The sequence below is a fragment of the Kushneria phyllosphaerae genome (assembly GCF_900312995.1).
Taxonomy (GTDB): domain Bacteria; phylum Pseudomonadota; class Gammaproteobacteria; order Pseudomonadales; family Halomonadaceae; genus Kushneria; species Kushneria phyllosphaerae.
Genome location: NZ_ONZI01000001.1, coordinates 228141 through 283497, shown reverse-complemented (window position 1 = coordinate 283497; position 55357 = coordinate 228141). Strand labels below are relative to the sequence as shown.

Annotated in this window: 55 protein-coding genes (1 of these 55 running past the window's edge); 24 read left to right on the top strand and 31 right to left on the bottom strand. The window is 61.6% G+C overall.

The window, feature by feature from the left end:
* Positions 1–531: the start of an acyltransferase family protein gene (locus tag KSP9073_RS01240; protein WP_108841144.1), read on the bottom strand. Its footprint begins 546 nt before the window's first position; only the first 531 of its 1077 coding nucleotides appear in the window; its start codon is at positions 529–531; its stop codon lies off the left edge, out of view.
* Positions 532–819: 288 nt separating this feature from the next.
* On the bottom strand, positions 820–1647 hold the full coding sequence (locus KSP9073_RS01235) for an HAD-IIA family hydrolase (RefSeq protein ID WP_243409064.1): 828 nt from the start codon (positions 1645–1647) through the stop codon (positions 820–822).
* Positions 1648–2089: 442 nt separating this feature from the next.
* Between KSP9073_RS01235 and KSP9073_RS01230 the strand changes: the two genes are divergently transcribed.
* Positions 2090–3247 carry a glycosyltransferase family 9 protein gene (locus KSP9073_RS01230; RefSeq protein ID WP_108841142.1) on the top strand — a complete coding sequence of 386 codons (1158 nt, stop codon included), beginning with the start codon at positions 2090–2092 and terminating at the stop codon, positions 3245–3247.
* 67 nt (positions 3248–3314) lie between these two features.
* Here the strand turns inward: KSP9073_RS01230 and KSP9073_RS01225 are convergent, their stop codons facing one another.
* The 3 genes from KSP9073_RS01225 to KSP9073_RS01215 all read right to left on the bottom strand — a co-directional run bounded on the left by KSP9073_RS01225 (position 3315) and on the right by KSP9073_RS01215 (position 7711).
* The gene (locus KSP9073_RS01225; RefSeq protein ID WP_108841141.1) at positions 3315–4217 is read right to left on the bottom strand and encodes a DMT family transporter; all 903 of its coding nucleotides are present in this window, start codon (positions 4215–4217) and stop codon (positions 3315–3317) included.
* A gap of 163 nt (positions 4218–4380) precedes the next feature.
* Entirely contained in the window at positions 4381–7008 is a 2628-nt protein-coding gene (locus KSP9073_RS01220) for a molybdopterin-containing oxidoreductase family protein (RefSeq protein ID WP_108841140.1), read from the bottom strand.
* A gap of 49 nt (positions 7009–7057) precedes the next feature.
* Positions 7058–7711 (bottom strand): 4Fe-4S dicluster domain-containing protein, encoded by a 654-nt coding sequence (locus KSP9073_RS01215; protein WP_108841139.1) that lies wholly within the window; start codon positions 7709–7711, stop codon positions 7058–7060.
* Between the two features lie 168 nt (positions 7712–7879).
* Here KSP9073_RS01215 and cdd point away from each other — a divergent pair, with 168 nt between their 5' ends.
* From cdd to KSP9073_RS01200, 3 genes are all read left to right on the top strand, one after another.
* Entirely contained in the window at positions 7880–8308 is a 429-nt protein-coding gene (cdd, locus tag KSP9073_RS01210) for a cytidine deaminase (protein ID WP_108841138.1), read from the top strand.
* 46 nt (positions 8309–8354) lie between these two features.
* Positions 8355–8918, top strand: coding sequence for a putative glycolipid-binding domain-containing protein (locus KSP9073_RS01205; protein ID WP_108841137.1), 564 nt, complete (start codon positions 8355–8357; stop codon positions 8916–8918).
* A 370-nt stretch (positions 8919–9288) separates the two neighbouring features.
* Positions 9289–9540 (top strand): hypothetical protein, encoded by a 252-nt coding sequence (locus KSP9073_RS01200; RefSeq protein WP_108841136.1) that lies wholly within the window; start codon positions 9289–9291, stop codon positions 9538–9540.
* Positions 9541–9779: 239 nt separating this feature from the next.
* Here KSP9073_RS01200 and KSP9073_RS01195 read toward each other — a convergent pair whose 3' ends face one another.
* Positions 9780–10172, bottom strand: coding sequence for an MAPEG family protein (locus KSP9073_RS01195; RefSeq protein WP_108841135.1), 393 nt, complete (start codon positions 10170–10172; stop codon positions 9780–9782).
* Between the two features lie 249 nt (positions 10173–10421).
* Between KSP9073_RS01195 and KSP9073_RS01190 the strand changes: the two genes are divergently transcribed.
* On the top strand, positions 10422–10844 hold the full coding sequence (locus tag KSP9073_RS01190; RefSeq protein WP_108841134.1) for a GFA family protein: 423 nt from the start codon (positions 10422–10424) through the stop codon (positions 10842–10844).
* 16 nt (positions 10845–10860) lie between these two features.
* Here the strand turns inward: KSP9073_RS01190 and KSP9073_RS01185 are convergent, their stop codons facing one another.
* Together KSP9073_RS01185 and KSP9073_RS01180 are read right to left on the bottom strand one after the other, a co-directional pair.
* Positions 10861–11811: a D-2-hydroxyacid dehydrogenase family protein gene (locus tag KSP9073_RS01185; RefSeq protein WP_108841133.1), complete on the bottom strand. Its 951-nt coding sequence runs from the start codon at positions 11809–11811 to the stop codon at positions 10861–10863.
* A 39-nt stretch (positions 11812–11850) separates the two neighbouring features.
* Positions 11851–12300: a DUF4174 domain-containing protein gene (locus tag KSP9073_RS01180; protein WP_165814118.1), complete on the bottom strand. Its 450-nt coding sequence runs from the start codon at positions 12298–12300 to the stop codon at positions 11851–11853.
* 99 nt (positions 12301–12399) lie between these two features.
* On the opposite strand from KSP9073_RS01180, the gene KSP9073_RS01175 reads away from it, so the two are divergent.
* From KSP9073_RS01175 to KSP9073_RS01145, 7 genes are all read left to right on the top strand, one after another.
* Complete coding sequence (locus KSP9073_RS01175; RefSeq protein WP_108841132.1) at positions 12400–13368, top strand: ribonuclease Z; 969 nt, start codon at positions 12400–12402, stop codon at positions 13366–13368.
* A gap of 57 nt (positions 13369–13425) precedes the next feature.
* Positions 13426–14013, top strand: a complete 588-nt coding sequence (locus tag KSP9073_RS01170) for a UbiX family flavin prenyltransferase (protein ID WP_108841131.1) — start codon at positions 13426–13428, stop codon at positions 14011–14013.
* A gap of 102 nt (positions 14014–14115) precedes the next feature.
* A complete protein-coding gene (locus tag KSP9073_RS01165; RefSeq protein ID WP_108841130.1) occupies positions 14116–14670 on the top strand; it encodes a DUF6438 domain-containing protein in 555 nt (184 codons plus the stop codon).
* On the top strand, positions 14670–14804 hold the full coding sequence (locus tag KSP9073_RS17850; protein ID WP_108841129.1) for a DUF2256 domain-containing protein: 135 nt from the start codon (positions 14670–14672) through the stop codon (positions 14802–14804). The genes KSP9073_RS01165 and KSP9073_RS17850 overlap by 1 nt, the downstream gene beginning before the upstream one ends.
* 127 nt (positions 14805–14931) lie before the next feature.
* The gene (locus tag KSP9073_RS01155; protein WP_133240961.1) at positions 14932–15129 is read left to right on the top strand and encodes a hypothetical protein; all 198 of its coding nucleotides are present in this window, start codon (positions 14932–14934) and stop codon (positions 15127–15129) included.
* 212 nt (positions 15130–15341) lie between these two features.
* Positions 15342–17018: a putative bifunctional diguanylate cyclase/phosphodiesterase gene (locus KSP9073_RS01150; protein ID WP_108841127.1), complete on the top strand. Its 1677-nt coding sequence runs from the start codon at positions 15342–15344 to the stop codon at positions 17016–17018.
* Between the two features lie 31 nt (positions 17019–17049).
* On the top strand, positions 17050–17919 hold the full coding sequence (locus KSP9073_RS01145) for a helix-turn-helix transcriptional regulator (protein WP_165814117.1): 870 nt from the start codon (positions 17050–17052) through the stop codon (positions 17917–17919).
* Here KSP9073_RS01145 and KSP9073_RS01140 read toward each other — a convergent pair.
* Positions 17819–18448 (bottom strand): LysE family translocator, encoded by a 630-nt coding sequence (locus KSP9073_RS01140; protein ID WP_243409063.1) that lies wholly within the window; start codon positions 18446–18448, stop codon positions 17819–17821. The two genes, KSP9073_RS01145 and KSP9073_RS01140, sit on opposite strands and share 101 nt — an antisense overlap.
* A gap of 190 nt (positions 18449–18638) precedes the next feature.
* Here KSP9073_RS01140 and KSP9073_RS01135 point away from each other — a divergent pair, with 190 nt between their 5' ends.
* Positions 18639–19958, top strand: coding sequence for a lactonase family protein (locus tag KSP9073_RS01135; protein ID WP_108841124.1), 1320 nt, complete (start codon positions 18639–18641; stop codon positions 19956–19958).
* 63 nt (positions 19959–20021) lie between these two features.
* Here the strand turns inward: KSP9073_RS01135 and KSP9073_RS01130 are convergent, their stop codons facing one another.
* Entirely contained in the window at positions 20022–20990 is a 969-nt protein-coding gene (locus tag KSP9073_RS01130) for an asparaginase (protein WP_108841123.1), read from the bottom strand.
* 33 nt (positions 20991–21023) lie between these two features.
* Entirely contained in the window at positions 21024–21191 is a 168-nt protein-coding gene (locus KSP9073_RS01125; protein ID WP_243409062.1) for a hypothetical protein, read from the bottom strand.
* Between the two features lie 64 nt (positions 21192–21255).
* Between KSP9073_RS01125 and KSP9073_RS01120 the strand changes: the two genes are divergently transcribed.
* The 3 genes from KSP9073_RS01120 to KSP9073_RS01110 all read left to right on the top strand — a co-directional run bounded on the left by KSP9073_RS01120 (position 21256) and on the right by KSP9073_RS01110 (position 23545).
* The gene (locus tag KSP9073_RS01120; protein ID WP_108841973.1) at positions 21256–21885 is read left to right on the top strand and encodes a helix-turn-helix transcriptional regulator; all 630 of its coding nucleotides are present in this window, start codon (positions 21256–21258) and stop codon (positions 21883–21885) included.
* A gap of 132 nt (positions 21886–22017) precedes the next feature.
* Positions 22018–22980, top strand: coding sequence for a threo-3-hydroxy-L-aspartate ammonia-lyase (locus KSP9073_RS01115; RefSeq protein ID WP_108841122.1), 963 nt, complete (start codon positions 22018–22020; stop codon positions 22978–22980).
* A 163-nt stretch (positions 22981–23143) separates the two neighbouring features.
* Positions 23144–23545, top strand: coding sequence for a RidA family protein (locus tag KSP9073_RS01110; protein ID WP_108841121.1), 402 nt, complete (start codon positions 23144–23146; stop codon positions 23543–23545).
* Positions 23546–23609: 64 nt separating this feature from the next.
* Here the strand turns inward: KSP9073_RS01110 and ppsR are convergent, their stop codons facing one another.
* Entirely contained in the window at positions 23610–24431 is an 822-nt protein-coding gene (ppsR, locus tag KSP9073_RS01105) for a posphoenolpyruvate synthetase regulatory kinase/phosphorylase PpsR (protein ID WP_108841120.1), read from the bottom strand.
* Between the two features lie 458 nt (positions 24432–24889).
* Here ppsR and ppsA point away from each other — a divergent pair, with 458 nt between their 5' ends.
* On the top strand, positions 24890–27346 hold the full coding sequence (ppsA, locus tag KSP9073_RS01100) for a phosphoenolpyruvate synthase (RefSeq protein ID WP_108841119.1): 2457 nt from the start codon (positions 24890–24892) through the stop codon (positions 27344–27346).
* An 82-nt stretch (positions 27347–27428) separates the two neighbouring features.
* Here the strand turns inward: ppsA and KSP9073_RS01095 are convergent, their stop codons facing one another.
* Positions 27429–28628: an ROK family transcriptional regulator gene (locus KSP9073_RS01095; RefSeq protein WP_108841972.1), complete on the bottom strand. Its 1200-nt coding sequence runs from the start codon at positions 28626–28628 to the stop codon at positions 27429–27431.
* A 230-nt stretch (positions 28629–28858) separates the two neighbouring features.
* Here KSP9073_RS01095 and KSP9073_RS01090 point away from each other — a divergent pair, with 230 nt between their 5' ends.
* From KSP9073_RS01090 to KSP9073_RS01065, 6 genes are all read left to right on the top strand, one after another.
* Positions 28859–29593 (top strand): SDR family NAD(P)-dependent oxidoreductase, encoded by a 735-nt coding sequence (locus tag KSP9073_RS01090; RefSeq protein WP_108841118.1) that lies wholly within the window; start codon positions 28859–28861, stop codon positions 29591–29593.
* Positions 29594–29717: 124 nt separating this feature from the next.
* On the top strand, positions 29718–31142 hold the full coding sequence (locus KSP9073_RS01085) for a sugar porter family MFS transporter (protein ID WP_108841117.1): 1425 nt from the start codon (positions 29718–29720) through the stop codon (positions 31140–31142).
* Between the two features lie 364 nt (positions 31143–31506).
* Positions 31507–32502: an arabinose ABC transporter substrate-binding protein gene (locus tag KSP9073_RS01080; RefSeq protein WP_108841971.1), complete on the top strand. Its 996-nt coding sequence runs from the start codon at positions 31507–31509 to the stop codon at positions 32500–32502.
* The gene (gene araG / locus KSP9073_RS01075) at positions 32499–34028 is read left to right on the top strand and encodes an L-arabinose ABC transporter ATP-binding protein AraG (RefSeq protein ID WP_108841116.1); all 1530 of its coding nucleotides are present in this window, start codon (positions 32499–32501) and stop codon (positions 34026–34028) included. The genes KSP9073_RS01080 and araG overlap by 4 nt, the downstream gene beginning before the upstream one ends.
* Before the next feature lie 46 nt (positions 34029–34074).
* The gene (araH, locus tag KSP9073_RS01070) at positions 34075–35097 is read left to right on the top strand and encodes an L-arabinose ABC transporter permease AraH (protein ID WP_108841115.1); all 1023 of its coding nucleotides are present in this window, start codon (positions 34075–34077) and stop codon (positions 35095–35097) included.
* A 58-nt stretch (positions 35098–35155) separates the two neighbouring features.
* Positions 35156–36352 (top strand): aldose epimerase family protein, encoded by a 1197-nt coding sequence (locus KSP9073_RS01065; protein ID WP_108841114.1) that lies wholly within the window; start codon positions 35156–35158, stop codon positions 36350–36352.
* An 87-nt stretch (positions 36353–36439) separates the two neighbouring features.
* On the opposite strand, the gene KSP9073_RS01060 is transcribed toward KSP9073_RS01065, so the two are convergent.
* The 15 genes from KSP9073_RS01060 to KSP9073_RS00990 all read right to left on the bottom strand — a co-directional run bounded on the left by KSP9073_RS01060 (position 36440) and on the right by KSP9073_RS00990 (position 52357).
* Entirely contained in the window at positions 36440–36850 is a 411-nt protein-coding gene (locus KSP9073_RS01060; protein WP_108841113.1) for a thiol-disulfide oxidoreductase DCC family protein, read from the bottom strand.
* A 76-nt stretch (positions 36851–36926) separates the two neighbouring features.
* Positions 36927–37859 carry an AEC family transporter gene (locus KSP9073_RS01055; RefSeq protein ID WP_108841112.1) on the bottom strand — a complete coding sequence of 311 codons (933 nt, stop codon included), beginning with the start codon at positions 37857–37859 and terminating at the stop codon, positions 36927–36929.
* A gap of 317 nt (positions 37860–38176) precedes the next feature.
* The gene (locus tag KSP9073_RS01050; protein WP_108841111.1) at positions 38177–39916 is read right to left on the bottom strand and encodes a tannase/feruloyl esterase family alpha/beta hydrolase; all 1740 of its coding nucleotides are present in this window, start codon (positions 39914–39916) and stop codon (positions 38177–38179) included.
* A gap of 67 nt (positions 39917–39983) precedes the next feature.
* Positions 39984–41108, bottom strand: coding sequence for an NAD(P)-dependent alcohol dehydrogenase (locus tag KSP9073_RS01045; RefSeq protein ID WP_108841110.1), 1125 nt, complete (start codon positions 41106–41108; stop codon positions 39984–39986).
* Between the two features lie 81 nt (positions 41109–41189).
* Complete coding sequence (locus tag KSP9073_RS01040; RefSeq protein WP_108841109.1) at positions 41190–42656, bottom strand: benzaldehyde dehydrogenase; 1467 nt, start codon at positions 42654–42656, stop codon at positions 41190–41192.
* Positions 42649–43962, bottom strand: coding sequence for a salicylate 1-monooxygenase (gene salA, locus KSP9073_RS01035; protein ID WP_108841108.1), 1314 nt, complete (start codon positions 43960–43962; stop codon positions 42649–42651). Before salA ends, KSP9073_RS01040 begins: the two co-directional genes overlap by 8 nt.
* Positions 43963–44004: 42 nt before the next feature.
* Positions 44005–44733 carry an alpha/beta fold hydrolase gene (locus KSP9073_RS01030; protein ID WP_108841107.1) on the bottom strand — a complete coding sequence of 243 codons (729 nt, stop codon included), beginning with the start codon at positions 44731–44733 and terminating at the stop codon, positions 44005–44007.
* 40 nt (positions 44734–44773) lie between these two features.
* Positions 44774–45988 (bottom strand): OmpP1/FadL family transporter, encoded by a 1215-nt coding sequence (locus tag KSP9073_RS01025; RefSeq protein WP_108841106.1) that lies wholly within the window; start codon positions 45986–45988, stop codon positions 44774–44776.
* Between the two features lie 72 nt (positions 45989–46060).
* Positions 46061–46861, bottom strand: a complete 801-nt coding sequence (benD, locus tag KSP9073_RS01020) for a benzoate diol dehydrogenase BenD (RefSeq protein ID WP_108841105.1) — start codon at positions 46859–46861, stop codon at positions 46061–46063.
* Positions 46858–47883 carry a benzoate 1,2-dioxygenase electron transfer component BenC gene (gene benC, locus KSP9073_RS01015; RefSeq protein WP_108841104.1) on the bottom strand — a complete coding sequence of 342 codons (1026 nt, stop codon included), beginning with the start codon at positions 47881–47883 and terminating at the stop codon, positions 46858–46860. Before benC ends, benD begins: the two co-directional genes overlap by 4 nt.
* Positions 47884–47905: 22 nt before the next feature.
* Positions 47906–48397, bottom strand: coding sequence for a benzoate 1,2-dioxygenase small subunit (gene benB / locus KSP9073_RS01010; protein WP_108841103.1), 492 nt, complete (start codon positions 48395–48397; stop codon positions 47906–47908).
* Positions 48394–49779 carry a Rieske 2Fe-2S domain-containing protein gene (locus tag KSP9073_RS01005; RefSeq protein ID WP_108841102.1) on the bottom strand — a complete coding sequence of 462 codons (1386 nt, stop codon included), beginning with the start codon at positions 49777–49779 and terminating at the stop codon, positions 48394–48396. Before KSP9073_RS01005 ends, benB begins: the two co-directional genes overlap by 4 nt.
* 122 nt (positions 49780–49901) lie before the next feature.
* Complete coding sequence (gene catA, locus KSP9073_RS01000) at positions 49902–50873, bottom strand: catechol 1,2-dioxygenase (RefSeq protein ID WP_108841101.1); 972 nt, start codon at positions 50871–50873, stop codon at positions 49902–49904.
* Positions 50874–50931: 58 nt separating this feature from the next.
* On the bottom strand, positions 50932–51222 hold the full coding sequence (catC, locus tag KSP9073_RS00995; protein WP_108841100.1) for a muconolactone Delta-isomerase: 291 nt from the start codon (positions 51220–51222) through the stop codon (positions 50932–50934).
* Positions 51223–51238: 16 nt separating this feature from the next.
* Positions 51239–52357 (bottom strand): muconate cycloisomerase family protein, encoded by a 1119-nt coding sequence (locus KSP9073_RS00990; RefSeq protein WP_108841099.1) that lies wholly within the window; start codon positions 52355–52357, stop codon positions 51239–51241.
* A 96-nt stretch (positions 52358–52453) separates the two neighbouring features.
* Here KSP9073_RS00990 and KSP9073_RS00985 point away from each other — a divergent pair, with 96 nt between their 5' ends.
* On the top strand, positions 52454–53353 hold the full coding sequence (locus KSP9073_RS00985) for a LysR family transcriptional regulator (protein WP_108841098.1): 900 nt from the start codon (positions 52454–52456) through the stop codon (positions 53351–53353).
* Positions 53354–53391: 38 nt separating this feature from the next.
* Here KSP9073_RS00985 and aroQ read toward each other — a convergent pair whose 3' ends face one another.
* From aroQ to KSP9073_RS00970, 3 genes are all read right to left on the bottom strand, one after another.
* A complete protein-coding gene (gene aroQ / locus KSP9073_RS00980; RefSeq protein WP_108841097.1) occupies positions 53392–53814 on the bottom strand; it encodes a type II 3-dehydroquinate dehydratase in 423 nt (140 codons plus the stop codon).
* A complete protein-coding gene (locus tag KSP9073_RS00975) occupies positions 53811–54683 on the bottom strand; it encodes an RsiV family protein (RefSeq protein WP_108841096.1) in 873 nt (290 codons plus the stop codon). Before KSP9073_RS00975 ends, aroQ begins: the two co-directional genes overlap by 4 nt.
* A gap of 64 nt (positions 54684–54747) precedes the next feature.
* Positions 54748–55272, bottom strand: coding sequence for a C40 family peptidase (locus KSP9073_RS00970; RefSeq protein ID WP_108841095.1), 525 nt, complete (start codon positions 55270–55272; stop codon positions 54748–54750).
* Positions 55273–55357: the final 85 nt, after the last annotated feature.

Below are 55357 nucleotides of genomic sequence, written 5' to 3'. Positions count from 1 at the left end.
CTGCAGCAGGGCCAGTACGATCAAAAGCGGAATGGCGACCCGATTGAAGGTCTTGCAGATCACGAAGTAGAGCACCAGCGCATAGAGATACCAGATGCCGCTGTCGGCCAGAAATACGCCACGCACGAATTCAATGATGTTGAGCGTGTAGGCCTCGCCCGGGATGATCTCGGCAGCGCCTGGAATCTTGGTGCGCATCAACGAAATGATGACCCAGTTGATGGCCATCCACAGCAGATAGAGCCAGAACAGGGTAGCCACGCGGGACTTGAAGGTCTCCTGCCAGCTTTTGCGGGTAATGGCTGAATGGGCAAGAAAGCCGGAGATCAAAAAGAACAGCGGCATGCGCAGCGGCTTGAAGGCCGTCAGGGCGCCAGTCCACCAGCTATCAAGTGGAAGCCCGCCAAAGTCGATCTGGGCATAGGAAAAAATGGTGGTATGCCATAGCACGACCATAAAGATGCAGGCGCCCTTGGCCGCATCGATCCAGGCAATGCGCTGGCCACCATATATTCCGATTGTCTTGGTCATGGATATTGATCGCAGAGCAGAAATTTAGCTCCACCTTAATGCCAATGCTTGTATAAAAATATGCGGATATGGGTTTGTGATTGTTATAAAGCGTAACTATAAAGTGAGAATTGTATTTTAGTGCCTGTTTGCTTGAACAAGTGTTTGAAAATTAATTGTCATGAATTATTTTTGCTTCTCTCTCACGGTATTTGGCGCGTAATTGTTGTTCGAAATGTCATGTTGGCTTTCGGGAGCGTCCTTTTTGGACAAGACGCTCCTCGAAAGCGGCGTTCACCTGGGACGCCATCATGCTGAAGCGTCCGAGCCCTTGTCCTCCTTTCTTTTCGCATTCTTCGACTGTTGATCATCCTCCAGCAGATCTGCCACCGAATCGAGAATTTCCTTGGGACGAAACGGGTAGCGCTCGACCTCGGAGCGGTCGGCAATGCCGGTCAGTACCAGAACGGTGTGAAGCCCCGCTTCGATCCCTGCCACCACATCAGTATCCATGCGATCGCCGATCATGCCGGTACGCATGGAGTGCGCGCCGACCTTGTTGAGCGCGGAGCGAAACATCATCGGGTTGGGTTTTCCCACTACGTAGGGATCACGCTTGGTGGCACTGGTGATCAGGGCTGCCACGGCACCGGTGGCCGGCAGGACACCTTCGGCACTGGGACTGGTGACGTCCGGGTTGGTGGCGATAAAGCGGGCACCGCCGTTGATCAGGCGAATGGCGCGCGTGATCGCCTCAAACGAGTAGGTACGGGTCTCACCCAGTACGACATAGTCCGGGTCAGCATCGGTCATGATAAAGCCCGCCTCGTGCATGGCGGTGGTCAGCCCTGCCTCGCCAATCACGAAGGCCGACCCGCCAGGGGATTGGTCCTTGAGAAAGGCAGCAGTGGCCAACGCCGAGGTCCAGAGTCTGTCTTCCGGGACATCGATACCGCTGCGCGCCAGTCGTGCACTCAGATCCCGGGGCGTGTAGGTAGAGTTGTTGGTGAGCACCAGAAAGGGTTTGTTTTTGTCGCGCCACTGGTTGATCAACTCGGCGGCACCGGGAATGGCCTTGTTTTCATGGATCAGCACGCCGTCCATGTCGGTCAGCCAGCAGTCAACGTCGCGTTCCACCTTTTTGCCTGTCGTCAAAATTCGTCCCCCATATTGTGGTGATGTCCTCAGCATAGCGCTAGACGTCGAGTGGTGTTCCTGTCGACGTTGGGCCCGTGCAGAAGCAGGGTCAAATATGACATGCCCTGCATTGTTGTAACAGTAATGGTTTATTTAGCAATAATAGCGCGTCAAAGGTGCCAGAATTAAAAAACGTTGTTTATTAAAAATCTGTGTAAGAGAGAGATGAATGGTCCTTTAATAAAGGCTCAGCTCAGTCTTCAATATTTAATATTGCCTTCATTAAAAAGACGCTATTTTTCGAAAAAACACGCTTGAGTGCTGGAACCATGGCCTGACATTGTGGTCTTTTAATGCCAGTGAAAGAAAGCCTGATGTGTTAATAAACCATTAATGATTGCGAGATGCTGTCTCGTAATGGATGCCCTGACCAGGTGATGTGATGTCTCTGAAAACAGCGATTCGCACCAACACAATTCTCAAAACGCTTGCGCAGGGTATCGAAAGGAGGGCACGACGCGGCGTGACCTTTCTTGTCACGAAATATCTTCAAAAAAATGAGCCCGTTGACGTCAACAATCTTCAAGGCCCATTGAAGATACTGCTGGTACGGCCCAACTATCGCATTGGCAATGCCTTGATCATGTCGCCTGTCATCGAGACCTTTCGACAGCGTTTCCCCGATGCCCGAATCGATCTTCTTGCCACGGACAGCACCCGGTCGCTTTTTCGCCATCAGCGCGTGGATCGTGTTTTCACCCTGTCGCGGGATGCCATTGTGCGGCCGTGGCGTTTTCCCGCCATGATCCGGCATCTGCGTCGGGAGAAGTATGATCTGGCCGTACAGGCAGGGCCCAGCTCGTTGACCGGATTGATCTTCGTACGCGCGATCAAGAGCCGCTACACCATGGGCAAGGCCAAACGTGGGCAGCACTGGTTTGATATCGAGGTCAGCGGTGAGCAGACACATGCCTATGACATTCCGCAGATGTTTGCTCGGGCGCTGGAAGTGCCCTGTCGTGATCGGCCGTCGATGATCCTGAGCAATGGCGAGCGCAGCATCGGACGAGGCGAGCTCGAAGAGCTCGGCATTGGCTTTGATGATAACGGCCGCCCAACCCCCTTTGTGGCGCTGTTTGTGGGGGGGCATCTCGACAAGCGTCTGCCGCTGAGTTTCTGGCAGGAGAGCATCAGGGCACTTGAGGCCGCCGGTCAGCGTTACGTGGTGTTCATGGGCCCCGAGGAGCTGCAGCACGCCTCGACGCTCGAACGACAGATGGCCGACGGCCAATATGGCGCGCTCTGTCGGCCCCGGCCGCTGCGCATCTTTGCCGCCATGCTGCATTACGCCCGCACTCTCATCAGCCCGGACTCTGGCCCCCTGCACATTGGTGCGGCGCTGGACGTACCGGCCATGGCGCTGGTGCAAAAGCGCAAGTCACTGAAGTTTGTGCCGCGAGGCCCGCGGGATATCGTGCTGTGGCAGCCGGATGCCCGACAGCTGGTGGACGCTGTCATCACGCCCGAGCAGTTTCAGGGCCGCCGGGATATCGGCACGCCGGAGACAACCATGACACCCGATCTGGCGTTGACGTCCTGACGGCCCGGCCACCTGGCTTTTACGGGCTATGGGTCCTTGGATTTCAAGGATCGTTGACCCTGACGGGTTATCCGGCCTGTGAGGCTGCCACTGCACGGCGGCTGCGTGACGTTCGAAGCCCCAGCCAGCCATTGGCCAGCAGCGTGACCAGCGTCAGCAGCCCGCCGTAGAGCGTGGCTTTCGGAGGGTTCTCGCCGAGCAGCCACCAGACCCATAGCGTGCCCAGAATCGCCTCGACCAGATAGAAAAGCGCCACCTCGGCGGAGGGCAGATAGCGGGTGGCGTTGTTGATCAGCGCCGTGGCCAGCGGCATCTGGATCAGCCCCATGACCGCCAGTACGGCGTAGCTCTGTGTCTCCAGTGCCAGCGGTGTGGCCATCGGCCAGGCCACCACGGCCGTGATCACGCCGCCGCCGGCAATCAGGGGAAGGCGGTCCAGTGCCTGGTAGCGTCGCAGCAGCGTCAGATTGGCCCCCACTGCCATGGCGGCACCAAGGGCGTAGACATCCCCCAGAAGGCCGTCACCGGTCAGTGACCCGGCAAAGACGATCACCAGTCCCAGCATGGCAAGGCCTATCGCCATCCAGGTTCTTGCCGCGACCGCCTCCTGCAGAAACAGGCGGGTAAAAATGGCCGCGAACAGCGGCGCCGTGCTCAGGATCACCACCACGTTGGCCACGCGGGTATGCATTACCGCCATCACGAACAGCAGCGAGATGGCCGCCAGCAGCCCCGCAGAGACCAGTGAGACACCACGATGGGCGTTCAGTGTGGCCAGCCGCCGGCGCTGGCAGTAGAAAAGCCCCATGACAATGGCCATCAGTGCCCCGCGCCAGAAGGCGATGCTCCAGCCATCGGTCGAGGCCAGCCGCACCAGCAGGCTATCAAAACTCAGGACAATAATACCGACGGTAGCAAGCAGCAGGCCGCGTGAATGGCTCGCGGCAGCATCGCGGGGTGTGGCGACCATGGCGGGTGTCTCCTTCACGACAGCGCCTGCACTGTCATGTCTTCGATACGTCAATCGTCATGAAACGATCAGGCCCCCACCATCCTGCCCCGGCGTCGACCGATGGCCTGTTCCTGATACGTCACCGGAAAGGCCAGGGACGACGCCCCTGGCCGCAGCTCGGTTAGACGCTTTGCCCCTGAACCCGGCGCAGGCTGCAGACGGTATCAAACCAGGCCTGATTGCCGATCAGGGGCTCCGGATTGATGGGCTGCAGGGCATTGACGTTAACACCGTTGCCGCGGCCGCCCAGGCGCTTGTCCCACCACAGATGATCGCGCAGGTCATCACGTTCGGGCGCCGGGCCGTAAGCCTTGTGGCCAAGCGCGGCCTCCTGAGCTCTTGGCCCCTGGCGCGCCATGGCCGCGCGGCCTGAGACCACATAGCCCAGGCTGTTGGAGATGGCGACCACCCGTGGATGAATGCCTTCGGTCACCACCACGCGCACCTGCTGGCTGCCGATCGGCTCGCCGGTACCGCGAAAGGCCCGGTCGCCCCGGTCGCTGCTGAGCGGGCGATAGGTGGTCAGCTCGACCAGATCGCCCGAGACAATCCCCAGCCGTTCTGCCGTGTGTGGATTGATCCACATGGGATTGTCGTGAACGATCTCGGTCAGATATTTCTGATTGGCCGTGCGTCCCTGGGTGTGCACGTTCCACTTGAAGCTGGTCAGGATAAAGCGATCCTCCGGCAGGCCCACATGCGCCGGCACCGGCAGATAGCCCGGCAGCCCGTCATGGTGGATGCCCTGCTCCCGGGCCACCTCGGCCACTTCACGGCTGTAGATCTCAAAGCGCCGCGAGGGCGTGCCGAACCCGCGGACGGCACGCGGCGCACCGCCTTCATCGATCATCAGTCCGATGGCCTGTTCCTGTCCCTTGTTGTCGCGCTGATGGATCACGCCGCTGTCGTCATCGATGCGCACGCCCAAAAGATCCCGCTCGCTCAGGAGGCGACGATGTACCTCGTAGCTTTTGGGCACATCATCGACGAAGGAGCCGTGGCGTTTCATCCATTCAAAACTGTCGGCTTCATCGCCTGCGGGGATGTGGCGACACTGATGGCGCACGAAGGCTTCGTGATCGCCAAACTCGAAATAGCGTGCCTGCTCCGGCCCCAGACGCCGGCCGATATCAAACAGCACATCGGCGTAGCTGCGCGCCTCGCCCGGCGGCGGCACCATGGGCTGGCGCAGGGTCACGAAGTGGCGAAGCTCGGGACTGCTGCGGGTTTCAAGCCCCCAGCGTTCCAGGTAGGTGGCATCCGGCAGGATCATGTCGGCGTAGTGCGCCATTTCGGAATAGACCACATCCGAACAGACGTGAAAGGGGATCAGGGATTCATCCTTGAGCACTCCGACAGTGGTGGTGCGCCCCTCCGGCCAGTTCATGGGCGAGCTGATGGTGTAGGAGAGATAGACATCCACCGTGGCACGTCCCTGACGGATGTACTCATACACCATCTGGCCCACTTTCATCTTCTGCCAGCGATTGGCCAGCGGCCACTCCGGCGGATCTTCCAGATCGGTCCTGACAGCAGGTTTGGGCGGGATGGGCTCGGGCTGCGGATAGCGCTCGGCGCGCAGCTTTTCTTCCATGCCGTAGCAGTAGCCACCGGGCCGGCCGACGGAGCCGACCAGCGCGTTGAGCATGACCACGGCGCGCTCGGCGTTCATGCCGTTGTAGTGTGAGCCGGTGCCGCGGTTGGTGAAGGCCACGGCAGTCGGTCGGGCGCGGGCAAAGTCCAGCGCTACCCGCTCGATATCCGACGCTTCAAGACCTGACTCGGTCGCGGCCCACTCGGGGGTGTAATCCTTCAGAAAGTCGGTGATCTCGGTGGCCGAGAGATTGACGAAGTGTTCGACAAACTCCCGGTCAAATTCACCCTCGCGCATGATGACGTGCGCCATGGCCAGCGCCACGGCGCTTTCGGTGCCGGGGAAGGGCGCGAACCATTCATCGCTGCGCCCGGCGGTATTGGAAAGCCTGACATCGAAGGTGACCAGCGTTGCGCCGTGATCAAAGCGGGCCTTCACCACCCGCTTGACCAGATGCAGCCCGCCCTGATGGGCCTCATAAAAGTTGGAGCCAAAGTTGAGAAAGTAGCGGCAGCGCTCGGCGTCGATCGATTCCCAGTCGGTGTCGCCAAGGCTCACATAGTTGGCGCCCCGCTTGCTCGAGGAGCACAGCGAGCGGTGGTTGAGCTGTACCGGTGAGCCGATGGCGCCGAGAAAGCGCTTGATCTCGGTATTGATGCGCGAACGGCCGGCGTGCAGTACCACACGCTCGGGATGGCCGGCATCGATGCTTTTTTGAATGCGCGCGGCAATCTCGTCATAGGCCTCGTCCCAGCTGATGCGCTGCCACAGGCCTTCGCCCCGGCGGCCTGCCCGCTTGAGCGGATAAACCAGACGTTCGGGATAGTCATTGATGGTGGGCCCACTCTGGCCCTTGGCGCAGGTCATGTGGCTGCCCATGTTGGGGTCCTGCGGGTTGCCGCGGATTTTTACCACCCGGTCATCGATGACAAACCCCTCGATGCCGCACACGCTTGAGCAGTTAAGACACACGCTTTTGACGCTGCGCGCCCGGCTGTAATCATTTTTCACCTTGCGGGTCAGCGACGGCGTCATCAATGCGCCCCCGACGGCAGCCGCACCCAGGGCACCGCCCACGCCCAGATAGATGTATTCGCCTTTTTTGAGACCGGCCAGCGCGGCGATGCCGGCCTTGATAAAGGATCGTCGTTTCATGAAAGCGCCGTGTTATCTGCCGCAGGGGACAGCCTGAAAGGGGCGTGCATCAGCGGCTGGCCCACTGATCGATTTCGTAATCGACCGGGTCATGCGCCCGGCCGTCGGGCAGCTTGTCCACGGCTGCCTGCGGTACCACCGTGCCCACGCCGCGATAGCACACCTGCGGGCGGGTGCCGCGCTCGACCCGCAGGCCCTTGAGTTCGCTGCCATGGCGTTGGTAAAAGCGCGACACCGGGCTCTGGTCATCGTTGATGTCGCCAAAGATCAACACGTCTGCCGGGCAGGCTTCCACGCAGGCCGGGGCCATCGACTGTTCAAGACGATGGCTGCAGAAATCACACTTGTCGGCAATTTTTTGCACCGGATCGATATGCAGCGCGCCGTAGGGACAGGTCTTGATGCAGGATTCCCATTTATCGCAGGTGTCAGGGGCGATGCGTACGATGCCGTCCTCCTGGCGGCTGATCGCCCCTGAAGGGCAGGCCGTCATGCAGGGGGCATCAGCACACTGCATGCACAGGGTGGGTAAAAAGCTGCGCCGGGTCTCGGGGAAGGCGCCGTGATCGTGATAGAGCACCCGGGTGCGAAATACGCCCAGCTCGATATCATTTTCGACCTTGCAGGCGACCGAGCAGGCATGGCAGCCGATACAGCGCTCAAGGTCGACGGCCATCTGCCAGTGCGGTGATGGGGTGGTCATGGGCGATTGCCTGTTGCAGAACTCGTTTGAACACTCGAAACAGAAATCTTACCTGGAGTCAGCGCTAAAAAAGCAGAATTTAATGTAAATTCCTGTATCACACTGCCTGACTGTTGTCGGCGCGCGCAGGCTGCGACAATAATCGATCATCATTATCAGGAGACCCCCATGACCGAGCTTGCGCCCCTTCCCGAAAGCCTTCGCCAACAGCTTGTTGCCGTGCGCGACAATGCCTATGCGCCCTATTCGAACCATCCGGTCGGCGCGCTGCTGATCAGCGACAGCGGGACCGTCTATACCGGCTGCAATGTCGAAAGTGCCAACTACAAGGGCCTTTGTGCCGAAGCCGGCGCGATCGCGGCCATGGTGGCCCACGGTGAGCGCGAGATAAAAAGCATTCATGTCATCGGGCCGGGAGACGAACTCTGCACCCCTTGCGGTGACTGTCGTCAGCGCATTCGCGAGTTCGCCGCCCCCGATACCGAGATCGTGGTGGTCAACGGCCAGGGCCTGCCCCTCAAGCGCTACACCATGAACACCCTGCTACCGGACTCCTTCGGGCCGGAAAATCTTGGTAAGCCCTCGAAGATGGCGTAAGGCGATCCAGTCAGGGTGCAAGGCGAGTCAAAAGGGGAGAGTCAGCATGCGGCGAGAGGTGATGTGGACCGGTTGGGATCATCAGGGCAGTGAGCACCTCATCCTGCAGATCGGTACTGACGGCATCGAAGCCGACAGTCGCGTGGAGGGAATTCATGACGGCCTTGCCTTTCAGCTGACCTATCAGCTGCACCTTGATCCAGGCTGGCGGATACGCCGGCTGTCAGCGCGGCTGGACAGTGGGCGTGAATGTCATCTGTCAACCGATGGGCACGGCCAGTGGTGGTGCCCACAGCGGGGACATCTGTCGTCTTTGACCGGCTGTCTCGATATTGATATTGCGGCCACGCCCTTTACCAATACGCTGCCCATTCGACGACTGGCCCTTAGCCCGGGTGCCTCGGCCAGTCTGTCGGTCGCCCTGCTGTCCGTGCCGACACTAGGCCTTGGTGCTGCCCGACAGCGCTATACGTGCCTGTCGCCACATGGCTTTCGCTATGAAGGTCTCGACAGCGGCTTTACGGCGCAGCTGGACGTCGATGATCAGGGTCTTGTTCTGGATTATCCCGATACCTTTCGACGCTGGCCCTTGCCCTCCACGCCAGCCTGAGCCGGCGCGTGCGTTGAAGCGCAAGGTTGAAAAACAGTGTTGTACAAGTTGGGATAAACATGAACGATAATTGCCGCCCGCTGTCGTCGAAATGTCATACAAAAGCCGGGAAAAATGCTTTCATGGCCCGGGTTTAACGGTTACAAAAAATTATAATGTACAAGGCTTGTACATTGCTCGGCGCTATGACAAAGTGTGTCTACACGGTCAGCAGGGACGCTGACCCGGGATCGACAGGGACGTCGACCCGAATGGCGAGGAACGCCACGGCAGGGACTGCCGCAGACATCGGCCAGGATGGCCAAAGGCAAGGATAGCCAGACATATCGCCCAGGAAGGGCGGTAACACCACCAGGGAAGGACACAAGCCATGACACAATACATCTCCTGCACGCGCTGTGGTCACGACCAGCATACGCCGATGGATGCCTGCAAGGAGTGGGATGAGATTACCTGCTCCGAGTGTGGCGAATTTCTGGATACGGTAGGTCACTGGAATGATCTGCATTCTCCTTCTTTCGCCATGCAGACGCTGAACAAGTCCAGAACGCTGACACTCATGATGGCCCGCGAGAGCCGCCCCATCAACGATCAGCAGATCGGACAACGCGTCTCCGCCTGACCCCTTGGCGAACGCCACAGAATTTGCAAAATGCCGCCCTTCGAGGCGGCATTTTTTATGCCTGTCATTTGATGCTTGCCCACGCTTCTGACCTTGCGCTCACTCTTTTTCAAGACAGGTGCCCTTCAAGGCAGGCAGCCCTTCAGGCTCGTCGCTATAAAAGCACCCAGTCTGTGCCGGGCGCTGCTCGATGGTGGCGTCACAGAAATGATAGTGACATCACAGAGACGGCCGGGGCTTTAGAAGATCACCGGCAGTATCACCAGTACGAGCCCCAGAAGGCTGATGCCCCAGACCATCGAGCGAACATAGGGAATCCCCATGGCGTAGAGGGGTACGTAGACAATACGCGCCAGAAAATAGAGCCAGGCACCCCAGGCCGTCATTGCGCCCTCCTGTCCGCCTACATGCGCAATCAGGATGGCGCCGATAAACAGCGGCAGGGTTTCAAACAGGTTTTTCTGAGCCCGAAACAGTCGGCCGGTGATCACGCCCATCGGCGGGCCTTCCTTGTCGCGCGGGCCTGCGTTGTAGTCGAGGCCGGTCTCGCGATTGCGATACATCGCAGGCAGCATGATCTGAACAATGGCAAGCACCAGTGTCCAGCCCAGCAGGTAGAGTTCCATGGTCATGCGCGACTCCCGAAACGATCTGGATGATATGTCCCTTCCAGCGTAGCAGGCCCCCGGCGTACGGATGAGAAAGTGCATGGCGCTTTTATCGTTTTAAACGAGTATAAAACTCGCTTATTCATCATATCTGATCTAAAGCTGTCCACGTCGTGATAGGGTGCTGGACGGGCTTGTCACCAGCGTCACAGCAGCAGACGCTGACGTCCGGCAACATCGCGGGGCAACGCATTCACAGGGAGGAGAAAAATCATGACCGAGATTACGGAAAGGGCGGGGGGTTGTCTGTGTGGGCAGGTGCGCTTTACGGTTCGCCACGGCGGCGAAGTGCATGTCTGTCACTGCTCCCTGTGTCGCAAGGCCACGGGCGGGCCCATGCTGGCCGTGATCTGTGAAGGCGCCCCGGACTTTGACGATGCCTCACCGGTCGGCATCTATCACTCCTCCGATCATGGCGAGCGTGGTTTTTGCCTGCGCTGCGGCAGCCAGCTCTACTTTCGCCACACGCCGGACAATGCCTACGCGTTCACGGCCGGCACCTTTGATGACCAGGCCTCCATGGTCATGACCGATGAGATCTATATCAAGGACAAACCCGGCTTTTACGACTTTGCCAATGAAACGCGGCGCTATTCACAGGACGTGGACAGCGACCCTGTTCCACGTCAGAGCTAGTCGCACCACGGCCTGATTACAGTCGCCGGATCGGTGTGCCCGAAAGCCAGGCCTCGATGTTTTCGATGGCCTGGCCAAACCAGGTGCGGTAGTTGGTATCGCTGACGTAGCCCAGGTGTGGTGTGGCCAGAACGCTGGGCAGTCGGCGCAGGGGATGATCAAGCGGCAGGGGCTCGTGCTCGAACACATCCAGTCCTGCGCCAGCAATCCGACCTTCCTTCAGGACATCGATCAACGCGGTCTGATCCACAATGCCGGCGCGTGACGTGTTGATCAGAAACGATGAGGGTGGCATCCATTCAAACGCCTGACGGTCGATCAGGTGATGGGTACGCGCACTCAGCACCAGATGGATCGAGACGATATCGCTGGCACTCATCAGCGCCTTTTTCGACTCGGCAAACGTGACGCCGGCCTCCTCACAGCGTGCGGGGGTCAGGTGTTCGCTCCAGGCCATCACTTCCATATCAAACGCTTTCGCAATGCGCGCCATGCGCGTGCCGATTTTCCCAAGCCCGATGATCCCCAGCGTGCGACCGGCCAGTGTCATGCCGACCGTGCTCTGCCACGGCCCGCCGGTGGTCATGTGGTGATGTTCGGTAGTGACATGGCGCGTCAGCCCCAGGATCAGCGCCCAGGCGAGCTCGGCTGGCGGCGCCGGATGGCTGTCGGTCCCGCATACCGTGATGCCCTTCGCATGCGCTGCCTCGAGATCGACGGCGGCATTACGCATCCCCGAGGTGATCAGCAGCTTCAACTGCGGCAGGCGTGACAGTAACGGGGCCGGAAAGGCCGTGCGTTCGCGCATGATGACGATGACATCGAATCCGGTCAGCCGCTCGACCAGCGCGTCTTCATCATCAAGGTGGTCGTGAAAGGGGGTAACCACGACGCGCCCCTCAAGGCGCGACCAGTCGGCCATTGAGAGCGCCGCCTCCTGATAGTCATCCATGATGGCGCAACGCATATATGACCCTCCGGTAGTGACTGCTGCATGGGCGCTCGTCTACTGACGCGCGCGGCGCATGGGCATGTTATCGATGGTGTCGAACAGCTGGCGCGGGTCGACAAAGCCTTCCTGCTCTACCTTTTTACCCCCATCCTTGCCCACGAGCACCGTGGTGAGCGGGCCTTTCGCATTCAGTCCCAGCGAGGCGAGCAGGGCATCGGTTTCGGCCTCGGTCAGAGCCTGGTCGGCCTTCATGCCACTGCCGCCCTCTACGGTATAGAGCACCATGTCGCGATCATTAAAGGCGTCTCGCTGCGTCTCGACAATGCCGCGCATGCGTTCGTAATCCGGATTGTCGGCGCTCGGGGTCACCACGACCAGCGGGCGTGACTGCCACTTGTCGGCCAGCAGCGGGTTGGCGGCCGGGTTAATATCACCGGCCTGTGCCGTGGCTCCGGCCCCGGTCAGGACGGCGGCCAGCAGGGCCGGCATGATCCACTGTTTCATGAGATTCTCCCTGGTCAGGCGTTGGCATGGATGTTGTCCAGCATAGCGTTCGCCGTGATGATCATCACCCTGTCTCATTCAATATCATAAGGCCTTATTATGCAGCTGCGCTTTCTGGGCACCTCGGCCGGTGTCCCCACCAGAACCCGCAACGTCAGCGCGCTGGCGCTCACGGCTGAGGGTCAGCGGCGCTGGACACTCATCGACTGCGGTGAAGGCACCCAGCAGCAGTTGATGCGAACGCCGTTGAGTGCCGCCCGGCTTGAGGCCGTCTTCATCACCCATATCCACGGCGACCACTGCTACGGTCTGCCGGGGCTTTTGGCCAGCGCCTCGATGGCCGGACGTCAAACGGCACTGATCATTGTGGGGCCGCAGGCCGTGCGGGACTATCTCGAGGCGGTGACGACGACCACCGGCCTGCACCTCGGATTCGACCTGATCCATGTCGATGCGGCAACGCTTGTAGACAACCCTCTTACGCTTTCTGACATCACCGTGCGGACGGCGCGGCTTTCTCACGGCGTCGAGTGCTATGCCTACGCCCTTGAAGAGCGCCATGTCGAGGCCTCGCTTAACGTTGAACGGCTAAAGGCAGAAGGTGTGACGCCCGGGCCGCTGTGGGGGCGGCTTCAGCGTGGCGAGACGGTCATTGATGAACAGGGCCGGCAGCTGAGCGGCGCCGACTACCGCCTACCCGCGCGCACCCCACGGCGGCTGGTGGTGGCCGGCGACAACGATACTCCTGACCTTCTGGCACCAATCTGTCAGGACGCGGACGTGCTGGTGCATGAAGCGACCTATACCGAGGCGGTGATCGAGCAGCGGGGCACGGACAACGGCCACAGCAGTGCCGCGCGTATTGCCGCCTTTGCCGAAAGGGCAGGGCTTGCCCAGCTGGTGCTCACGCATTTCAGCCCGCGCTACGTGAGTCACCCGGGGGCTACGCCTTCCATCAGCGATATCGACGCCGAGGCGCGCGCGCATTTTGGCGGCGCCCTGATGCTGGCCGAGGACCTGGCGGTGTTTGACCTGTCGCGCGACCACCGGCTATATCGATGTGAATGAGGCCGGGCCCGGCTACAATGGGCGCTGACGCCTTTTTCATGATGCCCAGGAGCCCGGATGCCCCCCCGTCGTTTGATCATTGCCATTACCGGTGCCACCGGCTTTGTCTACGGCGCCCGCGCCCTGGAACTGCTCAGGCCGCTGGAGATCGAGACTCACCTGTTGGTGTCCAAGTCCGCCGAACTGACCCGACGCTACGAAACCGGCATCAGTCGCGAAGACCTTTTTGCGCTGGCCGATGAGGTCCATCCGGTGGGCGATATTGGTGCCTCACTGGCCTCGGGCTCCTTTCGCACGCTGGGCATGCTAGTCGCCCCCTGCTCGATCAAGACCATGTCGGAGATCGCCACCGGCACCACCACCAACCTGATTTCACGTGCCGCCGATGTGGTGCTCAAGGAGCGTCGCCGGCTGGTGCTGATGCTGCGGGAAACGCCGCTGCACCTGGGCCATCTGCGCACCATGACCACCCTGACCGAGATGGGCGCCATCATGTTCCCGCCGGTGCCGGCCTTCTACGCCCGGCCGGCCACGCTTGAGGAGATGGTCGATCACAGTGTGGCGCGCGCCCTCGATCTGTTTGATATTGATATCGACGGCATGCCGCGCTGGGGGGAAAACCTCCATCCGCCAGGCAAGGGCTGAGCATCAAACGCCAGACTCTGCCCGGGCGCCACGGTCCAGGTTTGAAGCAGGTCGCCTCGTGTGATCCGTACCGCCATGACATCATCCTCAGGGAGTCTCCCCATGAAAGCGTTTCTTTTATCCGGTGTGTTGGCGGGTACTGTACTGCTGGCGGGCTGCGCGGGGAGCGGTGGTCAGACGTCAGCCTCGGAGCGGGGTGACCGGGCGGCGCCGGTCGCCGGCGATCTGGCCAGCATTCGCTACGAGGTCGGCCCCTGCCACGGCTTCTGCCCGGTCTATTCCGTTGACGTTCTCGCCGATGGCACCACCACGTTTGTTGGCCAACAGCATACGCAGGTCTACGGCAAGCAGGCCCGGCAAAACGGGGAGCAGGCGTTGACCCGTCTTCAACGCATGCTGGCGCCCTGGCAGCCGGTGATGGCACAGCAGCGTGACACCCCCGACTGCGGCCCACGGATCACGGACATGTCGCATTACACCGTGACCTGGACCGGGCATGACGGGCGCCAGGCGACGCTTTTGCACGACGGCGGCTGCCGCTCGGCCAGCGCGCTGTCACTGACGCACCTGCTCCGTGAGGAAATTCCTCAAACGCTTGGGTTCTCGAACTGGATCGGCACGCCCGCGTCAAACGCAGTAACGACACCGGTCAACTGATGCAAAAGAAGTCCGATTTACCCACCAAAACCTGCCCGGTGTGTGGCCGTCCGTTTACCTGGCGCAAAAAGTGGGCGCGCAACTGGGACAGCGTGATCTACTGCTCCGAGCGCTGTCGACGCTCGAAATCATGAGGCGGCGATAAAAGCCGTGAGATAGTGACCAGAGTCATGACACTGTTATCTTCTCGTCATCGGGATGACATCCGTGCTCGCCATGCTGCGCCTGACAGATGCCATCCAAGGTCACGGAGTAACGCTCATGCTGGGTCTGACATCACGGGAAATGGAACGGCTCCTGCAGCGCGATATTCATCCGATGCACGTTGAGGGCAGCGACTGTATGGTCAGAATGCATGGTCGGGTCCTTCGATGTACTCCCCATGACCTGCACCGGCTGGCAGCACCCTCCCTGCGCGAGCGCATGCGCGGCCAGATCAACCGGCTCTCCAAAGCCTGAGTCACGGCCTTTCTTGATACACCGGCGCCTGAGCTGCTCAGGCGCCGGTTTTCTGCGTTGCATGACACCTTCAAGGTATGACGCAGCCCTTTTCAAAGGTATGAACAAGGGGTTTAGAGGATTAGAGTGGCGGCCGATATGCCTGTCCCGGAATTAGACATTCCTTAAATAATCGCTGTCAGCCAGCGGTCGCCGCTCTGGTACTATTTCTCATGCGAACCAAAAGTTATCTCCTGCGTCAGGGGCTTGTGCTCTTTGCCGCCACGCTTGTGATTCTCCTTTTGATCGCCGTGACCTGGGAATTCTGGCTGGAGGCACCGGCCTTTCGGCTGCTGGGCTGGGGCGAACCGCCGGATCTCGATATCATCTCACGCTGGCGCTTTATCCTGACCTGCACCGGGTTTGCCGCCATGGCCATGGTGGTGCCGTGGATGTTATCCCTGCGAGTGATCTGGCGGCTGCGTCATCGCTATCGCCAGCTGCTGGCGGCCCGGGCCCGCAGCCACCATCTGGCCCGTCACGACGCCCTGACCGATCTCATGAATCGACCCCACTTCATGACCCGCCTGCATGCTCGGGTCAGCCCGCTGCTGGAGCAGACCGCACTGCTGGTGATCGATCTGGACGCCTTTCAGAAAGTCAATGATGCTCATGGCAGTACGGCCGGAGACTACGCCCTGCGCCGTATTGCCGGGCGGCTGAACCAGGTTCAGACCGTCGGTGACCCGCTGCTGGGGCGACTGGGCGGGGACGAGTTCGTGGTGGCCCTGACCGGCGCGCTGAGTCGGCATGATCTTTTCGACCAGGCCCAGGCGCTACGGCGCCAGATACGCCAGCCGCTGGTCTGCGGTAACCGGCGCGAGTCGCTGGAGGCCACCATCGGCATTGCCATTGCGCCGCTCCATGCCACCTCGGCCGATCAACTGCTTGCCGCGGCCTATGACGCCATGCATGAGGCCAAACGCTGCGGTGAGAACATCCGGATGCAGGAAAACTGTCTGCCCGACGCGCAGCAGGCAGATGCCCATCGTGCTCAGCGCCTGCGCCAGGCGCTTGATGCCGGCGAGATCGTGCCCTTTTATCAGCCGGTGGTTGCCCTTTCCAATCGCAAGACGGTAGGGGTCGAGATGCTGGCCCGCTGGCAGCATCCCGAGCGCGGGCTGGTGCCGCCTGATGAGTTCATTCCGCTGATCGAAACCCTGGGGCTGATGCCAGAGATGACCCGACACCTGCTGGTCCAGGCGATGAGTGATGCCCGGCAGTGGCCCGGCGAATGCTTTCTGGCCGTCAACATCACGGCCTCGTATCTGGAAGATGAGGCGTTTGTCATGCAGATGGCAACATTGCTGAAGGCGCACGCGTTTCCGGCTGATCGTCTTGAGGTCGAAATTACCGAAAACGTGCTGATCGAGCGGCTGGACATCGTTCAGGAGAATCTGACCCGGCTGCACGATATGGGCGTGCGCGTATCGCTGGATGATTTTGGCACCGGCTATTCGGGGCTTTATCATCTGGCCCGGCTGGACGTCGACAAGATCAAGATTGATCGCTCCTTTTTCAATGCCGAAGAAATTCGCCAGGACAATCTGGTGCGCATGATCATTACCATGGGTCGGTCACTGGGCATGGGCGTTGTGGCCGAGGGCATCGAGGACGAGCGTCTGGCCGAACATCTGGCGCAGCAGGGCTGTCACTTCGGGCAGGGCTATCTCTTCGGTCGCCCGATGCCGGCGCAGGCACTGCGTGAGCACCTCATGTCCGGTTCTCATGAAGCGGCCCGGCTGGATACTGGTGACCTGACTGGCCCCGACGACTTCTCTGATGAAGCGCGTGACACTGGCGTGCGCATCGAGGCCGAGATACGTGGGCCGGAAGATATTCGGGTATAACGAGTGTTTGCGCCACGAGTGGGAGAGGACAATGGCACGCGCATCGCATGACATGCAGTTCTGGCGCCATCCGAACCTGTCCTGGCTGGAGGCGCGTCTGACCCGTGATGCACGGGCGGTGCATTATGCTCGCCACAGTCATGACACCCTGTCGCTGGGGGCCGTACTGGGCGGACAGAGCCACTACGAGTACTGCCACGACGGGCGTGAGCATGTCGTGCCGGTCTCGCGCGGAAGCGTGGTGGCCATGAACCCGGGCGAGGTCCATGCCTGTAATCCGGGCGATGACACACCCTGGTCCTACCTCATGCTCTACATCGACCCACAGTGGCTGGCACAGCGTCAGCCGGATGCTCAAGGGCGCTTTTGTCCGCTGTCACGGCGCGTCAGTCGCAACCCGGGGCTCTATCAGGCGCTGTCCGCACTGGCTGCAAGTCTGTTCGAGTCAGGCCATCTGCCGCATGCCGACGAGATTGAGGGCGTGATCGGTCAGGCGCTCGAGGTGCTGGGAACGTCACCTCAAAGCAGAACGGGTGAAGGCGAAGTCGCCGCTCGTGCAGCGGCGTTTATTCGCCAGCACTGTCTGTCGCCACTGAGTCTTGAGCAGGTGGCCCGCGCCGTCGGATGCTCGCGATTTACCCTGATTCGAGGCTTTCGCCGTGACTACGGCATCACGCCCCATGCCTTTTTGATCGATTGCCGCATCCGCTGTGGCCAGCATGCGCTCAAGCGCGGTGCAGATATCGCCGAGACGGCGCTGAGCTGTCGCTTTGCCGACCAGGCGCACTTTCAGCGCACCTTCAAGCGGCTGACGGCGGCAACCCCACAGCAGTACCGCCAGGCGACATCAGCCCCATGGCCAGCGCGCTGGCCATCAGCAGCGCTGCCATTATCCGATTGAGCCTTCTCAGGTGGTGCGGTCGGGTCAGCCGTGTCCCCAGCCAGCTTCCCATGGCCGCCCAGGTCGTGATGCTGACGTAGCACAGGATAAAAAAGAGGATGGCCAGCACCGCGATGCCAAAACCATCCCGGGTATAGGCACTGATGGCCGCGGCAGACGCCACCCACGCCTTGGGGTTGAGCCACTGCATCAGCGCACCGTGCCAGAATGAGGGTGCCGTCGCGGGCACGGTGGCCACTTCCCGGCCGGTCGACATGATCAGTATCGTGGCCATGTAGAGCAGAAAGGCCACGCCCACCCAGCGCAGTATTACACCGGTCAGCGGTACCTGTTGAAACAGCGACTGCAGCCCCAGCCCGACCAGCACCAGCAGCAGGGTAAAGCCGATGCTCGCCCCCGTGACATGGCGCAGGCTTTGTCTGAAACCGTGATTGAGTCCAGCGCTCAGCGCCATGATATTGACAGGCCCCGGCGTCAGCGAGGCGGCCAGCGCAAAGGCGGCCATGGAGAGCAACAGGGTAGAAGACAAGACAGACACTCCCGGGTCGTTGATGCCTTGAGACTGGCATCAACGCGCGATCGGGTATTGAACAATATTGCCTGCCGTTCAAGGGCGTCGAGGCCCCTGCCAATGTTTGAGGCGCCACCAAGGTCTGGATTGTCGGTTCAAGCGGGAACGCCAATGCTTGAGGCTTTCTTTCTTCTGCAGAGGGCGCGACATGAATGGGCAATCAGAGGGTGCAGACAGCGTATTGACCGACGAGATGCGTCGCCGGCTTCTCAAGGGCATGGGGGCGGCCGCTGGTGCCGTGGCGTTTTATCCGCTGTTTTCGGCCGGCAGTGCGATGGCCGCTTCCAATGGCGGTGGCGTCAGTGGCGCGCAATACGTCTATGTCGGCACCTATACCGGTCCCAATACGGCGCCGGGCGGTGTGGCGCCCAGCCAGGCCCGGGGGATTTATGTGTTTCGCATGGATCCGGCGCAGGGCGCGCTCACCCCGTTGCAGGTCATGGACGCCGAAAACCCTTCCTTTCTGGCAGTCTCGCCGGATCGTCGCTATCTCTACAGCGTCAACGAGCTTGGACCGGATGCGGCCGGTAAACCGCAGGGACGGGTAAGCGCCTATCGCATTGACCCTGCCAGCGGCGAGCTTGCCTTTATCAATACCCGACCCACGCAGGGCAGCTGGACCTGTTATTGCTCGGTACATCCTTCCGGACGCTATCTGTTTGCCGCCAACTACGGCACCGGCAGCTTTTCGGTCTTCCCGCTGGGGGATAATGGCGAGATCAGGGAGATGAGCGATCTGGTCGAGTCACCGCCCAATGGGCTGGGGCCGGACGGCGTGCGTCAGGAAGGGGCGCATGCCCACATGATGATCACGGGGCCGGGCGGCCATCACGTCTTTGGCATTGATCTGGGCGCGGATCGGCTGCTGGCGTTCGAGCTGGACATGGGCAGCGGCAGGCTCTCGCCGGGGCCGGTGCCCTATGCCAACGTGGCTTCGGGCAGCGGCTGTCGGCATATGGTCTTTCACCAGCAAAAACCTTATGCCTATGTGCTCAATGAGCTGTCTTCCACCGTGGATGTCTTCGATTTCTACCCTGAGCGCGGTAGTTTCATTCAGACCCAGTCGCTGTCGACCCTGCCGGCGGACAGTGAATTCGGCCGGCCGGTGTTCAACCCCGATAACCCGGGCGAGGTGCCCACGGGCAGCAATACTACCGCCGAGCTTCGAATCCATCCGCAGGGAAGTTTCCTCTACGCCACCAATCGCGGCATGAACAGCATTGCCACGTTTCGGGTGGACGAGGACAGTGGCCAGCTGATCAATACGGGCTGGGTGTCCAGCGGCGGCGAGATCCCGCGGGGCATGAATCTGGACCCATCGGGGCGTTTTCTCTATGTCGGCAACCAGAACAGCGACACCATCAAGGTGTTTAACATTCACCCGCAAAAAGGAACGCTGGAAGGCCCGGTCCACACGATCAGCTCGCCAGTGCCGGTTGATTTTGCCTTCAATGCTGTCAGTGGCTGATCGAAGGTCGATGACGGGTTAACGCTCAAAAGGCGCCGTTGCGATCAACGGCGCCCATCAGTGTCAGCCACGACACAGCGCCAGCATCAGCGCGATTCTGGCCTTCACCGGCGAGAGATCCGCCATGACCGGGAAGCTGGCGTCAGGGCCGGGCAGCAGCCGCCCTTCGTTGCAGCGTGCCGCCACGCTCACCCTGATTCCGGCAGCCTGAGCCCGAAGAGCCGCCTGCTCAAGATCGCGATGCAGACTGGCATTGCCGGTAGCGCCCAGCACGATACCGGCCACTGCCTCACCGGCACCGTTCTGTCGCTCACGCACGAGGGTATCGATCAGCGCGCCGCTGGCGCCGGCATGACTGAGCACGATTTCCACACGAGGCCAGTGCCCGGCACCCGGCACCGTCATCGGCTCGCTTGAGAGTCGGCGCGGCCAGGGCCGCAGCTGGCGCGGCTTGCCTTCCTCCACGTAACCGATGGGGCCGGTATCACCGGAGCCAAACGCGTTCAGGCGATAGGGGTGCGTCTTGCTGACCGCTACCGCGTCGTGAATGTCACCGGCACAGACTACCGTGACCCCTGCCGCATCAACCGTTGCCGCTACGGCCAGCGCGTCGCGCAGATTCTGTGGGCCATCCGGCATCAGGGCAGTCGACGGGCGCATGGCGCAGGCCAGCACGACGGGTTTTGGGGAAGAGAGCACCGAGTGCAGAAAAAACGCCGTCTCCTCGACGGTGTCGGTGCCGTGCGTGATAACCACGCCTGCGACGTCATCGTGGGCCAGCCAGTGCTCGCAGCGCTCATGCAGCGCCTGCCAGGTCGCGGTGTCCATGTCCTTGCTGTCGAGCTGAGCGACCTGCTCGGCGTGCAGGGCAAAGCCTTCCGGCGCGGCAATGCCCCCCAGCAGAGCCTCCACGGACACCGTGCCTGCGGTGTAGCCAAGGTTGGCCCCGGCCTGTGGGGAAGAACCGGCAATGGTGCCGCCGGTGCCGAGCACCACGAGGCGACGTGATCCTGTCGATGAAGGGTGTGTCATGAGGGCTGCTCCCTGATTGCTAGCCATAAAAGATTACCAGCCGTAAAAGCGGGGCCAGAGCTCGATGCCACCGTCAGGGCGCAGGGCGCCGTATTGCGGATGCTGGGCACCGGTGGCACAGGCGTGGTTGGGCAGAATACGCAGGCGCGTGCCGATGGGGAAACGTTGTTTGATGTCGTGATCGATGCAAAGCGGAAACAAGGATAATTTGACGTATTGTGTAGAATTAAACATTATGTCAAAAAATGGTGATGGCGGCCCCTTCATGATTCAAAAAACACTAGAGCAGCGACTGCTGCTTGAACAGCTCAAGCAGACGGCAGAGGGCATTGCCAAAACCTTTGCTCCGTTTTGCGAGGTGGTGCTCCATGACCTGCTGGACCCTTCGCACGCCGTACTGGCCATCCACAATAACCTTTCAGGACGTGAAGTTGGTGACCCGGCCACCGAGCTGGGGCTGGCCCGCATTCAGGACGCGGATGTCGAGCAGGTCATCGCCAACTACCCCAACAGTTTCCCGGATGGCCGTCAGGTCAAGAGTACGTCGATCGGCATCAAGGACAGCGAAGGCCGCTACATTGCCGCGCTGTGCATGAACATCGATCTCAGCGTGTTCCAGGGCTTTCAGGGCATGCTGAACCAGTTCGTGGATATTCAGATGACGGCGCCCGCGAAAGAGACGTTTGATCCCATGGGGGCAGATGCCATCCGCGACCGGATCAATCAGTTTGCAGCGCGCCTGGCCACCACGCCCCGCGCGCTCAAGGCAGAAGATCGCCGTACGCTGGTCAAGGAGCTCAAGGCCGCGGGGCTGCTGGAGTTGCGTCGGGCGATGGAAATTGTCGCCGCCCACCTGGGCGTTTCCCGGGCCTCGGTCTACGGCTATGCGAAATAGCGGCGGTATCCGGATTGAGATGCGGTAGAGACACTGTGCTGTTGCAAGCAATGGCGTTTTTGCAAACAAAAGCCGCGCCCGGCGCGGATATCAACCCGTGTGGAACGGCTGACAGGCCGAGAGAGGAGTCTCATGAACCATCTTCCCACCTTTGACGATGTTCTCGCTGCATCAAGGCGACTCGAGGGCCACGCACGCCGAACCCCGGTGATGACCTCGCGTACCCTAGATGACGCCATGGGCGCGCAGGTGTTTTTCAAATGCGAAAACTTTCAGCGCATGGGCGCCTTCAAATTCCGGGGCGCCTTCAATGCGCTCTCAAAATTCAGTCCCGAGCAAAAGCGTGCCGGCGTGGTGGCGTTCTCTTCCGGCAATCACGCCCAGGCCATTGCACTGTCTGCCAGGATTCTGGGAATCCCGGCCACCATCGTTATGCCCCAGGATGCCCCGAAGGCCAAGGTCGACGCCACCAAAGGCTATGGCGGGCACGTGGTGATGTATGACCGCTATACCGAAGACCGGGAGCAGATTGGCCGCGACCTGGCCGAGCAGCAGGGCCTGACGCTGATCCCGCCCTATGATCACCCCGATGTGCTGGCGGGGCAGGGCACGGCCGCCAAAGAGCTGTTTGAGGAAGTTGGCGAGCTGGATGCGCTGTTCGTTTGTCTGGGCGGCGGTGGCCTGCTGGCAGGCTCTGCGCTGGCCACCAGGGCGCTGTCACCGGACTGCAGGGTCTATGGTGTCGAGCCCGAGGCAGGCAACGATGGGCAGCAATCGTTTCGCAGTGGTCAGATCGTTCATATCGACACCCCCAAAACCATTGCCGATGGTGCACAGACCCAGCATCTGGGCCAGATCACCTTTCCGATCATCCAGCGTGATGTCGACGACATCCTGACCGCCACGGACGCCGAGCTCATTGAGTGCATGTCGTTTCTGGCCGAGCGCATGAAGCTGGTCGTCGAACCCACCGGCTGCCTCGGTTTCGCTGCCGCGCGGCAGATGAAAGACGAGCTCAAGGGCAAGCGTATCGGCGTTATTGTCAGCGGTGGCAACGTCGACATGGCGAGATTCGCCAGTCTTTTGAGCACCTGATGCTCGTGACAATCTGATCGTGAGTGGCCCGCCACCGGGCCGCTCATTTCCCTCTCGACCCGCAGGGCTTCGATCCTTCCTGATCGACGGTCAGGAGCGCTCTTGTCCCTTGAGAAAGGACCCCTCAGGACATGTTTATCGATAAAGGAAAGGACCGTTCATCATGAATCAAGCCGTTCACCATCCCGAACTTCGCTGTGAGAACAGCTCGGAAATTTCCCGTCCCGGTGGACATTACTCCCATGTCTGCATGGGCGCCGGCCAGGTCTTTATCTCCGGTCAGCTCCCGATCCGTTCGGATGGGTCGCAGCTCAATGACGCCTCCTTCGAGGATCAGGCCCGCCAGGTGCTGGCCAACGTCGATGCCTGCCTGGCCTGCGCAGGTGTGGAGAGAAAAAACCTGATGCAGGTGCGCATTTACGTTACCGATATCAACAACTGGCCGGCGTTCAATGCACTTTATGCCGAGTGGCTCGGAGCGCATCGCCCGGCGCGCGCGGTCGCCGGCGTGGCCCAGCTGCACTTTGGTTTCGCCGTTGAGGTCGAGGCCGTCGCACTGCTATGAGTCGGGCTTTGTAGCACTTTTGGATCACGAGCCGGCACCGGCCGGCTTCTCATGAGCGGTGCCTTCAGAAAATGCGCCGGTCAATGCCGAGGGTATCCATCAGCCGCGTGGCGATCTCCTCGACCGAGTAGTTGGTGGTGTCCAGGTAGGGGATGCGCAGGCGGCGATAGAGCGCCTCGACCTCGGACAGCTCCAGCCGGCACTGCCTGAGGGAGGCATAGGTGCTGGCAGTGCGACGCTCGTTGCGAATGGCGGCGAGCCGGTCGGCGTTGATGGTCAGTCCAAACAGCTTGCCACGCTGATCGCGCAGTGCAGGGGGCAGCGCCAAGCGGTCCATGTCATCGGCAATGAAGGGGTAATTGGCGACCCGCAGACCGAACTGCATGGCCAGATAAAGGCTCGTGGGCGTTTTGCCGCAGCGCGACACGCCGATCAGAATAACCTGTGCCTGCTCGAGATGGCGCAGTGACAGGCCATCGTCATGGGCCAGGGCATAATCGATCGCGGCGATGCGCTCGTCATAGCGCGCCACGTTGCGCTGGTTGAGCCCGTGGGTGCGGTGCAGCGTCGGATGCGGCGCCATGTTGAGCTCTTCGCTGAGCGGGGCGATAACCGATTCAATCACGTCGTGACAAAAGCCGTGGCTCGACAGAATGATCTGGCGGATTTCATCGCTGACAATCGAGTAAAAGACGATGGGTCGCTCGCCGGTATCGGCAAAGATCCGGTCGATACGCTCACGAATTTCATTGGCGCGTTCCCGGGTGTCGACAAAGGGCCAGGTACGCTGGGTAAATTCCGTATCAAACTGGGAGAGAACGGCGTGGCCCAGCACCTCCATGGTAATGGCGGTGCCATCGGAAATATAAAACACTGTTTTTGGCATAAGAGCCTCTCTTCCCGACATAAAAAAACGCGATTTATCAAACATTAAACCACGGCAGCGGTCAAAATGGTGCAATGCTATTGCGACCTTATTTGTCAAATTTGCGCATGCACTACAAAACTTGTAGTGGTTTTTTGTGCCGCCATTTTTTCTGCTTTTTCCTTTATTTTCAGATCGCTTAATGCCGTTGTTAAGACTTTGCGCTAACGACATGTAGTAGTCTTTCAAAATGCCCCTGGTCTTAAAACATGTCATAAAGGCTATGGCAGGCCGAAAAAAATGATTACGCTCTGCTCGGCTGTCATGTGACAGAAGAATCTGAAAAACGTCGTTTTTATTCGGTCGTGCGATGGTCTGACACGCCCTGAGCGGCGTTTTTTTACGTTGTTGACTTTTGGGTAGGGCACCGCCGGTAGCTTCGAGTATTGGCGGCTAAAGGATTGCCGGGAGAGACGAAAATGAGTGATCGCAAGGTGACAGACGACAATCGCCCCAACAGCGCCGAGCTGGATGTGCTCTGGTACGACCAAGTGGGCATGAACGATGTGGATCGTGTCGGTGGCAAGAATGCTTCACTGGGCGAGATGATCAGTCATCTGAGCAGCCTGGGCGTTCAGGTCCCCAATGGCTTTGCGACCACCGCCGATGCGTGGCGACGCTTTCTGGAGCAGAGCGGTCTGGATGCGCGCATTCATGCCCTGCTCGACGAGACCGATATTGACGATACCCAGGCGCTGTCCGCTGCCGGTACGCGCATTCGTCAGTGGGTGATCGACACCCCCTTTACCGCCGAGCTCGATGACGCCATCGCCAGCGCCTACCAGCAGCTGGCCGGCGACAACCCGAACGCCTCCTTTGCGGTCCGCTCATCGGCCACTGCCGAGGACATGCCGGACGCCTCCTTTGCCGGTCAGCAGGAAACCTTTCTCAACGTGCAGGGGCTGGACGCCGTACGCGAAGCGATCCACCACGTGTTTGCGTCGCTGTTCAACGACCGTGCGATCTCCTACCGCGTTCATCAGGGCTACGACCACAAGGGCGTGGCGCTGTCTGCCGGCGTGCAGCGCATGGTGCGCTCGGACCTGGCCACCTCGGGCGTCATGTTCACCATCGACACCGAATCCGGCTTTGATCAGGTCGTGTTCATCACCGCGGCCTGGGGACTGGGCGAGATGGTGGTGCAGGGCGCCGTCAATCCGGATGAATACTACGTTCACAAGCCCGGCCTTGCCGCCAACCGTCCTTCGGTCGTGCGCCGCAGCATGGGGACCAAGGCCGAGCGCATGGTGTATGCCGACGATCGCGCCCACGGCAAGCAGGTGCGCATCGAGCCGGTCGACGCCGCAGACCAGGATCGCTTCTGTCTGAGCGATGACGAGATCGAGGCGCTGGCCCGTCAGGCCATGCTGATCGAGGAACACTATGGCCGCCCGATGGACATCGAGTGGGCCAAGGACGGTCATACCGGTGAGCTTTTGATCGTTCAGGCGCGTCCGGAAACCGTGCGTTCGCGCAAGCAGGTCATGGAGCGCTACCACCTCAAGTCGCGCGGTCCGGTGATTGCCGAAGGCCGTGCCATCGGTCAGCGTATCGGTGCCGGCCCCGTCAAGATCATCTCCGACATCAGCCAGATGCATGAAGTCTCGCCCGGCGATGTGCTGGTCACCGACATGACCGACCCGGACTGGGAACCGATCATGAAGCGTGCCGCAGCGATCGTGACCAATCGCGGCGGACGGACCTGCCACGCAGCGATCATCGCTCGTGAGCTGGGTATTCCGGCCGTGGTCGGCTGTGGCGATGCCACCGAGCGTCTGACCTCGACCTCGCATGTCACCGTCTCCTGCGCCGAGGGCGATACCGGCTACATCTATGACGGGGAGCTCGAGTTTGAAATCAAGAGCGCCGCCATTGATGACCTGCCGGAACTGCCGCTCAAGCTCATGATGAATGTCGGTAACCCCGACCGTGCCTTCGATTTCGCTACGCTCCCCAACGAGGGCGTGGGTCTGGCGCGTCTGGAATTCATCATCAATCGCATGATCGGGATTCACCCGCGCGCCCTGCTGGAGTTCGATCGTCAGACGCCGGCGCTGCAGGCTGAAATCAAGAGCCGCATTGCCGGCTACAGTGACCCGGTCGAGTTCTACGTGGCCCGTCTGACCGAAGGGATGGCCACACTTGCCGCCGCATTCTGGCCCAAGCGGGTGATCGTGCGTCTGTCGGATTTCAAGACCAACGAATACGCCAACCTGGTGGGCGGCGAGCAGTACGAGCCGCACGAAGAAAACCCGATGCTGGGCTTCCGCGGTGCCGGTCGCTATGTGTCGCCGGACTTCCGTGACTGCTTTGCGCTCGAGTGCCAGGCCGTCAAGCGGGTGCGTGACGTGATGGGCCTTGAGAACGTCGAGATCATGATTCCGTTCGTGCGGACGCTCAAGGACGCCAGCGCCGTCATTGAGACGCTGGAAACCCACGGGCTCAAGCGCGGTGAAAACGGCCTCAAGGTCATCATGATGTGCGAGCTGCCCTCCAATGCGCTGCTGGCCGATCAGTTCCTCGAGTACTTCGATGGTTTCTCGATCGGTTCCAACGACATGACTCAGCTCACGCTGGGGCTGGACCGCGACTCCGGTACGGTCTCGGAGCAGTTTGACGAGCGCAACGAGGCAGTCCTGGCGTTGCTGTCGATGGCCATCCGTGCCGCCAAGCGTCAGGGCAAGTACGTGGGCATCTGCGGGCAGGGCCCGTCGGACCACCCGGACTTCGCTGCCTGGCTGATGAGTGAAGGCATCGACAGTCTGTCGCTCAACCCGGATACCGTAATCAATACCTGGATTGCGCTGGGTGAGCAGGGTGACAGCAGTGCGCCTCAGGACGGCAGCGGCAAGCCGGCGTCACTGACCAACCGGTAAGTCCCTCGTCATGACATCGACCGTCCGGCCCGCAAGGGTCGGGCGGTTTTTTAATGTCTGAAGCGCAGGGCACAGGACTGGGTTAAAGCGGTTCCTCAAGGACGGCCAGAGCACTGGCCATGACCAGTGCTGCTGCGCCACGAGCCGGCATCAGGTGGCCCTGTGTCAGCACCCGCGGGGTGATCAGGGTGGCCTCCGGCAGCAGTCGGCGCTGGGTGCTGGCAAAGCGGGCAAGCGCCGGGTCCATGAGCGCCGGGCCAAGGGCGGTGAGCGTGCCGCCGATCACGATCTCGGCAGGGTTGAGCGTGTGGTGCAGGTTATGCAGCAACATGCCCAGTGCCCGACCGGCGCGCTGGAGCACCGGGGCAGTTCGGGCCTTGGGCAGCGCCGCCACGGCCGTGGCCAGGTCATCGTTATCGTTGATGCCGAGCTGCTGGCGCAGGCGCCAGCCGCTGACCAGCGTCTCGGCGCAGCCATGGTTGCCGCAGTGGCAGAGCGTGCCGTCAGGGTCGAGCAGGGTATGACCGATTTCACCGGCCAGCCCATGAATCCCGCGGATAATGCGGGGCGGGGCACCATTTTCCACCAGACCACTGCCAATGCCGGTATCGGCGCTGACAAACAGCAGCGATTCCGGCGCGTCGTGGGTAGCAAAGTAAAGCTCACCGAAGGCGGCCAGCGAGGACTCGTTGTCCATCAACTTGAGCCCCGGCAGCGCGGGCAGATAGCGCGTCAATAGATCGAGAAACCTGACCTGATGCCAGCCCAGATTGGGCGCAAGCCCGAGTAGCGGTTCATTCGGCATGACCGGGCCCGGTAGGGCCACGCCCACACCCAGCAGCCGACGCTCACCGAGCGCCTCGCTTTCAAGCAGGGTCGTGATTTCCTGAGCCAGCTGGCGGGCAGCCTCTTCCGGTGTGGTTTTTGACAGCGGTATGCAGCGCTGCGCAAGGGGGGTTCCGGACAGCGTGCAGGCCAGCACCCGGAGTTCGTGGACGCCGACCTCGGCCCCGAGCAGCAGATGGCGGTGTTCACCGAGAAACAGTTCACGCCCCGGTCGGCCGCCCCGTCGGCGCTGAAGCAATCCTTCCTCGAGCCAGCCGCGCTCCAGCAGGGGCATCACGGCGCTGCCAACGGTGACCTTGGTCAGGCCTGTCAGGCGTGCCAGTTCAGTGCGCGTCATGTTTGGGCTGCGCCTGAGGGCATCAAGAATGGCCAGCCGATTGCGCTGCTTCAGGGAGTTGAGGTCGCCGGCAGGGCGTGGGTCTGGCAAACGGGTCATGGCAGCGGGCACCGGTAGCAAAAGGGAATAAAGCGTCAAAGGCCATCAACCGGCAAGAAGCATCGACCGCCTGCCATCACCTCTTATCATTGGCTGTGCCCCGGCGCCTGACAAGGCACCCCTGGACCAAGGTCGCGCGTCGACCTATGTCCAATAGCTGTGCCCTGTGCGCAGGAGGAAACTGCCTGGTAAGAAGTATTAATTAAACAAGTTCTTATGGAATCGATGTCATGACACACCCGATGTATCCCGATCTAAACGGCCGTCGCGTGGTCGTGACCGGTGGCGGTTCCGGCATTGGGGAGGGCATTGTGCGTGCCTTCGCCGAGCAGGGCGCCGAAGTACATTTTCTCGACATCATCGATGAGGCCGCACCGCTTGCTGAATCCCTGGGCGAGCGCGTGCACTTTCATTACTGCGACCTGACCGACCCGCGTGCGCTCGAGCAGGTGCTTGCCCATATCGGCACGGTGGATGTGCTGGTCAATAACGCCGCCAACGACGATCGCCACACGCTTGAGCAGGTGACGCCCGAGTACTGGGACGATCGCATGGCGATCAATGTACGCCATCAGGCGCTGGCCGCCCGCGACGTTGCCGTCGGCATGCGCGCGCAGGGCCATGGTTCGATCATCAACATGGGCTCGATCAGCTGGCATCTGGGCGAGCCCGGCATGGTGCTCTACGAAACCGCCAAGGCCGCCATCGAGGGTCTGACCCGGGCGCTGGCCAGCGAGCTGGGCGGTGACGGTATCCGGGTGAACTGCGTCATTCCCGGCAACATCAAAACCCCGCGTCAGTCGCGCTGGCACTCCCCCGAGGATGAGGCGCGGATCGTGACCGAACAGAAGCTCAAGGTGCGTCTTCACCCGCATCACGTCGCAGCCATGGTGCTCTTTCTTGCCTCCGATGCGGCAGGGGGCTGTACGGCACACAACTACTGGGTCGATGCCGGCTGGCTGTAAGGCCGCGGCACTCGTGTGCCATGAATGCGTTGTTGCAGACACGGCGTCATGACGGCGGACCTGCCATAACACAAACGTTTAATAACAATCGGTTTGAGACAACAATATTCAAGGAGGTACCGCCATGCCATCAGACGCGTCAGTTCAGGCCGAGGACGGCCGCAAGCAACAGTTCTATGTGTTCATTATTTGCTGTGTCGCCGCGCTGGGCGGCTTCCTGTTCGGCTTTGACAGCGGGGTCATCAACGGCACCGTGGATGGTTTGCGAACCGCCTTCAATTCCGAAGCGGCCGGCACCGGCTTTAATGTGGCCTCGATGCTTCTGGGCTGCGCCGCCGGTGCCTTTTTTGCCGGACGGCTGGCGGACCGCTTCGGGCGCCGGATGCTGTTGATCGTCGCGGCGCTGTTTTTCATCGTCAGTGCCTGGGGCTCCGGCGTGGCTGATGGGTCCTTCGAGTTTGTCATCTACCGCATTCTGGGCGGTATCGCGGTCGGGGCGGCCAGCGTCATGACGCCGGCCTACATCAGTGAGGTGGCCCCGGCCGCCATTCGCGGACGACTGGCGACCATTCAGCAGATCGCCATCATCACGGGGCTTTTCATGGCCTTTGTCAGCAACTACCTGCTGGCGCGCGTGGCCGGCGCCTCGACCGCCGAGTTCTGGGGCGGTTTTGAAGCCTGGCGCTGGATGTTCTGGATGGAGCTGGTCCCGGCGGTCATTTTCTTTCTGGCGCTGCTGGGCATTCCGGAAAGCCCGCGCTTTCTGATCAGCAAGGGTGAAAGCAAAAAGGCCCTCAAGGTGCTCAAGACCCTGATGGGCAGCCGCGAGGCAGAGCAGAAGGCGGGCGACATCCGCACTTCTCTGCATCGAGAGCGCACTCCGGGCCTGTCTGATCTGGTCAACGCAACGACCGGGCGTGTTCATCGCATTGTCTGGGTCGGCATCGGTCTGGCCGTATTTCAGCAGCTGGTCGGTATCAACGTGGTGTTCTATTACGGCGCGGTGCTGTGGCAGTCGGTCGGCTTTACCGAAAGCGATGCACTGCTGATCAACATTATCAGCGGGGCGGTCAGTATTGCGGCCTGTCTGGTCACTATCGCGGTGGTCGACAAGGTCGGGCGCAAGCCGATCCTGTGGATCGGATCGGTGGGCATGACGATCACGCTCGGCATTCTCGCGTATGCCTTCTCCACCGCTGCCATCGTCGACGGTGCCCTGCGCCTGTCCGACGGCATGGGCATCGTGGCGCTGCTGTCGGCCAACATTTACGTCATGTTCTTCAATGCCTCCTGGGGCCCGGTCATGTGGGTCATGCTCGGGGAAATGTTCCCCAACCAGATGCGCGGCTCGGGGCTTGCCGTGTCTGGACTGTTCCAGTGGCTGGCCAATTTCGGCATCACCATGACCTTCCCGATCATGCTGGCCGGCATCGGCCTGGGCGGGGCCTACGGCATCTATGCCTTCTTTGCCCTGATCTCGGTATTTTTCGTCTTCAAAATGGTCAAGGAGACCCGTGGCCGTGAGCTCGAAGACATGGCCTATGAGTAACGCCATCAGTCAGCCTTGAGTGCTGCATACCCCTGTCGCCCGGCACGATTGTGCCGGGCGATTTTGTCAGTCCTGACGCCGCTGTCAGGTGGTCGGCCGTGCCGTGGTGTGCTGTCTTGAGGATGGTTTGGCAGCAGGGCGTAACTTTAGTCTCAGCGCCTGTGTCAGTCGCCATGACGACAGAGGCCATGCCCGCTGGATCGACCTGATACCGATAGCCTTTTGGATATCACTTCAGGTTACTTGACGCATTAGTCGTCGCTTAAGTCGCGCCGTATGTTGGCTTTAGTGTGTCAATGGCACGACCTGTCGGCCTTGATCACCCATGAATAACAAACTGCCCCTGAAGGGCCCGGAGTCCATGATGTCCCTGCTACCTGCCTTTACCCGTGTCCTTGCCACCACGCTCATTGCTCTGGTGCCACTGGGCATGGCGCATGCCAGCGATGACAACGTCAAGATCGGCTTTATCGTCAAAAAGCCCGAGCAGGCATGGTTTATCAACGAACAGCGCGCGGCCAGCGAGCTGGGACAGGAGCAGGGCTTCAGCGTTGTACGTCTGGCCGGTGAAGACGGTCAGCAGGTGCTCAGTGCCATTGATAACCTTCACGCGCAGGGCGCGCAGGGCTTTGTGATCTGTCCGCCGGATGTGCGCCTTGGCATGGCGATCGCCAACCGGGCAAAGCAGTACGACATGAAGGTCGTGACCGTGGACGATCAGTTTGTGGGCGGTGACGGCAAACCCATGACGGAGGTGCCGCACCTGGGCATGTCGGGTTACAAGATCGGGGAGCAGGTCGGTAACGCCATTGCCGAAGAGATGAAGCGTCGTGGCTGGGACATGGCCGACACCGGCGCGCTGCGTATCTCCAACAACGAACTGCCCACTGCTCGTGAGCGTACCGATGGCGCCACCCAGGCGCTGCTCGATGCCGGTTTTGACAAGGCCAACGTGATCGATGCACCGCAGCAGAACACCGATACCACCAGCGCCTTCTCGGCGGCATCGCCAATGTTTGCCAAGTACGGCAAGTTTGACCACTGGGTGATCTATGCGCTTAACGAGGAGAGCGTGCTGGGCGGCGTACGGGCCAGCGAGCAGTATGGCCTGTCGCCGGACGATGTCATCGGTGTGGGCATCAATGGTTCGGGCGCGGCCTTTGCCGAGTTCTCGCGTGAAAAACCTACCGGTTTCTACGGCACCGTGGCGGTCAGCTCGACCATGCACGGTCGCCAGAGCGCCGAGAACCTCTATCAGTGGATTGCTGAAGACAAGCAGCCGCCGGCCAATACCGAAACCACCGGTACGCTGATGACCCGTGACAACTGGAAGGAAGTCCGCGAGGAACTGCAGCTATGAGCAGTGCGTCCACTGCGACAGCCGGGGTCGTCGAGACCGACCCCTGGCTTGTTGTGGAAAACGTCACCGTCGAGTTCCCGGGCGTCCGGGCGCTCGACGGGGTGAACTTCAGCGCGAGGGCCGGGGAAGTGCATGCCCTGATGGGCGAAAACGGTGCTGGCAAGTCGACCCTGCTCAAGGTGTTGAGCGGTGTGAACCGCGTCACCGATGGGGCGTTGTGGGTCGGCGGCGAGCGCCATGTGTTTTCCAATGCCCGCGAGGCGCTGCGCCTGGGTATCGCGATCATCTATCAGGAGCTGACGCTCTCCCCCAACCTGTCCGTGGCCGAAAACCTGCTGCTGGGGCAATTGCCCCAGCACTACGGCATCGTGGACCGCAAGCGCCTGCGCGAGCGGGCGCTGGCCATCCTCGAGGAGCTGGGGGAAGGTAGTGTTCACCCGGCAACGAAGGTGCGCGATCTCTCGATCGGGCAGCAGCAGATGATCGAGATCGGTCGGGCGCTGCTGCGCGATGCCCGCATCATTGCCTTTGACGAGCCGACCAGTTCGCTGTCGGTACAGGAGACACGCCAGCTCAAGCGCATCGTAAAGCGCCTGCGCGATGAAGGCCGGGTCGTGCTTTACGTTACCCACCGCATGGAGGAGGTCTTTGAGATGTGCGACGCCGTGACGGTCTTTCGTGACGGACGCCATATCTGTACCCACGACACCATGGCAGGCCTCACCCAGGACCAGCTGGTCAGCGAGATGGTCGGACGTGATATCGAGGACGTCTACGGCTATCGCGCGCGCGATACCGGCGAGGTCATCCTGAAGGTGGACGCCCTTGAAGGGCACGGACTGAAGGCGCCGGTGAGCTTCGAGGTTCGCCGCGGCGAGGTCTTTGGCTTCTTCGGTCTGGTCGGTGCCGGACGCAGTGAGCTGATGCGGCTGATCTGCGGCGTCGAGCGGCCCAAAGGCGGTGAAATTCACTTCAATGGTCGCACCGGGCGCTTCAATTCGCCGGGCGATGCGATTCGGGCCGGTATTGCCATGTGCCCGGAGGATCGCAAGTCGCAGGGCATCTTTCCGGTGGCCAGTGTCACCGACAATCTCAATATCAGCTGCCGGCGCTTTTTCAAGCGCATGGGGCTTTGGCGCCATCCCAAACGCGAGCTTGAAAACACCCGCGACTACATCGACAAGCTGCGCATTCGAACGCCGGGGCCGCGTACCCGCATCAGCACGCTGTCAGGCGGCAATCAGCAAAAGGTTATTCTGGCGCGCTGGCTCTCCGAGCAGATCGAGCTTTTTGTGATGGATGAACCGACCCGCGGCATCGATGTCGGTGCGCGGCGCGATATCTACAACCTGTTGTATGACCTGGCCGACCAGGGCAAGGCCGTGGTGGTCATTTCAAGCGATCTGACCGAGGTCAGTGCGATCTGCGATCGCATAGGTGTGATGCGAAACGGCGCGCTGGTCGACATCGTCGATCGCAGCGCCGCCACCCCCGAGCGGCTGCTGGGTCTGGCCCTGCCGGCATGAGTACAAATGGCGCCAATAACAACATGATGTCTGGAGAGACCGGATTATGAGTAGCGACAAGAGTGTTCACGCCGCCGAGCGCGGCCCGTCAGAGACGGCGCGACCGGCCGGCAAGCAGGGGCTGATCAAGCCGCTGCGCACCCTGCTGGACACCTCCGGGCTGATCGCGATTTTCTTTGTGCTCTTTATAGCGCTGGCGGTGGCGATTCCTGATTTTCTGACCAGTCGCAACATGGTCGGTTTACTGCTGTCGGTGACCATCATCGGCACCATCGCCACCACCATGATGATGGTGCTGGCGCTTGGTGAAGTGGATCTGTCGGTGGCCTCGATCGTCGCCTTTGCCGGCGTCAGTGCCGCGGTGATTACCAGCGCTTCAGGCAGCGTATTGATCGGTGCGCTGGGTGGGGTCGCCGCTGGTGCGCTGGTGGGGGTGTTCAACGGGTTCGTGGTGGCCCGTTTCGGTATCAATTCGCTGATTGCCACGCTGGCCGCCATGGAGTTCGTGCGGGGGTTGGCCTACATCACCTCCGGCGGCGATGCGGTCATGATCACGGTGCCGGGCTTTTTCGAGCTGGGCAGCGCCTCCTTTCTGGGCCTGACCCTGCCGGTCTGGACCATGATCATCTGCTTTGTGATCTTCGGCTTCGTGCTCAACCTGACCGCCTTTGGACGCAACGTGCTGGCCACGGGCGGCAATCCGGAGGCCGCGGCGCTGGCCGGGGTCAACGTACGCCGGCTCAAGATCATCGTGTTTGGTCTGCAGGGGCTGGTGGCCGGAATCGCCGGGGTGCTTCTGACCTCACGCATGGGGCTGGGTGACCCGAATACGTCCATGGGGCTGGAGCTTGCGGTCATTTCGGCCTGTGTTCTCGGCGGCGTCGCGCTTTCCGGTGGTGTGGCTTCGATCACCGGCGTGCTGGTCGGCGTACTGATCATGGGCTGTGTGCAAAACGCCATGGGGCTTTTGAACGTGCCGACCTTCTATCAGTACCTGGTACGCGGCGCCATCCTGCTGCTGGCCGTGCTGTTTGACCGCTGGAAGCAGCAAAAGCGCCAGCGCGCCTAGGCCCAGTTGATGACATCCGTACGAGCGAGCACTTCCTTCAACGCGTCTGGAGCATGCCATGAAACAACCTTCCCTGCGGTCTCTGGTCTTTTTGAGTGCCGGTCTTTTATCCCTTGGTGCCGCTCAGGCGATGGCGGCCTCTGCGCCTGCCACGCCCTCGTCAGCGGCCATGCCGCCCGGCGTTGAGCAGTTTGTCTTTGGTACCCTGCCCGACGGACGTACCGTTCACGGCTATCGCATTTCAAGCGGTGGCCACGTTGATATGTCGGTGATTGAATACGGCGGCATTATCACCTCGCTCAAGGCGCCGGACCGCCACGGGGAGAAGGCCGATATCGTGCTCGGCTTCAACTCGCTGGAGGGCTATCTGTCGCCGGCCTACAAAAAGCTCAATCCCTACTTCGGTGCGCTGATCGGGCGCTACGGCAATCGCATCGCGGATGGCCGCTTTACGCTGGATGGAAAGACGTATCAGCTGGCCACCAATGACGGGCCCAACCATCTGCACGGGGGCGATGAAGGCTTCAATCAGAAGCTATGGCAGGCCACGCCGTTTTCCTCCAGCGAAGGCAGCGGTGTGGTGATGCGCTATACCAGTGCCGATGGTGAAGAGGGCTATCCGGGCGAGCTGTCGGTCGAGGTCAAATACACCCTGACCCACGACGACACCCTGGCCATTGATTACAGCGCTCGCACCACGAAGGCCACGCCGGTCAATCTGACCCAGCACAGCTATTTCAACCTGAACGGGGAGGGCAGTGGCAGCATTCTTGATCACGTCATGACCATTGATGCCGCCAGCTATACGCCGGTCAACAAGACGCTGATCCCGACCGGCGAGATCGAAACGGTGGCCGGTACGCCGTTTGATTTTACCCAGCCCACACCGATCGGGGCGCGCATCGAGGCCGACAACGAGCAGCTCACCCGGGGCAAGGGTTATGACCACAATTTCGTGCTCGCACGCGAGCCCCGGCCGACGCCCGAGCACGCCGCGCGCGTGACCTCACCGCAAAGCGGCCGCGTGCTGGACGTCTGGACCACCGAGCCGGGATTGCAGTTCTACTCGGGCAATTTTCTGGATGGCAGCGTGACCGGCAAGAGCGGGCACGCCTACGGTCATCGCTCCGGGCTGGCGCTGGAAACCCAGCACTTCCCGGATTCCCCCAACCAGTCAGGCTTCCCGTCAACGATTCTCCAGCCCGGAGAGACGCTTGAAAGCCACACGGTCTATCGTTTCTCGACCGAAGACTAACCCCTGCGTCACGGCATAAAACAGCGCCCTGCGGCAAAAACCGCAGGGCGCTGCCGTATCTACAGGGGGGGATAAGCAGACTCGGGATCAGGGCTTTTTATCGGAGAGATCGCACTGGCCGCCCTCGCAGCTCTGACAGCGCTGTCGGCCGGTCAGCCAGCCCGAAATGCGATAGCGCCTGGGGGCAAACCAGAGATAGACCCGATCAGCGACCGGGCGAATCAGCGGCCAGCGCAGCGGTGCGGTGATCCAGCCGCGGCCGACCAGCGACCAGGCGCGATGAGTCACATCCAGCCCGCGAATTCGTTGACCGTGAACGTCACCCATCAAAATGGCGCTGGCGTCATCCCGGTCAATATCGGGATAGCGGCTTGTGAAGTTCTCGGCATGAATATCTTCAAACGCAATGCGCTGCTTTTGATCAAGTCGTTTTAAATGATTGATTTCATTGACGCATAGCGGGCAGTTGCCGTCATAGAAAAGCGTCAGGTCGGCCATGTAGAGCCTCTTTGAGAAGATGGAGTTCCCATCAGCATAGCGGATCAGCGCGCCTGGCGGTCAGGATCAGTGCCAGTCAGGCTACGCCGGCCAGCTGAAGCATGACGGGCATGGTCAGCATCGCCAGCAGTGTCTGGCCGGTAATGATCGCCGCCATCAATTCGGCGTCGCCACCAAGCTGGCGGGCCAGAATATAGGCCGAGGTTGCCGTGGGCAGTGCGGCAAAAAGCAGGGCCACGTTGCGGTCCACCCCGTTTAGACCGGCCAGCCACGCCAGGGCCAGCACCAGTATTGGGGTAATCACCAGCTTCAGAGCGCTGGAGAGCCAGAACGCTCGACCGCTTCGCCATAGCGCCTTGGGGCGCAGGGCGACACCCACGGCCACCAGCCCCAGCGGCAGGGCCGCCTGTCCCAGCAGAGCAATGGCCGATGCCCCGGGGTCTGGCAGGCCGATACCACTCCAGTTCAGCGCCACGCCCACCAGGCAGGCCAGAATCAATGGGTTGCGCGCCAGCGCCAGCACGCTTTTGCTCACGCTGGCCGGCCCCTGATGGTCAGAGATAGTGCCGGAGACGATAAAGGCCAGCACGCATAAAATATTGGCCGTGGGCACCATCAGGGCGATCGCGACCGCCGCGACGGTCAGCCCGGGTTCGCCGTAAAGCGCCCCGGCGCCGGCCACGCCCACATAGGTGTTAAAGCGCACCACGCCCTGAAAGGCCGAGGTAAACACCGGCGGCGACAGCGCAAGACGCTTGCGCGTCAGCCACAGCGCAGCCCCCAGCGCGATCATGGTGCCGAGCAGAATCGCGGCCAGCGGCAGCACCGATACCCGGCTGACATCGGCCGAGGCAAGCGTTGCCACCAGCATCGCCGGGAACAGCAGGTAGTAGATGACGCGCTCAAGCCGCGGCCAGAAATCCCCACCGGGAAAGCGGACCCAGCCAAGTACCGCGCCCAGCGCGATCAGGGCAAACAGCGGGGCCAGCGCATCAACGATGCTGCTCATGTAGGCGTCCTGGTGGAGAAATGATCGACAAAAGCCCTGTGTCAGAGCGGCCGGAGAACCGGGTCCTGTCGGACCTGCAGGGAGCCATGATCATAGGTGCTTCGGGGTCGGGGTCAACCGTTATCGACGGTATGCGAAGACCCATTCTCGCGTTGTTGTTGTCAGGTGCCAATGAGACCTTCCTGCGCCGCACCCCGGACGCAGCATCGGTGTGCAATACCGTCAACGCCCGGGGTTTTTACACGTACATCAATTCTTCCACGATACAGGACGCTGTCCGGCGAGATATCTTCAGAGGCTCGCCAACAACGATGTCATCACCTTGACGCTCGGCATTCGTAGCTTGTGGCAACGAGCCGGTCACCGCCCACATAGTGAGGGTAGTCTGGATAGCGGCACATCAGCTGGGTGCCCTGCCCGTACGGATTGTCTTTTGAAGACAGGGTGAGCACATCGGCAGGCGTCTCATTGCCCGCAACCCAGTGATCCAGCGTGCTCAGCATGTCATGGCTGGTCGGCAGCGTACGGCGATCGGTCATGCTCTGGCCGCTGCCATCATGCGTCGTGGCGGTGGATAGATAGAGCCGGGCAGAGTGGTCCACGACCTTGCTTCCCAGCGCTTTCATTACCGACTGGAAGTATTGAATACCTGCCATCGGACTCTGCGCGTAATCGCCGGTCTCCTCTCGCATGATCAGCTTGCCACCGTGCGCAAAAAACCGGGACAGGTCAGGGTCGGTCGAATCCATCAGTTGCGAAACTTCACGGACGCGTGCGGCGTAGTCATCAGCTCGATAGTTCATCAGGTCGAATGCCGGATCCCGGGTGATGACGTAGCGAATGAAGTTGTCTCCATAAAGGTACTGGCGCGAGGTGTTGCCGGGGTCAGCACTGACAGGATGTGTTGGTGGCATGGGGCCGGTGACCCACTGGCCGAAGCTACCGGGCACATCTTCCGCGCCGTAAAGCCAGCCCGGGTAGCTGGAAAGCCCGTTGGCCAGTGGAAAATCGAAGGTATAGCGCTGACCGAGTGTCTCCACCAGATTGACCTGTGCTGTCGAGAGGCAGTCGTCGCGCCGAGTTGCCTCGTTGTTACTCTTGCACTGCAGATCACTCGGTTTGAACCGGGCCTGACAGGCCATGAAGTTGCGGACGACGCCGTCTCTGAGTCCATCGAGCGAATCGCATGCCGCGATGACGCCCTGTCCCAGCGTCTCGACCTCGGCGTCATTCATCCAACCGCCGCGGCGCAGGGCGACGGCGTGGCGCTGAAAACCGTGAAAAAGCCCCGTCCAGCCAATGACCGGCACCACGCTGACGATGCCGTCGTAGTCGTTCGGAAAGCGCTGGGCCATGGTCAGCCCTTCTCGACCGCCTTCGGAGCCGCCGTAGTAGTAGCGGTAGTCGGGCGCACGGTGATAGAAGCGTTTGACCAATACTCCGGCGACGTCGCCGACCTTTTTATACGCGCCATAGGCAAAGTTCTCGAACGCTTCATCATTGAGCGCGAACTCGGCCACCTCGGTCGGGGCCCTGGCGCTTGTGGTGCGATGCCCCGAGTCGGTGCCCAGGGTGACGTAGCCGCGGGCAAGAGGGACCGGTGTGTCCTGGGGGGCATTACGCACTGGCCCCAATGCGGTTTCGAGTTTGCCATTGAAGCCGCCGCCGCCGTACTGGAGCGTGCGGCCGTTCCATTCAAGCGGCAGGTTGAGCTGGAAGGTGATCGGCGGCGCGGCCGGATCCCGTGGCGCGATACGCCCGAGCACCTGACAGTATTCGGGCAGTGCCGATGATCCGGCGGTTGCCGACCTCAGGGTGGCCTCGGTAATGGCGGCAGCACCGCTGGGCAGGCCGATCTCACTGGCATCGATCCGCGTTCCCGCAAGTGCTGGACAGGCCTTGCGCAATGTCGATGAACTCGGCAAATCCGAGCGTGAGGCCGGCGTGTGGCCCATGGGACTACAACCTGTCAGCAGGCCAAGGCTGATCGAGATGAAAATCACCGATAGTCTGCCTGGATGGGTGCCTGCCCGCGGGATAATATTGTTGTGATTCACGACGTCTCTCTCCTGGCGGCCGCTGATGGCGATCGCCGTCGGTACAGTACCGACGGCGGTTCTCGGTTTAACTCGACAGCCTCAGGACCGGCTTGAGCGTAACGCCCGCTTCGCTATCCCGAGCGGCCTGTTCGATGTCGGCGAAGTCGTAGAATTTCACCAATCTGTCGAACGGGAAGCGCCCCTGCAGGTGCAGCTCGACCAGCTGTGGGATGAAACGTCGGGCGACACTATCGCCCTCGACGATGCCGCGGATACTCTTGCCGCCGAGCAGCAGGTCATTGACGTCAAACGCCGCTTCGGTGCCCAGCGCCGGCGCGCCCACCACACCGAGCACACCAAGGCCGCCGAGGGCATCGATGCCCTGACGCAGCACCTCGGGCCGCCCGGTCGATTCCAGCGCAAAGTTCACGCCGCCCCCGGCAATCTCACGCACCCTTTCGACCACCGATTCCTTGCCGGCGTTGATCACGTGCGTCGCCCCCAGTTCCAGCGCCAGATCGAGGCGAGACTCGATCATGTCGACCGCGATGATGGTGGTTGCCCCGGCAATTCGGGCGGCCATGACGGCCGACAGCCCGACCGCGCCGGCCCCGAAGGCGCAAAAGCGACTGCCAGGCGCGACGCGAAGGGTATTGATGACGGCACCGGCACCGGTCTGAATGCCGCAGCCAAGCGGACCGAGTCGTTCGAGCGGGGCATCCTTGCTCACGCGTATGGCGTTGTTTTCACGGCTCAACGCGTAGGTGGCAAAGGAGGACTGGCCGAAAAAATGATCGCGCACCGGCTGGTCATTGTCGTCTCGAATCGCCTGCTCGCCATCGGGGCCTGCGCCGCTGAAGTTGCGGGCAAAGAACTCGTTGCAGTAGGAGGCGTGGCCGGCGTCGCAGGGGGTGCAGTCCCCGCAGTGGGCGTAGCTCAACACCACGTGATCCCCCACCTTGAGCGAGTGCACCGCAGGCCCTACCGCCTCGATTACGCCCGCGCCCTCATGACCGAGCACCGCCGGCAGCGGCACCGGATAGAGCTGATCACGCACGATCAGATCGGTGTGGCACATGCCGGTCGCGACGATCCGCACCAGCACCTCGTCTTCGCGCGGCGCCCTGAGCGTCACATCCTCCAGCTGAAACGCACCGCCCTTTTCTCGCGTTACCGCGGCCCTGATGGTCATGGAATTGCCAGTTGTCATACATCACCTCGATGTCATGTCGGAGGCACACGGCCCCTGCCGCGCGCCGAACGCGTACCGAAAATGAACCGGACCCGCCGGTTACAGCGGATAGACCGGCGCCTCGCTTTTGAGCGTCAGCCACTGCCACTGGGTAAATTCGTCGAGATTGGCCGGGCCGCCGACGGCGGTACCGTTGCCGGAGGCACCGACGCCACCAAAGGGATTGATTACCTCGTCATTGACGGTCTGGTCGTTGATGTGCAAAAGCCCGGTACGCAGCCGCTCGCCCAGGCGCAGCGCGCGGCCGACATCCTTCGAGATCACCCCGGCCGACAGGCCGTACTCGGTGTCGTTGGCCAGGCGCACGGCCTCGTCGTCGCTGTCGAACGCAATGACCACGGCCACGGGCGCAAAGGTCTCCTCGTGAAAGATCGGGTTATCGGGCGTGACATCGCAGACCACTGCCGGCTGAAAAAAGAGTCCTCGCGTCTCGCCGCCGATGCGAACGCTCGCCCCTGCCTCACGGGCCCGGGCCAGCAGATCGACGGCATGATCCCGCTGGCCTTCATCGATCAAGGGCCCGAGCGCCACGTCCTCGGTGGCCGGGTCGCCGACGCTCAGCGCCTTCGCCCGTTCGGTTAGCCGTTCGACGAAGGTGTCGTAAATGGCGCGGTGCACCAGGATGCGGCCGCAGGACATGCAGATCTGGCCCTGATGCAGATAGGTGCTCCAGCTGGCGTTGCTGACCGCCTGCTCGATATCGGCATCATCGAGTACGATCAGTGCGTTCTTGCCGCCAAGCTCCAGCGACACCTTTTTGAGCAGTGCGCCGGCGCGCTCGCCGATCTTGCGACCCGCAGCGGTCGAGCCGGTGAACTGGATCATCGCGATATTGGGGTCTTCGACCATGGCCGAGCCGACCTCGCGGCCGCCTGGCAGCACCGACAATACACCGGCCGGCAGGCCGGCCCGCTCAAACAGCCGCGCAATCGAGAAGCCGCCGCAGACCGTGGTGCGCGGGTCGGGCTTGAGCACTACGCCGTTGCCCAGCGCCAGCGCCGGTGCCACCGCCCGCATGGCCAGATACAGCGGAAAGTTGAACGGTGATATCACACCGACCACGCCCAGCGGACGCCGGCGAGCCAGACTCAGCCGGCCGGGCGCTGAAGGCAGTACCTCGCCGGCCGCCGCGGAGGGCAGCTCAGCGGCCTTGTGCAGTGCCTTGATGGTCAGCATGACTTCAAATGCAGCCTTCGCTGGCGTCGAGCCGCTTTCAGTCACCAGCCACTGCTCCAGCACCTGACGGTGTTGTTCGGCCAGCCTGGCGGCCTGGCGCAGCACTTCGGCCCGGTCGTCGTAAGGGTGTTCGAACCACTCGGCAGCGGCTTCGCGGCTGGAGCGCGCCGCGCTCTCGACCTGTTTGGCGTCCGCGGTGGCCGCCTGACCGAGCGTCTCATCGCTGGCGGGGGCGCGGACGGTCAACGCATCACCTGCGCCCCTGACCCAGCGGCCGGTGAATAAACGGTCTGTCCAGAGCGAGGGGGACAACAGCTGTTCGTCAGTCATGGTCGTGCTCCAGCGTGTGAGACCCGGTGTGGCCGGCGGTCAGCAGGGTCTGAATGTCGTTGATGGTGTGCTGCGGGTCGGCGGACCACAGCCAGTCAAAGCGGGTTTCAAGCTCACGGGCGAGCTCGGTATCGCTGCAGGTACGCCAGGGCCCGCGCCGCTCGTAGAGTTCGCCGGCCTCGAACGAGGTACGCTGTACCTCGCTGGAATGCGGTCGGCGCGTGCGGTCAAATTCGGCCAGTACCGCGTTGACCCGGGCGCGATCACAGGCGGGATTCCCCAGCAGGCAGCTCAGCACCCAGGCGTCTTCGAGCGCCTGACCGGCACCGGCGCCCTGATGGGGCAGCATGGCGTGAGCGGCGTCGCCGATCAGCAGCACCCGCCCGCGGTGATAGCTCGAAAGCGGTGCGATGTCGTGCAGGGCCCAGCGCGTGGGCTGCTTGATGCAGCCAAGAATGGCCTGTGTTCCCTCGCCCCAGTCAGAAAATGCCGCCAGCATGTCCGCCTGTGTAACGTTCTCGACCCAGGCATCCGCCACGGCAGCGCGGGGACGTATTCCGGTGCTGTCGGTGTCGAACGCCACCACGTTGACCACCTCACCGTCCTTGACCGGAAAGGTCAGAATGTGACGGTCCTGGCCCAGCAGCATCTGGGGCACTCTGGCCAACCGCACATCGGCCTGCCGACGCTCGAGCTCGGCTTCAAGCGTTGCGCGCGGCACCAGCCCTCGATAGGCGTACGTGCCGCTGAAACGCGGCCCGATATCAGGGTGCTGCTCGGGAGGCAGGACATGATCGCGCAGGACGGACTTGATGCCGTCGCAGCCGATCGCCACATCGCATTCAACGTGCGTGCCATCAGTAAACGACAGGCTCACCCCCGCCTCATGCTGTGCCACCTCGCAGCAGCGCTTGCCGAACCGGGCGATGCCCTCCGGCAGGCAGGCCACAAGACTGTCGAGGAAGTCGGCACGGTGGACCGAGGATTGGCCGCAGCCCGGCGCCAGCGTGGCGGTGATGTAGCGGTCATCGACGCCGTGGCGCCATTCGAACCAGACGTCTTCAAACGGGGCCGGCGAGCCATCTGCCACCCGACGGTACGCCTCGCCCAGTTCAAGCTGCTCAATGGCACGCACCGCGTTGGGCCCGAACGAGACGCCGGCGCCGATTTCTGAAAAGGCCTGGGCCGACTCAAACAGCGTCACGTCGATATCCAGGTGGCGCGACAGGCCGATGGCCAGCGCGACACCGCCGATACCGCCCCCAACGATGCCCACCCGAAGGCGGTTGGATGTTGCTCTTGTCATGATGACTCTCCCTTTAAAACGGTGCGAAATCGACAGCCTTTCCTAGGGCCGAGAGGCCTGGATGATGGCCTCGGTCAGGGCATCGGGGGCGCTTTGACACACCATGTGTCCGCCGGGCATGGAGACCATGCGGTACAGGCCGAGCCGCTGACTCATGCGCGGGTGCCAGCCGAACTCGCCGGGGGTGAGCGCGACGTCGTCCCAGGCGTAAAGCCAGCTGCGTGGAATCTCGAGCTGCTCGAACGTCGGCAGAGAGACCTTGTCGAAGTGGCTGCGTACGGGGGTGGGCGACACATGTGAGTAGGCGGCCTGCGCCGTTTCAAGATCGACGTCATTGGCAAAGGCGTCACGAAAGACCGGAAACGGCAGCATCAGGCCGTTGGGATCCTCCTTGATAAGGTCCCAGAGTGCGCGATGGGCCGGTGGCAACACGTCGTGAATGGATTCACCGTCGCGCAGCACAAAGGCGTTGTGAAACACCATCCGCTCGAGTCGGTCACCACGCAGCTCGGCCAGCTTCTGCAGCAAAGTGCCGCCCCAGCTGTGCGCCAGTGCCACAAACCGATCCGGGCAGTGGCTGTCGACGTAGTCGATCAGCGAGGCCACGCAGTCGTCGTGGCTGACGCGTCGGTCACCGTCCGGGCCATGGCCGGCAATGGTCGGCACGAACACCTCGTAGCCCTTGTCGCGCAGCCGGTCAGCGACGGGGCGCCAGATCTCGGCGTCGCAAAAGGAACCGTGAATCAGCAGCAGTGCGTTGGTTGCAGTCATGAGCCTTTCTCCTCGAAGATGAAAAACATTCATATGCACCTTACAAGGGCACGCCAATGCCCAGTGACAGCATGTCGACCCCGATGCCCACATCGACGGCCTGCGAGGCCCCGTCGCCGTGCAGGTGCTCTGTCGGCATGTGCACGAAGGCGCCATTGAGTTCGATGCCGTTGCCAAGGGTGTAGCTGGTACCGAGGGTGTAGTGGTCACGTCCCATCAGCGGCGCAAGTGCTGCAAGCGTCGACTCATCACCGGACATCAGCTCACTGGCAAAGGAGGCGCCGCCGCGCACGGTCCAGGCAGGCGTTACGTCGTAGCTGGCGCCAAAGCGCACCACGCGCTGATCCTGCCAGCCAAAGCCGGAGCCGTTTCGATCGCCCAGCGCGCCGCCTTCGGTAAAGGCGTTGCCCCAGGTGTGCTCTTCTCCCCAGCCGAGCCACATGACATCCAGCGCCAGCGTCAGGCGGTCGGTCGGGGTGTAGGCCACGCCGAGACCAGCCTGTTGGGGCATGTCGACTCGACCCTCCGGTAACAGGCGGCGGTACTCATCGAACCGGCTGAAGCGCATTGGCGTGCGATAGGTCGCGCCCACCTGCCATTCGGGAGAAAGCCTGCCGATGTAGCCAAAGGCGGCGCCGTATCCGGTGGCCCAGTCGCCTTCCGTGTCCTGAAGGCCGAGATTTTCGACCCCGCTGACCCTCAGACGCTGCGCGCCGAGCAGCAGCGATGCCCCCAGGTAGTGCCCCGGGGCAAGCTGATAGGTCAGAGTGGGATGCACGATGGTCTGAACCAGCTTCGACTTGAGATCGGTGGTGCCGTAACCGGGTACCGCCTCGCCATAATCGAGCTCGACGCCGTTGCTGACCACCGAGACCCCCGCGGTCCAGTCGTCTGACAGGCGGCGGTTGAAGCCGAACTCGGGTACCAGCGGCAGCGGCGAATCGTGGTAACCATTGCCGGCGACATCCAGATCCAGATCGGCCGAGATCACGGCCAGATCGACGTCGAAACGATCCCCCACCAGCGCCATGCCGGCCGGGTTGTTGGCCGCTGCCAGAGAATCCTGCGGCAGCGCGATCGATGCCCCGCCCATGCCCAGTGCACGAGTGCCATATCCCGGCATGTTGAAGCCGTTGTTGGCCTGGGCGGCGGGCGTGGCGAGCACCCACGTGGCGGCCAGCGTGAGTGCGGTGGTGGCGAAACGGCCCGTGATCGGTCGGACTGAGGTGAGAGAAGGTCCCTGGATCGATGACATGATTCGTGGCTCCTGACAGTGTTATTGGCGTTGTTGGCCTGGTATCAGTCGGGTGGTCGCTTGATCCGTGATCTAGCCGCTGTCGCCGCCGGCCACCGGAACGACCGAGCCGGTGATATAGCCGGCCTCATCGGAGGCCAGAAACAGAATGGGGGCGGCCTGCTCGTCGAGGGTGGCGTAGCGCTTCATGAAGCTTGATGAAAGGGTCTGATCGATGTGCGCCTGAAACCAGTCGCGTTCCTGATCGGTGCGGGCCTCGGGGGTGCCGCGGGAAATCTGTCGCGGCGGAGCAGACGTGCCGCCGGGGGCAGTGGCGACCACGCGGATGCCGTACTCGGCCACCTCGAACGCCAGAGAGGTCGTCAGCGCATTGATGCCGCCCTTGGCCGCCGAATAGGGGATGCGATGAATCCCCCGGGTGGCCGCAGACGAGACGTTGACGATTACCCCATGCTCGCGGGCGATCATGGCCGGCAATACCGCGCGACAGCACCAGAGCGTCGGCATCAGCGAGCGCTGGATTTCAGCCCCGATCTCGGCCTCGCTGAACTCGGTAAAGGGCTTGAAGTTGATCGCGCCGCCGACATTGTTGATCAGCACATCGACCCGACCGTAGTGATCAATAATCTGCTTGACCGCCTGTTCGGCGCCGGCCCACTGCTCAAGATCGGCCTGAACGCCGATGGCCTCATGCCCCGCTTCGGTGAGGCTATCCACCAGCGCCTGAAGCGCCTCGGCGCGATCCACCAGTGCCAGCCGCGCCCCTTCCTCGGCGGCGCGTTCGGCCAGGCGCCGGCCGATGCCCTGAGCGGCGCCGGTGATCACCATCACGCGATCCTGAAAGCGCCCCAGAGGCGATGTCTTAGCACTCATGCCGCCTCCTCAACCCGTTTGGGCGTAAATTTTTCGTAATAGAAGCCGGCCGGCTGCTGACCCAGCGTCTCGAAGTGCGCCAGCACCGCATCAACCATGGGCGGCGGCCCGCAGAGATAGACGTCCACATCACCGTCGTTAAGCATCTCGGCGGCCAGATGATGGGTGACGTAGCCCTTGCGCGGGTGCTCGCTGGTCTCATCCACCACCACCGTGGTGTAGGCGAAGTCCGGCAGGGCCTCGGTGAGCGCGTCCAGCGCCTCGCACTTGACCAGATGATCGTCCCGGTTGACGCCGTAGATCAGGTGCACCGGCTGCTCACAGCCCTGCTCGCTGAGCTGAGAGAGCATCGCGAGCATCGGCGCCAGCCCCGTGCCACCGGCCAGCATCAGAATCGGCCGGGTAACCGGGCGCAGATAAAAACTGCCCAGCGGGCCCTTGAGCATCAGGCGATCCCCCGGCGCGGCCCGCTCGCGCAGATAGCCGCTCATGCGGCCGTCGGGCACGTTGCGGATCAGAAAGGTTGCCCGATCCGCACCCGGCGGGGAGCTGAACGAGTAGGCGCGGTATTCGTTCTCGCCGGGAATGTCGATGTTGACGTACTGGCCGGGCAGAAAGCCCAGCGCCGCGCCGTCGTCCAGGTCAATGCTCAGCTCGAGACTGTCGTCCGACAGCGTCTCGACGCCCGCGACAGCCCCCCCGTATTCGGCAATGCCGGTCTTGCAGCGCTGGGAGTCGGCCGCTATGCGGATGACGCAGTCCGAGGCCGGCACCATCTGGCAGGTCAGGACCTGGCCGCGGGCAGCTTCCTCGTCAGAGAGCGCCTCGTCCAGATAATCGTCACCGAGGTCAAACTCGCCGCGTTCACACTGGCCCTTGCAGGTGCCACAGACGCCATCAGAGCAGTCCATCGGCAGATTGATGCGCTGCCGATAGGCGGCGTCGAGCACGGTTTCGTTGTCGCGACACTGGATAAAACGAGTGACGCCGTCCTCGAAGTTGAGTGCAATGCTGTATTCCATGACGTTATCCCTCCCGGCCCCATCAGATGTGATAGATATCGATCACCTGGTGGATATAGTCGTTGTTCAGCACCACTTTCTTTTCGCGAATCAGGGGCGTGTCGCCGCTGATGTCGAGAATGTAGAACGAGGTACCGAAAAAGCTGTGGGTCTCGTGATAGCGGTGGCTCAGGTTGTGCCAGTTGAAGCGCAGATGAAGCGTTTGCGCCTCGCGGGACACAATCTCGAGGTTCGAGATCTGATGCGTCACCCGTGGCTCGGGGATGCTGGTGGCACCGGAGCGCTCGGTCTTGATCCGGTAGACCCGGTCCTCCAGCCCCTGACGATTGGGGTAGTAGATCAGCGAGATTTCGCGATGCGGGTCTTCGGTGAGCTGGTCGTTATCGTCCCAGGCCGGCATCCAGAACACGGCGTCCTCGTGATAGCAGGCAAGCCATTCATCCCACTGGCGATCGTCCAGCAGCCGGGCTTCACGAAACACAAAGGCTTGTACATCGAGATAGTCGAGACTCATGCCACGTCCTCCTCGTCGCCGATGCTGGTGGCGATCAGCTGTGAACGCTCGCGGTCCACGGCGCGCAACATCTCTTCAACCCAGTGCTTGTGGTGCAAAACATAAAGCCCTTCGTCCTCGGGAGAGGCCCCGCTCAAAAGCGGCTTCATGTCGACGGCGCGGGCGTTATCATCCGGGCCTTCGATCCACTGTTTGGCGCCGCGGCTCAGGTCGTTCCATTCGAGGTTTTCGGCGGCGTAGCCTCTCTGGCAGGCGCGGAACTCTTCCAGATCGTCCGGTGTGCCCATGCCGCTGACGTTGAAAAAATCCTCGTACTGACGAATGCGCAGCGCGCGGCTCTCGTCGGATTCTCCTTTCGGCGCGAAACAGACGATGGTGACCTCGCTCTTGTTCACGGCCAGCGGACGGATGGTTCGAAGCTGAGTGGAGAACTGATCCATCAGGTAGACGTTGGGGTACAGGCACAGATTGCGGGTCTGATTGACGATGGCGTCGCCGCGTGCCTCGCCGAATTCGGCGGTGATCTCGTCACGACGCTGGTAGACCGGTCGGACTTCCGGATTGATCAGCCGGGTCCAGAGCATCATGTGGCCGTTTTCATAGGAGTAGAACCCGCCCATGCTCTTCGACCAGCCGTTGGCATCGACTGCCCGGGTGCCGCCCTTGTCGTAGTCGCGACGGTCCATGGTGGAGGCGTAGTTCCAGTGCACGGAGCTGACGTGGTAGCCGTCGGCGCCGTTTTCCGCGCCCAGCTTCCAGTTGCCGTCGAAGGTATACGTCGAGGTGCCCCTTAGCACCTCGAGGCCTTCGGGCGCCTGATCGACGATGTTGTCGATGATTTTGGTGGTTTCGCCCAGATGCTCGGTCAGTGGCTTCACGTCATCACTGAGGCTGCCGAACAGAAATCCACGGTAGGTTTCAAAGCGCGGCAGATGCTTGAGATCGTGCGAGCCGTCCTGCTTGAACCCATCAGGGTAGGCACCGGTCTTTTCATTTTTGGCCTTGAGCAGGCGGCCGTCGTTTTTGAACGACCAGCCATGGAACGGGCAGGTCAGCGTGGTCTTGTTGCCGCGACGCTTGCGGCACAGCGTGGCGCCCCGGTGGCTGCAGGTGTTGAGCATCGCATGCAGCTCGCCCTCCTTGTCCCGGGTGATGATGACCGGCTGGCGTCCCATGAACAGGGTGAAATAGTCACCCGGTTCCGGAATCTGGCTTTCGTGGGCCATGAACAGCCAGTTGCCTTCGAAGATGTGCTTCAGCTCCAGTTCGAAAAAGGCCGGATCGGTGAACATGCTGCGGTGGCAGCGGAAGATGCCCTGTTCAGGGTTATCCTGAACGGTATTGCGAATGCGGGTTTCGAGTTGATCAAGCTGCATTGTCATGATCGCGCTCCTCGGCCATTTTTTAGTGTGCTGTCGGTTTTTTTAAGCGACAGCCTTTTCAGCGCCAGCTCGGAAGCTGCCGTGGTCACGGTGTCAGTCAGTCAGTAAGTTCTGCGAGCGGGCTAGACCTTCGCGGTGCCTGCCAGCTGGCTGGCCAGATCGTGCGCGTTTTCCTTGGCGCGCGGCCGGGCGTGGCGCGTTTGCAGCTCGACCTCCTCGGTCGGCGACAGGTCAATGTCGAACACGACCTGCGAGAACGGGCCGTCCAGTTCGCGTTGGGCAATTTCAGCGGCGTCGTCGATGCGCTCGGCGGGAATCACCAACTCTTCGCGGGTGGCAAAGGCAAAGTCATCGAACGTGTACGGGTCGCCGGCCAGGTTGATCTGGGTGGTGAGGTGCTGATGGCCCGGTGCCGAGATGAAAAAGTGAATGTGGGCCGGGCGCTCGCCGTGGCGGCCCAATGACTTGAGTACCACGTCCGTGGGCGCGCCCTCGGGCACGCCATAGCCTGAAGGGATGACGCTACGGGCGACGTAGCGGCCCTCGCTATCGGTGTAGATGGTGCGACGCAGGTTGTAGTCGGGCTGGGACGGGTCGAAAAAGGAGTAACCGCCCTTGTCGTTGGCGTGCCAGATCTCGACTTTGGCGCCAGCGATCGGGGTGCCGTCCACGTCGCGCACCTGACCGGTCAGCCACATGGTCTCGCCCTCGGTGGCCTCATCGCTCATGCGGGCAAACCCCGTGGCTTCCGGCGCGCCGGCCACATACAGCGGGCCTTCGATGGTGCGCGGCGTGCTGCCGGTGCGCTGGGCTTCGGCATCCATGGCGTCGTGGCGCATATCCAGGAAATGGTCGAAGCCAAGCCCCGGCGAGAGCAGACCGAACTGGGTCTGACTGCCGAGTGCGTTGAGCAGGTTGATGCCGGCCCAGTACTCTTCCTCGGTGACGTCGAAATCGTCGATCAGCCTGAACAGATCGCCCACCAGGCGATGCACAATCTGTTTGGCGCGCTCGTTGCCGCCAGAGAGCTCCAGCCCGCTGACCCTGACAAGAAAGTCCTGCACGTCCTGGGTATCAAAGATCTTTACGCTCATGATGACTACCTCTTCATTCAGGTTGAATTCGGTGCGGTCAAAAACGTTTTGTCAGACTTCAGCTGTCATCATCGCGAATGGATGATGGGTGGCGGCACAGCGGGCGGACACGGATTTCCATGTACGGAAACAGTGGCAGGCCACTGATGATGCGCTGCAGTTCATCGTTGTCCCTGACGTCAAAAATGCTGACGTTCGAGTAGCTGCCGGCGACGCGCCACAGATGTCGCCACGTGCCCTTTTGTTGCAGCGTTTGGGAGTACGCCTTTTCTGTCGCCTTGATCTCGGCAGCCTGCTCTTCGGGCATGTCAGGCGGCAGATTGACGGTCATTTCGACGTGAAACAGCATGGGAATTTCTCCTGAGTCATGGGCGGCTGTAAAAGCGCAGCCGGTCTTCATCAAGGGCGATGCCAAGGCCCGGTCCGCGAGGCAGGTCAACGCCGAATTCGTGATAGCGAAGCCCTTCGGTGACGATGTCGTCTTTTAAAAGCAGCGGGCCAAACATTTCGGTGCCCCATTCGAGTGACGGCAGCGCAGACCAGGCGTGGAGTGAGGCGGCGGTGCCGATGGTGCCTTCCAGCATGGTGCCGCCGTAGAGGCCGATGCCCCCGGCCTGTGCCGTACGGGCCAGCGCAAGCGCCCCGCGAGGGCCGCCGGCCTTGGCGATCTTGAGGGCAAAGGCGCCGCTGAACCCGGCACTCAACAGTGTCAGGCCGTCGCCTGTGTCCTGTACGGCTTCATCGGCGAGCATCGGCACTCTGAACCGATTGGCCAGACGGGTGAGCCCACACACGTTGCGCGCGGAAATGGGTTGTTCGATCAACGCGACGCCGGCGGCTTCGAGTGCAGCGATGCCCTGTACGGCCGTAGCCTCATCCCAGGCCTGATTGATATCGACCTGGACGCCGGCACGGCCGTCGAGCGCGGCACAGATCGACTCGACATGGCGCAGATCGTCACGCAGGGCATTAGCCCCCAGCTTGAGCTTGAACTGCTGATGACGGCGCTCGTCCAGACGCTGGAAAGCCTCATCGATGTCCTTTTGGGTATCGCCGCTGGCCAGCGTCCAGAGCACTGCCAGATGCTTATGCACCGCGCCGCCCAGAAGTTCGGCAACCGAGACGCCAAGACGCTTGCCCTGACTGTCGAGCAGCGCCGTTTCCAGCGCCGAGCGGGCAATGGCGTTACCGCGCACGTGGCGGTCCAGACGGGCCATCAGGGCATTGATGTTGTCGGCCGGCTGGCCGATCAGCAGTGGCGCCATCCATGCATCGATGTTGCACTTGATGCTTTCAGGGCTTTCCGCGCTGTAGCTCAGCCCGCCGATAGTGGTGCCCTCGCCGATGCCTTCAATGCCATCGGAGGTGCGCAAGCGCACGATGACCAGCGTCTGGCAGGCCATGGTGGTCATGGAAAGCCGGTGCGGCCGGATGGTAGGCAGGTCGACAAGCTGGGTAGTAATCGACTCGATGATGGCAGGCATGGTCGGTCTCTTTGTGTGGCAATGACGTAAGTCTGATTGCCTCACACCAACCGAAAAAATATCGTTTGGGTCGTTATCCATACCCGGAAGGTATCCATGGACATTCGCCAGCTGCGTTATTTCTGTACGGTGGCCGAAGAGCTCAACATGACCCATGCCGCCGAGCGACTGAACATGGCACAGCCGCCGCTGACGCGGCGCATCAGGCAGCTGGAAACGGAGCTTGGGGCTGCCCTGTTCGAGAGAAAACCGCGCGGACTGGCGCTGACCCATGAGGGCAAGTTCTTTCTGGAACACGCCCTGCAGATACTGGAAAAGGTGGATACCACCGTTGCCGCCACGCGACGAATGGCGCGGCGGGGCCATCAGGTGTTCGGGATCGGTATGGTGGGATCACTGCTTTACGGGCAGCTGCCGCAGCTGATCCGTCGCCTGAGGCAAACGGATGATATCGAACTGTTACTGCTGGAGCTGACCACGGTCAGTCAGATTCAGGCGCTCAAGGCCGGTCGCATCGATATCGGCTTTGGTCGACTGCGAATTGATGATCCGGATATCGTGCAGGAAGTGCTGTTCAACGAGCCGATCGTGGCAGCGCTGCCGGTATCGCATCCGCTGGCCAATACCACGCCGACGCTGGCTCAGCTGGCGGAGTATCCGCTGATTACTTATCCCGCCTCACCGCGGCCCAGCTACGCCGATGCGGTGCTGGCACTGTTTCGTCTGCGTGGACTCAGGGTGCGCGTGATTCAGGAGACCAACGAGCTACAGACCGCGATTGGTCTGGTCGCCTCCGACATGGGATTTAGTCTGGTGCCGGAGCAGGTGATGCGCATGCACCGTGACGAGATTGTCTACGTGCGCCTGGCCGAGTCCAACATCACCTCTCCCATCATCTGTAGTCGCCGTCGTGAGCCCGCCACACCGGCCATGACACTGACCAACGAGATTCTCGAGGAACTGGTGGCCAATCGGCTCGAGGGCCGCTATCCCTGATGCCGGGCGCCTGGGTTCATAAGGGCCGGTCCTGAGGGCTAGCGCGACAGGAAATCGATCGCTGCCAGATAGCCGAAGCTGCCCATGCCCGCGATTACCGCCTCGGCGCGTGCGGAAACATACGAGTGGTGTCGAAACGCCTCGCGGGTGTGGATGTTGGACAGATGCACCTCGATCACGCGGCCTTCAAAGGCCTTGAGCGCGTCCAGCAGCGCGACCGAGGTATGTGACCAGGCGGCCGGATTGATGATGATGGCATCGAACTGGTCCCGCGCATCATGGATGCGATCGAGCATCACACCTTCGTGATTGGTCTGCAGAAAATCAGTGGCCACGCCTTGGTCAAAGGCGCGGTGGCGAATAGCATTTTCGATGTCGGCAAGCGTCTCATGGCCGTAGATGTCCGGCTCGCGCTTGCCCAGCAGGTTCAGATTGGGGCCGTTGAGGATTAAAACGTTCATTTCGACTCCGCGGTATCGGCGGTGGCATTGGGTAAAAATCTCGGCTTGAGCACGTTTTCAAGGTCGCTGTAGGGAATGGTCAGCGTCGGCTGGCCAATCGCATACGGCCCGAGTGTATAGACACCGTAGGTGACCGCCATGTTGTCGGCCAGCGGGGCAGCGTTGTCGCTTGTCGAGAACGGCCAGTCGATAGGGTCGAGCGTTTTTCCCGCCTCGTTGTCTTTCATCCAGCGCTGCCAGGCGTTTTTCAACGCCGACTCATAGGCCGACTTCTGGCCTTCCTTGAGCATGTCATCGAGCGTGACCACCTGGCGGGTCTTTTCATCGATGACCATGTACTCGGTGCCCGGCAGGCCGTGGGCACCGCCGGTCATGACGTAGCTTTGCAGCTCCAGAACCAGCAGGTCGTCATGATGTCCGACCTCTTTGGCTTCCAGGGTCGTGTAATAGGGGCGCGGATGGTCGCTGTCGGCGTTGGCCTGGGCACTTTGATCGAAAAAATCATCGGCATAGGCGTCCAGAGTGGCGGGCAGGGCGTCCTTGTCCACACCCGACTCGCTGATCGGGTTGCCCATTCGTACCAGACGACGTTCCAGTTCACTGGACAGTGCCGGGTCGTTATCAAACTTGATCATGTGAATTTCCACGCTGGCGCAGTCATCGCCTTCACAGTCCGGCGCCGTGATCGTGCGATTGACGAAGGTCGGTGACAGACCCTCCTGCGGATTCTGCGCGTCGGTGGTCTCGCTGGACGGCTGCGCAGCGTCGGGCTGATCGGCACTCTGGTCATCACCGTTCTGGTCGCAGGCGGTCAGCGTCAATAACAGGGCCGGTACGGCCAGCCACCGATAGGATGTCGAGATGGTCATGTCGGGTCTCTTTCGGGTTCGTGACAAAAGTGGCAGGTAACAGAAGGTGGCAGCCAGTGATCGCTCAGGGCGCGGGCGCCGCGGCACCACGGTAGTGACTGCGCCAGTACCGCTTATCAAGACTTGCGATGGTGACGTGGCGCCCGCTGCCGGGGGCGTGAATCATCTGGTTGTTGCCCATGTAGATCCCCACGTGGCTGACGCGGTTCCCCGAGCCGAAAAACATCAGATCCCCCGGTCGGGCGCGCTCAATGTGCTCAAGCCCATCAAACTGCTGCTGAGAGGTGCGGGGAATCTCGATGCCGGCGGCCAGAAAGCTTGCCTGGGTCAGGCCGCTGCAGTCCATGCCGGCGGGGGTCGTGCCGCCGTAGCGATAGGGAATGCCCAGCGCGTCACGGGCGTAATTCATGACCAGCACCCGCTCGATCGACAGATCCTGCTGTTCGGAGATCGGGCCCATCATGTCACTGGTCTGCATCTCGGGGTTGCCGGCACAGCCGGCCAGCCACAAAAGAGAGATCAGCAGCGACACCTCGCGCAGGCGTCGTATCGGGCGCCGGGGAAGGCGAAAGGCAGCAGGCAATGACATGAGCAGATTCCGATGGGCAGCAAATGTTTCGATATTAACCGCGAGTGTCCCGTCTTTTCGAGTCCTGGCTTGCGTAGAGATGGGC

Excerpts from the sequence above, each read along its gene's own strand:
- KSP9073_RS00985 (WP_108841098.1), top strand. The coding sequence starts at position 52,454 with ATGGACATTCGCCAGCTGCGTTATTTCTGTACGGTGGCCGAAGAGCTC.
- KSP9073_RS01195 (WP_108841135.1), bottom strand. The coding sequence starts at position 10,172 with ATGACCATGGAACTCTACCTGCTGGGCTGGACACTGGTGCTTGCCATT.
- KSP9073_RS01090 (WP_108841118.1), top strand. The coding sequence starts at position 28,859 with ATGACACACCCGATGTATCCCGATCTAAACGGCCGTCGCGTGGTCGTG.
- KSP9073_RS01060 (WP_108841113.1), bottom strand. The coding sequence starts at position 36,850 with ATGGCCGACCTGACGCTTTTCTATGACGGCAACTGCCCGCTATGCGTC.
- KSP9073_RS01055 (WP_108841112.1), bottom strand. The coding sequence starts at position 37,859 with ATGAGCAGCATCGTTGATGCGCTGGCCCCGCTGTTTGCCCTGATCGCG.
- aroQ (WP_108841097.1), bottom strand. The coding sequence starts at position 53,814 with ATGAACGTTTTAATCCTCAACGGCCCCAATCTGAACCTGCTGGGCAAG.
- ppsR (WP_108841120.1), bottom strand. The coding sequence starts at position 24,431 with ATGCCAAAAACAGTGTTTTATATTTCCGATGGCACCGCCATTACCATG.
- araG (WP_108841116.1), top strand. The coding sequence starts at position 32,499 with ATGAGCAGTGCGTCCACTGCGACAGCCGGGGTCGTCGAGACCGACCCC.
- KSP9073_RS01215 (WP_108841139.1), bottom strand. The coding sequence starts at position 7,711 with ATGACCACCCCATCACCGCACTGGCAGATGGCCGTCGACCTTGAGCGC.
- KSP9073_RS01135 (WP_108841124.1), top strand. The coding sequence starts at position 18,639 with ATGAATGGGCAATCAGAGGGTGCAGACAGCGTATTGACCGACGAGATG.
- KSP9073_RS00990 (WP_108841099.1), bottom strand. The coding sequence starts at position 52,357 with ATGCCTGCCATCATCGAGTCGATTACTACCCAGCTTGTCGACCTGCCT.
- KSP9073_RS01200 (WP_108841136.1), top strand. The coding sequence starts at position 9,289 with ATGACACAATACATCTCCTGCACGCGCTGTGGTCACGACCAGCATACG.
- KSP9073_RS01095 (WP_108841972.1), bottom strand. The coding sequence starts at position 28,628 with ATGACCCGTTTGCCAGACCCACGCCCTGCCGGCGACCTCAACTCCCTG.
- KSP9073_RS01120 (WP_108841973.1), top strand. The coding sequence starts at position 21,256 with ATGATTCAAAAAACACTAGAGCAGCGACTGCTGCTTGAACAGCTCAAG.
- KSP9073_RS01175 (WP_108841132.1), top strand. The coding sequence starts at position 12,400 with ATGCAGCTGCGCTTTCTGGGCACCTCGGCCGGTGTCCCCACCAGAACC.
- KSP9073_RS01130 (WP_108841123.1), bottom strand. The coding sequence starts at position 20,990 with ATGACACACCCTTCATCGACAGGATCACGTCGCCTCGTGGTGCTCGGC.
- KSP9073_RS01230 (WP_108841142.1), top strand. The coding sequence starts at position 2,090 with ATGTCTCTGAAAACAGCGATTCGCACCAACACAATTCTCAAAACGCTT.
- catA (WP_108841101.1), bottom strand. The coding sequence starts at position 50,873 with ATGAGCGTAAAGATCTTTGATACCCAGGACGTGCAGGACTTTCTTGTC.
- catC (WP_108841100.1), bottom strand. The coding sequence starts at position 51,222 with ATGCTGTTTCACGTCGAAATGACCGTCAATCTGCCGCCTGACATGCCC.
- benC (WP_108841104.1), bottom strand. The coding sequence starts at position 47,883 with ATGGAATACAGCATTGCACTCAACTTCGAGGACGGCGTCACTCGTTTT.
- KSP9073_RS01040 (WP_108841109.1), bottom strand. The coding sequence starts at position 42,656 with ATGACTGACGAACAGCTGTTGTCCCCCTCGCTCTGGACAGACCGTTTA.
- benD (WP_108841105.1), bottom strand. The coding sequence starts at position 46,861 with ATGAGTGCTAAGACATCGCCTCTGGGGCGCTTTCAGGATCGCGTGATG.
- benB (WP_108841103.1), bottom strand. The coding sequence starts at position 48,397 with ATGAGTCTCGACTATCTCGATGTACAAGCCTTTGTGTTTCGTGAAGCC.
- salA (WP_108841108.1), bottom strand. The coding sequence starts at position 43,962 with ATGACAAGAGCAACATCCAACCGCCTTCGGGTGGGCATCGTTGGGGGC.
- KSP9073_RS01180 (WP_165814118.1), bottom strand. The coding sequence starts at position 12,300 with ATGAAACAGTGGATCATGCCGGCCCTGCTGGCCGCCGTCCTGACCGGG.
- araH (WP_108841115.1), top strand. The coding sequence starts at position 34,075 with ATGAGTAGCGACAAGAGTGTTCACGCCGCCGAGCGCGGCCCGTCAGAG.
- KSP9073_RS01080 (WP_108841971.1), top strand. The coding sequence starts at position 31,507 with ATGTCCCTGCTACCTGCCTTTACCCGTGTCCTTGCCACCACGCTCATT.
- KSP9073_RS01150 (WP_108841127.1), top strand. The coding sequence starts at position 15,342 with ATGCGAACCAAAAGTTATCTCCTGCGTCAGGGGCTTGTGCTCTTTGCC.
- cdd (WP_108841138.1), top strand. The coding sequence starts at position 7,880 with ATGACCGAGCTTGCGCCCCTTCCCGAAAGCCTTCGCCAACAGCTTGTT.
- KSP9073_RS01220 (WP_108841140.1), bottom strand. The coding sequence starts at position 7,008 with ATGAAACGACGATCCTTTATCAAGGCCGGCATCGCCGCGCTGGCCGGT.
- KSP9073_RS17850 (WP_108841129.1), top strand. The coding sequence starts at position 14,670 with ATGCAAAAGAAGTCCGATTTACCCACCAAAACCTGCCCGGTGTGTGGC.
- KSP9073_RS01190 (WP_108841134.1), top strand. The coding sequence starts at position 10,422 with ATGACCGAGATTACGGAAAGGGCGGGGGGTTGTCTGTGTGGGCAGGTG.
- KSP9073_RS01225 (WP_108841141.1), bottom strand. The coding sequence starts at position 4,217 with ATGGTCGCCACACCCCGCGATGCTGCCGCGAGCCATTCACGCGGCCTG.
- KSP9073_RS01115 (WP_108841122.1), top strand. The coding sequence starts at position 22,018 with ATGAACCATCTTCCCACCTTTGACGATGTTCTCGCTGCATCAAGGCGA.
- KSP9073_RS01065 (WP_108841114.1), top strand. The coding sequence starts at position 35,156 with ATGAAACAACCTTCCCTGCGGTCTCTGGTCTTTTTGAGTGCCGGTCTT.
- KSP9073_RS00975 (WP_108841096.1), bottom strand. The coding sequence starts at position 54,683 with ATGACCATCTCGACATCCTATCGGTGGCTGGCCGTACCGGCCCTGTTA.
- KSP9073_RS01145 (WP_165814117.1), top strand. The coding sequence starts at position 17,050 with ATGGCACGCGCATCGCATGACATGCAGTTCTGGCGCCATCCGAACCTG.
- KSP9073_RS01155 (WP_133240961.1), top strand. The coding sequence starts at position 14,932 with ATGCTGGGTCTGACATCACGGGAAATGGAACGGCTCCTGCAGCGCGAT.
- KSP9073_RS01185 (WP_108841133.1), bottom strand. The coding sequence starts at position 11,811 with ATGCGTTGCGCCATCATGGATGACTATCAGGAGGCGGCGCTCTCAATG.
- KSP9073_RS01030 (WP_108841107.1), bottom strand. The coding sequence starts at position 44,733 with ATGACTGCAACCAACGCACTGCTGCTGATTCACGGTTCCTTTTGCGAC.
- KSP9073_RS01045 (WP_108841110.1), bottom strand. The coding sequence starts at position 41,108 with ATGACAACTGGCAATTCCATGACCATCAGGGCCGCGGTAACGCGAGAA.
- KSP9073_RS01085 (WP_108841117.1), top strand. The coding sequence starts at position 29,718 with ATGCCATCAGACGCGTCAGTTCAGGCCGAGGACGGCCGCAAGCAACAG.
- KSP9073_RS01165 (WP_108841130.1), top strand. The coding sequence starts at position 14,116 with ATGAAAGCGTTTCTTTTATCCGGTGTGTTGGCGGGTACTGTACTGCTG.
- ppsA (WP_108841119.1), top strand. The coding sequence starts at position 24,890 with ATGAGTGATCGCAAGGTGACAGACGACAATCGCCCCAACAGCGCCGAG.
- KSP9073_RS01170 (WP_108841131.1), top strand. The coding sequence starts at position 13,426 with ATGCCCCCCCGTCGTTTGATCATTGCCATTACCGGTGCCACCGGCTTT.
- KSP9073_RS01005 (WP_108841102.1), bottom strand. The coding sequence starts at position 49,779 with ATGACAATGCAGCTTGATCAACTCGAAACCCGCATTCGCAATACCGTT.
- KSP9073_RS01205 (WP_108841137.1), top strand. The coding sequence starts at position 8,355 with ATGCGGCGAGAGGTGATGTGGACCGGTTGGGATCATCAGGGCAGTGAG.
- KSP9073_RS01025 (WP_108841106.1), bottom strand. The coding sequence starts at position 45,988 with ATGTCATCGATCCAGGGACCTTCTCTCACCTCAGTCCGACCGATCACG.
- KSP9073_RS00970 (WP_108841095.1), bottom strand. The coding sequence starts at position 55,272 with ATGTCATTGCCTGCTGCCTTTCGCCTTCCCCGGCGCCCGATACGACGC.
- KSP9073_RS01110 (WP_108841121.1), top strand. The coding sequence starts at position 23,144 with ATGAATCAAGCCGTTCACCATCCCGAACTTCGCTGTGAGAACAGCTCG.